Source organism: Rhizobium sp. BK098 (genome assembly GCF_014193155.1).
GTDB lineage: Bacteria > Pseudomonadota > Alphaproteobacteria > Rhizobiales > Rhizobiaceae > Rhizobium.
Genome location: NZ_JACHYY010000003.1, coordinates 115,343 through 171,217, shown reverse-complemented (window position 1 = coordinate 171,217; position 55,875 = coordinate 115,343). Strand labels below are relative to the sequence as shown.

General features: G+C 58.8%; 57 protein-coding genes and 1 pseudogene (1 of these 58 running past the window's edge). 25 read left to right on the top strand and 33 right to left on the bottom strand.

Going from position 1 to position 55,875, the window contains the following annotated elements:
- The 3 genes from FHT73_RS10130 to FHT73_RS10120 all read left to right on the top strand — a co-directional run.
- Positions 1-692: the 3' portion of a LysR family transcriptional regulator gene (locus FHT73_RS10130; RefSeq protein WP_112608563.1), read on the top strand. Its footprint begins 250 nt before the window's first position; the window shows 692 of its 942 coding nt (coding positions 251-942); its start codon lies off the left edge, out of view; its stop codon occupies positions 690-692.
- Between the two features lie 111 nt (positions 693-803).
- Entirely contained in the window at positions 804-2,144 is a 1,341-nt protein-coding gene (locus tag FHT73_RS10125; protein ID WP_183711353.1) for an LLM class flavin-dependent oxidoreductase, read from the top strand.
- A gap of 11 nt (positions 2,145-2,155) precedes the next feature.
- Positions 2,156-2,674: a flavin reductase family protein gene (locus FHT73_RS10120; protein ID WP_112608559.1), complete on the top strand. Its 519-nt coding sequence runs from the start codon at positions 2,156-2,158 to the stop codon at positions 2,672-2,674.
- On the opposite strand, the gene FHT73_RS10115 is transcribed toward FHT73_RS10120, so the two are convergent.
- The gene (locus FHT73_RS10115; RefSeq protein WP_183711351.1) at positions 2,671-3,834 is read right to left on the bottom strand and encodes an aminotransferase; all 1,164 of its coding nucleotides are present in this window, start codon (positions 3,832-3,834) and stop codon (positions 2,671-2,673) included. The two genes, FHT73_RS10120 and FHT73_RS10115, sit on opposite strands and share 4 nt — an antisense overlap.
- Before the next feature lie 96 nt (positions 3,835-3,930).
- Here FHT73_RS10115 and speB point away from each other — a divergent pair, with 96 nt between their 5' ends.
- Positions 3,931-4,986, top strand: a complete 1,056-nt coding sequence (gene speB, locus FHT73_RS10110; RefSeq protein ID WP_183711349.1) for an agmatinase — start codon at positions 3,931-3,933, stop codon at positions 4,984-4,986.
- A 154-nt stretch (positions 4,987-5,140) separates the two neighbouring features.
- Entirely contained in the window at positions 5,141-5,437 is a 297-nt protein-coding gene (locus FHT73_RS10105) for a hypothetical protein (RefSeq protein WP_183711347.1), read from the top strand.
- An 86-nt stretch (positions 5,438-5,523) separates the two neighbouring features.
- Here the strand turns inward: FHT73_RS10105 and FHT73_RS10100 are convergent, their stop codons facing one another.
- Both FHT73_RS10100 and FHT73_RS10095 read right to left on the bottom strand, forming a co-directional pair.
- Positions 5,524-5,898: a VOC family protein gene (locus tag FHT73_RS10100; protein WP_112410290.1), complete on the bottom strand. Its 375-nt coding sequence runs from the start codon at positions 5,896-5,898 to the stop codon at positions 5,524-5,526.
- A gap of 108 nt (positions 5,899-6,006) precedes the next feature.
- The gene (locus FHT73_RS10095; RefSeq protein WP_183711345.1) at positions 6,007-6,927 is read right to left on the bottom strand and encodes a LysR family transcriptional regulator; all 921 of its coding nucleotides are present in this window, start codon (positions 6,925-6,927) and stop codon (positions 6,007-6,009) included.
- 154 nt (positions 6,928-7,081) lie between these two features.
- Here FHT73_RS10095 and FHT73_RS10090 point away from each other — a divergent pair, with 154 nt between their 5' ends.
- The gene (locus FHT73_RS10090) at positions 7,082-7,930 is read left to right on the top strand and encodes an alpha/beta fold hydrolase (protein ID WP_183711343.1); all 849 of its coding nucleotides are present in this window, start codon (positions 7,082-7,084) and stop codon (positions 7,928-7,930) included.
- Between the two features lie 209 nt (positions 7,931-8,139).
- On the top strand, positions 8,140-9,249 hold the full coding sequence (locus tag FHT73_RS10085; RefSeq protein ID WP_183711341.1) for an acyltransferase: 1,110 nt from the start codon (positions 8,140-8,142) through the stop codon (positions 9,247-9,249).
- 353 nt (positions 9,250-9,602) lie between these two features.
- On the opposite strand, the gene FHT73_RS10080 is transcribed toward FHT73_RS10085, so the two are convergent.
- The 7 genes from FHT73_RS10080 to FHT73_RS10050 all read right to left on the bottom strand — a co-directional run bounded on the left by FHT73_RS10080 (position 9,603) and on the right by FHT73_RS10050 (position 17,496).
- Positions 9,603-10,598 (bottom strand): aldo/keto reductase, encoded by a 996-nt coding sequence (locus FHT73_RS10080; RefSeq protein ID WP_183711339.1) that lies wholly within the window; start codon positions 10,596-10,598, stop codon positions 9,603-9,605.
- 209 nt (positions 10,599-10,807) lie between these two features.
- Positions 10,808-11,707 carry a carbohydrate ABC transporter permease gene (locus FHT73_RS10075; RefSeq protein WP_183711337.1) on the bottom strand — a complete coding sequence of 300 codons (900 nt, stop codon included), beginning with the start codon at positions 11,705-11,707 and terminating at the stop codon, positions 10,808-10,810.
- A 15-nt stretch (positions 11,708-11,722) separates the two neighbouring features.
- Positions 11,723-12,658, bottom strand: a complete 936-nt coding sequence (locus tag FHT73_RS10070; RefSeq protein ID WP_183711335.1) for a sugar ABC transporter permease — start codon at positions 12,656-12,658, stop codon at positions 11,723-11,725.
- Positions 12,659-12,722: 64 nt separating this feature from the next.
- Entirely contained in the window at positions 12,723-14,036 is a 1,314-nt protein-coding gene (locus FHT73_RS10065) for an ABC transporter substrate-binding protein (protein WP_183711333.1), read from the bottom strand.
- 154 nt (positions 14,037-14,190) lie between these two features.
- Positions 14,191-15,258 (bottom strand): sn-glycerol-3-phosphate ABC transporter ATP-binding protein UgpC, encoded by a 1,068-nt coding sequence (gene ugpC / locus FHT73_RS10060; protein WP_183711331.1) that lies wholly within the window; start codon positions 15,256-15,258, stop codon positions 14,191-14,193.
- A gap of 169 nt (positions 15,259-15,427) precedes the next feature.
- The gene (locus FHT73_RS10055) at positions 15,428-16,171 is read right to left on the bottom strand and encodes a FadR/GntR family transcriptional regulator (RefSeq protein ID WP_112608531.1); all 744 of its coding nucleotides are present in this window, start codon (positions 16,169-16,171) and stop codon (positions 15,428-15,430) included.
- Between the two features lie 161 nt (positions 16,172-16,332).
- On the bottom strand, positions 16,333-17,496 hold the full coding sequence (locus tag FHT73_RS10050) for a diguanylate cyclase (RefSeq protein WP_112608529.1): 1,164 nt from the start codon (positions 17,494-17,496) through the stop codon (positions 16,333-16,335).
- 187 nt (positions 17,497-17,683) lie between these two features.
- On the opposite strand from FHT73_RS10050, the pseudogene FHT73_RS29790 reads away from it, so the two are divergent.
- Positions 17,684-17,791 (top strand): annotated as a pseudogene (locus FHT73_RS29790) (amino acid ABC transporter substrate-binding protein); the annotation flags it as partial.
- A gap of 92 nt (positions 17,792-17,883) precedes the next feature.
- On the opposite strand, the gene FHT73_RS10045 reads toward FHT73_RS29790, so the two are convergent.
- Genes FHT73_RS10045 through FHT73_RS10000 form a run of 10 tightly spaced genes read right to left on the bottom strand, consistent with a single transcriptional unit; the run spans position 17,884 to position 25,247 of the window.
- A complete protein-coding gene (locus FHT73_RS10045) occupies positions 17,884-18,918 on the bottom strand; it encodes a Gfo/Idh/MocA family oxidoreductase (RefSeq protein ID WP_112608527.1) in 1,035 nt (344 codons plus the stop codon).
- A gap of 5 nt (positions 18,919-18,923) precedes the next feature.
- Positions 18,924-19,373: a type II 3-dehydroquinate dehydratase gene (aroQ, locus tag FHT73_RS10040; protein ID WP_112335959.1), complete on the bottom strand. Its 450-nt coding sequence runs from the start codon at positions 19,371-19,373 to the stop codon at positions 18,924-18,926.
- A gap of 30 nt (positions 19,374-19,403) precedes the next feature.
- Positions 19,404-19,772 carry a 5-carboxymethyl-2-hydroxymuconate Delta-isomerase gene (locus FHT73_RS10035; protein WP_183711329.1) on the bottom strand — a complete coding sequence of 123 codons (369 nt, stop codon included), beginning with the start codon at positions 19,770-19,772 and terminating at the stop codon, positions 19,404-19,406.
- Between the two features lie 15 nt (positions 19,773-19,787).
- The gene (locus tag FHT73_RS10030; RefSeq protein WP_183711327.1) at positions 19,788-20,648 is read right to left on the bottom strand and encodes a shikimate dehydrogenase; all 861 of its coding nucleotides are present in this window, start codon (positions 20,646-20,648) and stop codon (positions 19,788-19,790) included.
- Between the two features lie 12 nt (positions 20,649-20,660).
- Entirely contained in the window at positions 20,661-21,434 is a 774-nt protein-coding gene (locus tag FHT73_RS10025; protein ID WP_183711325.1) for an amino acid ABC transporter ATP-binding protein, read from the bottom strand.
- A 7-nt stretch (positions 21,435-21,441) separates the two neighbouring features.
- Positions 21,442-22,266 (bottom strand): transporter substrate-binding domain-containing protein, encoded by an 825-nt coding sequence (locus FHT73_RS10020; protein ID WP_183711323.1) that lies wholly within the window; start codon positions 22,264-22,266, stop codon positions 21,442-21,444.
- Between the two features lie 44 nt (positions 22,267-22,310).
- A complete protein-coding gene (locus FHT73_RS10015) occupies positions 22,311-22,961 on the bottom strand; it encodes an amino acid ABC transporter permease (protein ID WP_112415770.1) in 651 nt (216 codons plus the stop codon).
- A 9-nt stretch (positions 22,962-22,970) separates the two neighbouring features.
- Complete coding sequence (locus tag FHT73_RS10010; protein ID WP_112335962.1) at positions 22,971-23,639, bottom strand: amino acid ABC transporter permease; 669 nt, start codon at positions 23,637-23,639, stop codon at positions 22,971-22,973.
- Positions 23,640-23,688: 49 nt separating this feature from the next.
- Positions 23,689-24,510, bottom strand: a complete 822-nt coding sequence (locus FHT73_RS10005; protein ID WP_183711321.1) for a sugar phosphate isomerase/epimerase — start codon at positions 24,508-24,510, stop codon at positions 23,689-23,691.
- A complete protein-coding gene (locus FHT73_RS10000; protein ID WP_183711319.1) occupies positions 24,510-25,247 on the bottom strand; it encodes a GntR family transcriptional regulator in 738 nt (245 codons plus the stop codon). The genes FHT73_RS10005 and FHT73_RS10000 overlap by 1 nt, the downstream gene beginning before the upstream one ends.
- Positions 25,248-25,498: 251 nt before the next feature.
- On the opposite strand from FHT73_RS10000, the gene FHT73_RS09995 reads away from it, so the two are divergent.
- The 4 genes from FHT73_RS09995 to FHT73_RS09980 all read left to right on the top strand — a co-directional run bounded on the left by FHT73_RS09995 (position 25,499) and on the right by FHT73_RS09980 (position 28,790).
- Complete coding sequence (locus FHT73_RS09995; RefSeq protein ID WP_183711317.1) at positions 25,499-26,392, top strand: dioxygenase; 894 nt, start codon at positions 25,499-25,501, stop codon at positions 26,390-26,392.
- Between the two features lie 20 nt (positions 26,393-26,412).
- Positions 26,413-27,195 carry a 2-oxo-hept-4-ene-1,7-dioate hydratase gene (hpaH, locus tag FHT73_RS09990; protein ID WP_112608515.1) on the top strand — a complete coding sequence of 261 codons (783 nt, stop codon included), beginning with the start codon at positions 26,413-26,415 and terminating at the stop codon, positions 27,193-27,195.
- Positions 27,196-27,202: 7 nt separating this feature from the next.
- Positions 27,203-27,967 (top strand): 4-hydroxy-2-oxoheptanedioate aldolase, encoded by a 765-nt coding sequence (gene hpaI, locus FHT73_RS09985; protein ID WP_183711315.1) that lies wholly within the window; start codon positions 27,203-27,205, stop codon positions 27,965-27,967.
- A gap of 124 nt (positions 27,968-28,091) precedes the next feature.
- A complete protein-coding gene (locus FHT73_RS09980) occupies positions 28,092-28,790 on the top strand; it encodes a transporter substrate-binding domain-containing protein (RefSeq protein ID WP_183711313.1) in 699 nt (232 codons plus the stop codon).
- Positions 28,791-28,833: 43 nt separating this feature from the next.
- Here the strand turns inward: FHT73_RS09980 and FHT73_RS09975 are convergent, their stop codons facing one another.
- Together FHT73_RS09975 and FHT73_RS09970 are read right to left on the bottom strand one after the other, a co-directional pair.
- Positions 28,834-29,859, bottom strand: coding sequence for a questin oxidase family protein (locus tag FHT73_RS09975; protein WP_183711311.1), 1,026 nt, complete (start codon positions 29,857-29,859; stop codon positions 28,834-28,836).
- Positions 29,856-31,319, bottom strand: coding sequence for an NAD(P)/FAD-dependent oxidoreductase (locus FHT73_RS09970; RefSeq protein WP_210290317.1), 1,464 nt, complete (start codon positions 31,317-31,319; stop codon positions 29,856-29,858). The genes FHT73_RS09975 and FHT73_RS09970 overlap by 4 nt, the downstream gene beginning before the upstream one ends.
- 306 nt (positions 31,320-31,625) lie before the next feature.
- On the opposite strand from FHT73_RS09970, the gene FHT73_RS09965 reads away from it, so the two are divergent.
- From FHT73_RS09965 to FHT73_RS09955, 3 genes are all read left to right on the top strand, one after another.
- A complete protein-coding gene (locus FHT73_RS09965; protein WP_246712096.1) occupies positions 31,626-32,843 on the top strand; it encodes a sugar ABC transporter substrate-binding protein in 1,218 nt (405 codons plus the stop codon).
- Positions 32,844-33,013: 170 nt separating this feature from the next.
- Positions 33,014-33,958: a sugar ABC transporter permease gene (locus tag FHT73_RS09960; protein WP_112398863.1), complete on the top strand. Its 945-nt coding sequence runs from the start codon at positions 33,014-33,016 to the stop codon at positions 33,956-33,958.
- A complete protein-coding gene (locus FHT73_RS09955) occupies positions 33,955-34,776 on the top strand; it encodes a carbohydrate ABC transporter permease (protein WP_183711306.1) in 822 nt (273 codons plus the stop codon). The genes FHT73_RS09960 and FHT73_RS09955 overlap by 4 nt, the downstream gene beginning before the upstream one ends.
- Before the next feature lie 136 nt (positions 34,777-34,912).
- Here FHT73_RS09955 and atzF read toward each other — a convergent pair whose 3' ends face one another.
- Genes atzF through FHT73_RS09920 form a run of 7 tightly spaced genes read right to left on the bottom strand, consistent with a single transcriptional unit; the run spans position 34,913 to position 42,151 of the window.
- Complete coding sequence (gene atzF, locus FHT73_RS09950; protein WP_183711304.1) at positions 34,913-36,751, bottom strand: allophanate hydrolase; 1,839 nt, start codon at positions 36,749-36,751, stop codon at positions 34,913-34,915.
- Positions 36,752-36,762: 11 nt separating this feature from the next.
- Positions 36,763-37,395, bottom strand: coding sequence for a cysteine hydrolase (locus tag FHT73_RS09945; protein ID WP_183711302.1), 633 nt, complete (start codon positions 37,393-37,395; stop codon positions 36,763-36,765).
- On the bottom strand, positions 37,388-38,059 hold the full coding sequence (locus FHT73_RS09940; protein WP_183711300.1) for an isochorismatase family cysteine hydrolase: 672 nt from the start codon (positions 38,057-38,059) through the stop codon (positions 37,388-37,390). The genes FHT73_RS09945 and FHT73_RS09940 overlap by 8 nt, the downstream gene beginning before the upstream one ends.
- On the bottom strand, positions 38,056-38,667 hold the full coding sequence (locus FHT73_RS09935; protein WP_112608497.1) for an HAD family phosphatase: 612 nt from the start codon (positions 38,665-38,667) through the stop codon (positions 38,056-38,058). Before FHT73_RS09935 ends, FHT73_RS09940 begins: the two co-directional genes overlap by 4 nt.
- Positions 38,664-40,151 (bottom strand): FGGY-family carbohydrate kinase, encoded by a 1,488-nt coding sequence (locus tag FHT73_RS09930; RefSeq protein ID WP_183711298.1) that lies wholly within the window; start codon positions 40,149-40,151, stop codon positions 38,664-38,666. Before FHT73_RS09930 ends, FHT73_RS09935 begins: the two co-directional genes overlap by 4 nt.
- A gap of 14 nt (positions 40,152-40,165) precedes the next feature.
- Positions 40,166-41,329 (bottom strand): sn-glycerol-3-phosphate ABC transporter ATP-binding protein UgpC, encoded by a 1,164-nt coding sequence (gene ugpC / locus FHT73_RS09925; protein WP_183711296.1) that lies wholly within the window; start codon positions 41,327-41,329, stop codon positions 40,166-40,168.
- Between the two features lie 42 nt (positions 41,330-41,371).
- Complete coding sequence (locus tag FHT73_RS09920; RefSeq protein ID WP_183711294.1) at positions 41,372-42,151, bottom strand: SDR family NAD(P)-dependent oxidoreductase; 780 nt, start codon at positions 42,149-42,151, stop codon at positions 41,372-41,374.
- A 186-nt stretch (positions 42,152-42,337) separates the two neighbouring features.
- Here FHT73_RS09920 and FHT73_RS09915 point away from each other — a divergent pair, with 186 nt between their 5' ends.
- Positions 42,338-43,192, top strand: a complete 855-nt coding sequence (locus FHT73_RS09915) for a DeoR/GlpR family DNA-binding transcription regulator (protein WP_112608489.1) — start codon at positions 42,338-42,340, stop codon at positions 43,190-43,192.
- A 54-nt stretch (positions 43,193-43,246) separates the two neighbouring features.
- Positions 43,247-44,047 (top strand): BtpA/SgcQ family protein, encoded by an 801-nt coding sequence (locus FHT73_RS09910; protein ID WP_112608487.1) that lies wholly within the window; start codon positions 43,247-43,249, stop codon positions 44,045-44,047.
- Positions 44,048-44,249: 202 nt separating this feature from the next.
- Here FHT73_RS09910 and FHT73_RS09905 read toward each other — a convergent pair whose 3' ends face one another.
- Both FHT73_RS09905 and FHT73_RS09900 read right to left on the bottom strand, forming a co-directional pair.
- Complete coding sequence (locus FHT73_RS09905; RefSeq protein WP_162708051.1) at positions 44,250-44,390, bottom strand: hypothetical protein; 141 nt, start codon at positions 44,388-44,390, stop codon at positions 44,250-44,252.
- 39 nt (positions 44,391-44,429) lie between these two features.
- Positions 44,430-45,278, bottom strand: a complete 849-nt coding sequence (locus tag FHT73_RS09900) for an oxidoreductase (RefSeq protein WP_112608485.1) — start codon at positions 45,276-45,278, stop codon at positions 44,430-44,432.
- A gap of 192 nt (positions 45,279-45,470) precedes the next feature.
- Between FHT73_RS09900 and FHT73_RS09895 the strand changes: the two genes are divergently transcribed.
- The 7 genes from FHT73_RS09895 (at position 45,471) to FHT73_RS09865 (ending at position 51,328) form a co-directional block, all read left to right on the top strand.
- Positions 45,471-46,409, top strand: coding sequence for an AraC family transcriptional regulator (locus FHT73_RS09895; protein WP_183711292.1), 939 nt, complete (start codon positions 45,471-45,473; stop codon positions 46,407-46,409).
- Between the two features lie 84 nt (positions 46,410-46,493).
- Complete coding sequence (locus FHT73_RS09890; RefSeq protein WP_210290319.1) at positions 46,494-46,856, top strand: hypothetical protein; 363 nt, start codon at positions 46,494-46,496, stop codon at positions 46,854-46,856.
- Positions 46,857-47,394: 538 nt separating this feature from the next.
- Positions 47,395-47,604: a cold-shock protein gene (locus FHT73_RS09885; RefSeq protein WP_075852595.1), complete on the top strand. Its 210-nt coding sequence runs from the start codon at positions 47,395-47,397 to the stop codon at positions 47,602-47,604.
- A gap of 110 nt (positions 47,605-47,714) precedes the next feature.
- On the top strand, positions 47,715-47,996 hold the full coding sequence (locus FHT73_RS09880; protein ID WP_112608481.1) for a cold-shock protein: 282 nt from the start codon (positions 47,715-47,717) through the stop codon (positions 47,994-47,996).
- Between the two features lie 28 nt (positions 47,997-48,024).
- Entirely contained in the window at positions 48,025-48,267 is a 243-nt protein-coding gene (gene rpsU, locus FHT73_RS09875) for a 30S ribosomal protein S21 (RefSeq protein WP_112608479.1), read from the top strand.
- 43 nt (positions 48,268-48,310) lie between these two features.
- Positions 48,311-48,514, top strand: coding sequence for a hypothetical protein (locus FHT73_RS09870; RefSeq protein ID WP_112608477.1), 204 nt, complete (start codon positions 48,311-48,313; stop codon positions 48,512-48,514).
- 639 nt (positions 48,515-49,153) lie between these two features.
- Positions 49,154-51,328: an adenylate/guanylate cyclase domain-containing protein gene (locus tag FHT73_RS09865; protein WP_246712089.1), complete on the top strand. Its 2,175-nt coding sequence runs from the start codon at positions 49,154-49,156 to the stop codon at positions 51,326-51,328.
- Between the two features lie 136 nt (positions 51,329-51,464).
- Here FHT73_RS09865 and FHT73_RS09860 read toward each other — a convergent pair whose 3' ends face one another.
- Complete coding sequence (locus FHT73_RS09860) at positions 51,465-52,502, bottom strand: FecR domain-containing protein (RefSeq protein WP_183711290.1); 1,038 nt, start codon at positions 52,500-52,502, stop codon at positions 51,465-51,467.
- Positions 52,503-52,900: 398 nt separating this feature from the next.
- Here FHT73_RS09860 and FHT73_RS09855 point away from each other — a divergent pair, with 398 nt between their 5' ends.
- On the top strand, positions 52,901-54,580 hold the full coding sequence (locus tag FHT73_RS09855) for an FAD-dependent oxidoreductase (RefSeq protein WP_183711288.1): 1,680 nt from the start codon (positions 52,901-52,903) through the stop codon (positions 54,578-54,580).
- A 441-nt stretch (positions 54,581-55,021) separates the two neighbouring features.
- On the opposite strand, the gene FHT73_RS09850 is transcribed toward FHT73_RS09855, so the two are convergent.
- Positions 55,022-55,318 (bottom strand): PRC-barrel domain-containing protein, encoded by a 297-nt coding sequence (locus FHT73_RS09850; protein ID WP_183711286.1) that lies wholly within the window; start codon positions 55,316-55,318, stop codon positions 55,022-55,024.
- Positions 55,319-55,875: the final 557 nt, after the last annotated feature.

The following is a 55,875-nucleotide window of genomic DNA, read 5'->3' as shown; positions in this document are numbered from 1 at the left end:
TCGCAGCCGCGGAGCAGATCCTGGAACGGGCTCGCAACGAGAATGCCCTGGTTCTCAGCGCGCTATCTTCCGTCGTCAACAAATGGATCGGGCGCCGGATCTTCGACTGGCAGGCCCTCCATCCAAATGCGCATGTCAGGATCGTCGGTCGCGACAAGGAACCACGCATGGGCTTCGACGACATTGATTTCCGCATCAGCTACGGATCGGACGTACTGCAGCACGAACACTATACCGAGCTGTTCCGCGATTGGGTGGTTCCCGCCTGCTCGCCGGCCCTGATCAAGGGCAAAGCGCCTTCTGCGACGCAACTTCTTCAATATCCGCTCCTGCATGTCGAATGGGAGCGGCATTTCACGCCCTATCCAAGCTGGCTGGAATTCGCCGCGAAGACGGGAGCGGCACTCGAGGAAACCGCCGCCGACCTTTCCTTCACCTTATCGAGCAGCGCAATCGACGCTGCCGTCAACAAGCGCGGCGTCGTCCTCGCGCAGATGTCGATGATTGCAGATGAGCTGGAGGCGCAAACGCTCATCATTCCCCTCGACATACGCATTCCCCTGCGCGAAAGCTACTTTCTCGCCTGGGACCGGGCTGCCTTGGAAAAACCGCACGGGCGCCAGTTTCGCGATTGGCTCGTCGCCATTTCCCGCCAGCAGGGTCTGGTATCGGCGCCCGCACCAACATTTTAGAAAAACTAAAACGGAACTCAGGTGCACGATATTGATGAAATTTTGCGCCTGGCGATAATTTGCGCATTCGCCTTCAACGGGACTGCGTGGCCGATATAAAGGGAGAATTCGATGGCACGGACCGACAAGATGAAACTCGGAACTTTCGTCTATACGTTCGGCTTTCATCCAGCCTCCTGGCTGCATCCGGCAAGCGATGTCAACGGCGCCAACGACTTCGCGCATCTGCTCGATGTCGCCAAACGATCCGAGGCGGCGAAATTCGATTTCATGTTCATGGCCGATTCTCCGGCAGCGGCCGTCGGCGATCCGAATGCGCTCGCCCGGATTCCAACCAAGATGAACCGCTTCGAGCCCCTGTCGCTGCTCTCGGCACTCGCGGTCACGACCAACGATCTCGGTCTCGTGGCGACAGTCTCGACGAGCTACTATGAGCCCTACAATGTAGCCCGTCTGTTTGCCTCGATCGACCATCTGAGCAAGGGCCGCGCCTGCTGGAATGTCGTCACGTCAGACCATGACGAAACCGGCTACAACTTCAATCGCGAGGGGCTCGACCCGCACGCGCTGCGCTATGAGCGCGGCAACGAGTTCGTCGACGTCGTCTTCGGCCTTTGGGACAGTTTCGAGGAAGGCGCACTCCTTCTCGACCGCGAATCCGGCGTCTACTATGACAAGGACAAGCACCACACGCTCAACCATAAGGGCAAACACTTCCAGGTTCGCGGCCCCCTCAACATCGCGCGAACGCCACAGGGCCGTCCCGTCATCGCCCAGGCGGGCGGTTCCGAACCCGGAATGGATATGGCGGCACGTACGGCCGAGATCGTCTTCAGCCTGGCATCGAACATCGAGCGGAACCGGTCCTTCTACGACAATGTCAAAGGCCGGATGGCCGCCTACGGCCGCGATCGGGATGATCTGAAAATCATGCCGGGCATCGTTGTCAACGTCGGTGAAACCGAGGCCGAGGCAAAGGCGAAGGTGGACTATCTGATCGACAAGATGCATCCCGATGTCGGGCGGTTGATGCTCTCCGAGTTCCTGGAAGCGGACCTGCGTGGCGTGGCTCTCGATGCGCCTTTCCCGATGGAGCGGCTGCCGGCCGCTCCGAAAGGGTCGCGTGCCCTGTTCGACGAATTGGTCGATTTCGTCAAGAGCGGCCATACCGTCGGCGAACTGATCCGGCACTATGCCGAGAAGCACACCGGCAATGGCATAACGGGCACGCCGACCCAGATCGCCGACTACATGGAGGAGTGGTTCGAGACGCGTGCCGCCGACGGCTTTATCCTGATGTTTCCGACCTTGCCATCCAGCCTCGACGACTTCGTGCGGCTCGTCCTGCCGGAGCTTCGCCGCCGCGGACTGTTCCGCGAGGAATATGAAGGCAAGACCCTTCGCGAAAACCTCGGCATTTCAACGCCGGCAAACCGTTTTGCCAAGAGCTGAGGGCCTATCCAATGGGTGACGAGGCTCTGATCAGCGATGCGGAATTCAGACTATCGATGCGTCATCTGGCCGGTGCGGTCAGCGTGATAACGGTCGGTGACGGCCAAGACCGCACCGGCTTCACCGCAACATCGGTTTCCTCATTTTCAGCCGATCGGCCTTCCGTCATCGTCAGCATCAACAGGACCTCTTCCTCCTGGCCGGCGCTGCAGCGGTATGGCTGTTTCTGTGTCAACGTGCTTGCGGCCGACCAACAGCACGTCGCGCAATCCTTTTCCGGCATTGGCGGACGCAAGGGCGCCGACCGCTACGAGGGTGCCGGGTGGTATCGCCTCAAGACAGGTGCCGCCGCACTTGAAAATGCCCTGACGGTCCTCGACTGCAAGCTCGAAACCGCATTCCATCACCATTCCCATGCCATTCTGATCGGGCATATCTGTGCGATGGAAATCCGGCAGGACATCGGACCGCTGCTCTACTGGCGAGGTGGCTATCATGACCTTCCGGCGGCGGTTGATGAGCCTGTCTAGCGTAGACGATCCGGCAATAACCTCATCGAGGTAACATCGACATTGGCAAAGGCAAATCTGAGGTAGCGCTCCTGCCCCTCGCCGAAATATGCCCCGGGTATGCAGACCACGCCGCGTTCCCTCGCAAGTTCTTCGGCAACCTCGGACGACGATCGGCCCTCGAAAGGATGGCGAACAAAGGCAAAATAGGCGCCTATCGCTGCAATCTCCCAGCCAGCCAACTCGGAAAACGCTCCCCTCAAGGCATCGGCACGGCGAGCAATTTCCAGCCGGTTGCCGGCCCGCCAGTCGGCAAGGACAGGCAGAGCCGCAGCGACTGCGATCTGAGCCGAACGCGGGGCGCAGATCTGCATATTGTCCATGACCTTCGCGATCTCTGAAATGAGCTCGGGACCTGCCGTGACAGCACCGAGGCGATGACCGGGGATGCAGAAGGATTTCGAAAAACTGTAGAGAAGAACGAGCGTATCCTCCCAACCCGGCTCCGACAGCAGGGCATGCGGCCGGCCGTAATCTTCGGCCAGGAAATCGCGGTAGGTTTCGTCGACGACCAGCCAGGCGCCATATTTTCGGCAGAGCCTGAAAAGCGCGTGAAGCAGCTCGGGCGGATAGACTGCTCCGGTAGGATTGTTGGGCATAACGACGGCAAGCATCTTCGCGCCGGCGGAAAGCGCGGCCTCTGCTGAACCGAGATCCGGAAGAAAGCCGGCTGCGGGATCGCAGTCGACCAGCCGCCGCCCGATACCCAGCATCGACAGCGTCGTGTCGTGATTGAAATAGAAAGGATTGGTGAGCGCGACCGTATCGCCGGCGCCAGCAAGAGCAATCGCCGTGCACATGAACGCCTGATTGCAGCCGGCCGTGATATGGATATTGCGGGCAGATATGTCCGCGCCGTAAACTTCTGCGACATGTGCGGCATAGGCCTGCCGCAACAAAGGCTCGCCCTCGATCGGGCCGTATCCCGTCATCGCCTGTTGTGCAGCTGTCTCGCCAAGCAGACGCAGCATTTCAGGATGCGCTGGATAACCGGGCACGGCCTGCGACAGATCAATGAGCGGACCCTTCAATCCCTTGTATTCGCGGCCCCAGGCAACGACGGAAGGGATGGGTGGAGGGGAGAGGCGGGCAACAAGCGAATTGGATTTTGCAGCGGTCATATCAATTTCTCTTTGATACCGATTGCTACAACGATACCAATTGCTTTCTCAACCTCTTTGTTGAGTAATACGGATCTCAGGTGGAGACGCAGGCGCATGGTGTGGGACAAGATGCGGCTCGAACAGCTGCGTGCGGAATTTGCAGACAGCAAAGGCGGCGAGATATTCGACGAGAAGTTTCGCAAAGTCGCAGAGAAGATCATCTCCAAGAGCGGCACGAGACTGGCACCATATGCCGGCGTGCCGACTTTCCTCAGCGCGCCCTACATGCAGGTCGCAGCCGACGAGCCTGAATTCGGCAATCTCCAGGTCGCAATCACGGGAATTCCGATGGATCTCGGCGTCACCAACCGCCCCGGCTCCCGCTTCGGACCACGCGCACTTCGCGCCATTGAGAGGATCGGCCCTTATAACCACGTTCTGGGAACCGCGCCGGTCTTCGATCTGCGCGTCGCCGACATTGGCGACGTACCGTTCCAGAGCCGCTATAGGCTGGAGCTCAGTCACGACGACATCGAAAAGCGTATCGGCCAGATCGTCGATGCCGGCGTCGCGCCTCTCTCGGTCGGGGGTGACCACTCCATCACTCATCCCATTTTGAAGGCGGTCGGTCGGAAGGAGCCGGTGGCCCTCATTCATATCGATGCGCACTGCGACACCAGCGGCGCCTTCGATCAGACGAAGTTTCATCATGGCGGACCGTTTCGCAACGCCGTACTGGATGGCGTGCTTGATCCGACAAGGACGATCCAGATCGGCATCCGCGGTTCGGCGGAATATCTATGGGAATTCTCCTATAAATCGGGAATGACCGTGATCCACGCAGAAGACATCAGCGCAATGGGGATGGAAGCCATCATCGCCAAGGCCAAATCCATCGTCGGTGACGGCCCGACCTATCTATCCTTCGACATCGACAGCCTCGATCCGAGTTTTGCCCCCGGTACAGGCACGCCCGAGATCGGCGGATTGACAACGCGCGAAGTGCTTGAGCTGATACGCGGGCTGAAGGGCATAAATCTCGTAGGCGGCGACGTCGTCGAAGTCGCTCCCCAATATGACGCGACGACCAACACCGCACATGCCGGAGCTCAGGTGCTCTTCGAGATACTGAGCCTCATGGTGTTCAGTCCGTCGATCGGCAACCGCTGAGCATTGCGTTCGGCGAAAGACAATTTCGCTGCATAGGCTGGGTTTTCATGGCGATACGGAACAAACAACAGTGTGTCGCCATCGATCCTCTTGGAACGCATGTTGAATTCTGTTGTCGCGACGTCTTTGAACCAGTCGACATTGGGGTGACGCAATGAGTGATACGTTGCTCTGCACCTCATGCGGACTAGACAAGACCGAATCAATCGTCCACGGAGGCTCATACATACTCCGATGCGCCGCCTGCGGCAAAGCAATCGTCGCAACGTCGTTCATGGCGATGCTCGATTCCGAAGACGACTGGGCCGCCTTTGTCGATGCGGGTCCTGGAAATGTCCCTCAGCCGGAGGCGCTCGTCGCGCGTGGACCGCTTCGTGAGATATCGACGGCGATCAAGGTCTCGGCACGTCATGGAACTCAGATACGCCTGATCCCCGAAAGAAGGGATTGACCGCTATTGACCTGATGCTGCCGTGACGGAAATCCGCCCGAACTCGACATTACCATGGCTGCCCCAGGCGCCGCTTGACGCCCATTTCATTTCGTCGGGTGAGACCGCGCGGACAATTTATTTCCGTCAGGATCGCGAAGATATGCGACGAATGCTCCGTTCGGGCGCTCGGAGGGCGGACTTTCGATCGCCATGCCACCATGCGCGACACCGGCGGCATGCCACGCCAGAACATGGCCGGGGCTCGCGGCGGCTATACCGATAGTCCCGCCGTTAGCCGCGGTCGCAGGCTTGCCATCGATCGGTTTCGTGATCATCAGCCGACCACCCTCGTGGATATAGACCAGCCTGCCTCGCTCATCCATCTCGCCCGGATTACCACCCAATGCAGCGAATGTGGCGTCGTAAAAGCTTCTGGCTCGTTCCAAATCGTTGCTGCCGATCATGACGTGAGTGAACATGCTTCATCTCCGGTAAAATACCCAATGGCTCCCATTCAATGCTAGCCTAACCTTGCCGTAGGCCAGCCGCAAAGCTCTTGATGGAGAGCGATCTCCTACTCATTCTGCTCATCTCGGCGATGAAGTCGAGGCCTTATCCGCAAATCGGGGATGCGTTTGGATGTAGTGCCAGAGTCGGCTGGCGATGGGTCCGTGCGGGCGGTCGCGGCGGCGTGCCGCCACAAGGTCGATATCCATGCCCGGGAAATGCTGTCCCGTGATGGAGAGCAGACGTCCGTCACGCAACTCCTCCTCGATCATGAAGCGGGGCAGATGCCCCCATGCCATGCCGCGAAGGACGATCTCCTTCTTCATCGCGTGATCGGCGACCGTGCATTGCGGTGCCCCCTCGACCACGTAGAAACTGGGTTTTGCAATATCGCGCGCCGTGTCTCGGATGATGCATTGGGTCAACCCACGCATTTGTTCGGGAGTGATCGATCGCGAGGGTGCGAATGGCAGGAATTCGGGAGCAACCACCGGCACGAAGGAGATCGCGCCGAGATCGATCCATTCGAGCCGCGGATCGGATTTATCGATCCAATGGAGGATCAGGTCGGCTTCGTCTTCGAAAAGCCGCTCGGATGGTCCGCCGATCGTCTCGAAATGCAGGTCGAGCCGCGTGTTCGCACAGCCGGCGAAGAAGCCGCCGAGCAATTGCAGGCCATCATGCAATGGGCAGGTGTCGCCAAGGATCACGCGCAGATGCGTCTCCTCTCCCATTGTGAGCTGACGGGCATGCACCCTTAGCGCTTCCATTTCGCCGAGCAGGGCCTGCGCCTTGCGATGAAAGGAGCGACCAGCTTCGGTGAGATCTACGCGATAGCCGGTACGATTGAGGAGGGCGACGCCGAGATTGGCCTCGAGCTTGGCGATCGCCGCAAACACGGCCGTATGCGACCGGTTCAACACGGAGGCTGCCGCTTGAAAGCCGCCTTCGCGGACCACCGCATCGAAACATTGGATTTCCTGGAGCGTGAATGGCTGCATTGTAGATTCTATTTACAATGATTTTCCAATCTTTTCAATTTTTTTGGAAGGAAGGGAGAATTAGCGTCGAACTGTTCTCGACCCCGCCCCGCTTTCCGGAACCAGATTCTGCGGCAATGCGGCAGGTGCCAACAACAAGAGAAGGACCATATCGATGACGAATAATTCCGCAGAACTCGCCACGCTCAATCCCGAAGAGCCGGCCGCCCTGTCGTTCTTCACCACCGGCGATGGCGTTCGGATCGCCTACAGGATCGATGGGCGGGACGACCGGCCGGCACTAATCCTCGCCAATTCCATTGCGACCACCCTGCAGATGTGGGATCTCCAGATTCCCAAATTCGCCGAACACTTTCGGGTCATCCGCTATGATTACCGCGGTCACGGCGGCTCGGACGTGCCGGCTGGCGCCTATTCCGACGGAAGGCTCGGCCGCGACGTGCTGGAGCTGATGGACTGGCTCGGGATTGAGAGAGCGCATTTTCTTGGCCTGTCCCTCGGCGGCTGGGTCGGCCAATGGCTTGCCATCCACGCACCGGAACGGATCGACCGTCTGATCCTCAGCAATACCTCTTCCTACCTCGGCCCCGCCGAAACCTTCGACAGGTCGATAGCCGCAACGCTCGCTGCGCCGGACATGAGCGAAGCCGCGGAGACCTTCCTCGGCAACTGGTTTCCGAAAGCGATGATCGCGGCGAACGGACCGGTTGTTCGCCAGTTTCGAGAGATGTTGCTGAACATATCGCGCAAGGGACTCGCTGGCCTGTTTGCCGCCGTGCGCGATGCCGACATGCGCCGTACCAGCACCCTCATCCAGAGCCCGACGCTCGTGATCGCCGGCGAGTTCGACACCGTGACATCGCACGCCATGGGTGAAGCAATCGCCAATACGATCCCAGGAGCAAGGCTGAAAACCTTTCCGGCCGTGCACTTCTCCAATATCGAGTTTGCGCAAGCCTTCAGCGAAGAGGTTGTGGCGTTTCTCAACCAAAAATCCGCTTGAAATCCTGGTCGAGTCCGGACGAGCACCGCCTGCGAAACCTGGGCAGGCGGCGCTTGTCCAGGCCGAAAACTGCAGGCGAAGGACAAGGCGTCGCGGGTCGACGCTCGCTCGATAGTGGCCTTCTTGTTCCGACTTTCGGTTGAGTATAAGGATGGTGAAGCTTGGGATTGTCTTTACCGCGGGGCTCGCTGAATGACTTGGACGTCGCTATGACGCAGGTGCCACATGTCACTTCCGCTGAGCGGATCGGCGTACTCGATGAGCTCAGGTTCCTGGCTGCACTTGCGGTGGCGCTCTTTCATTTCGGGTTCCGAGGCAAAACGCTTGGTTTTACCGAGATGAATCTTCCAGACTGGATATCCGTGTTGAAATACGGATATCTGGGCGTGCAGATGTTCTTCGTGATAAGCGGTTTCGTCATCGCCTACTCGGCGGAAGGGCGAACACCGGGGCAATTTGCTATCGCGCGCTTTGCGCGAATTTATCCAATGTTCGTATTATGCATGACATTGACGTTCCTGATCGTCGCCATTTATGGCGCGCCGCAGATCAACGCGACCGTTGCACAATGGGCCGCTAATCTGCTCCTCCAGCCCGGACTGCTGGGGCAAGAGATCATGGACGGCTCCTATTGGTCGATCTCTTACGAGGTCGTGTTTTACGGTTGGGTTTTCGTTCTGATAAAACTGGGCGGTTTCAAGCCGCGGCTGTATCCGGCCATTGTTGTCGGCTGGCTGCTTGTTTCAACAGTAGATCGTGCTTTCTTTGCCAATCCTTTGATGCGCCATCTCGCGCTGACCGACGAAAGCGGTTTTTTCTGTATCGGCTTGGTTTTTTACGCCGCGTTTCGCAAAGGCTACACGCTTCGCAATTTCGTTTTGCTCGCCTTATCGGTTGCGGTTGCCCTGTACCAATCCTTGGAAATGACCCAATGGAATCGCGAAAATTACGGTGTGGACTATAGCGATCTGGTTGTTGTCAGTTCCTGTCTTGCCATTGTGGCAATTGTCGCCTTGGCAATAAAGCGACAACGTTCGCTTTTGCCTGGAGGCGTGATGCTCGCGCTTGGCGGCATCAGCTATCCCTTTTATCTACTGCATCAGCACATCGGTTACGTAATCTTCAATAAGGTCGGAGCGACGGCCTCGCCGGAAACCGTTGTGACGATGACCGTACTGCTTCTGATATGCATTTCATACCTGCTTTGGCGCTTCTTCGATGAGCCGTCCCGACGGCTGACCAGGTCAGTTTTAATGCGGCTATTTGAGAATGGGTTTTATCTACCTCGGCCGAAGAAAGGTATTTCCGAAGCGGAATGAAGATTCGCCGTGCGACGAGACGGTCATGGCAGTCTCCTTCAAAGGGAACTTTCCGCGCTCGTCGGTTCCGCTGGGCGCCCCCTCAGAGCGCACAAAGCAATGACCATCGACCTTCCGGGAAGGCTTCAAAGCGATCGAACGACCCCACAAGACGCTTCATACCGGTGAGTTTCCCGGGATTGGGCACCTTAGCGAAAACATCATGCCGGACAAGTTCCGCGTCCGCTGCGAGACCTGCGATATCGAGGATACGAACCGGCACGTCAACTGGCTCCGCCGCCGGATGGCGAAGGACGAGTTTTTGGGAATATGTGATACCGACGATCCTCCTCTCGGCATATGTATGGGCCGATCTACAGGCCGGCCAACGCTTGATCGATCGCCGCCATCACATCTGCTCGCAAGGGTCCCTTTGCCAGAGCACCGGCGTTTTCCTCGACTTGGGCAACTGTACGGAAGCCGGGAATTGGCAGCGTGCGGGGCGAACGCGCCCATAACCAGGCAAGCGCACCCTGCGTAAGCGTGCGTCCGTCCTCGGTCAGCAGATTACGGACCGCCTCTAAGCGAGCAGCAAATTGAGGCGCGATCCTGCCGTCTTTGAAGTAGACCATCCAGTCGAGGCTCGCACCGCGCACATCCTTCTCGCCGATAGCCTTGTCAGGCGTGAACTTGCCGCTAAGAAGCCCCATGGCAAGCGGACCGCGATTGATGGAAATCAAGCCGTTGCGCTCGATGACATCGATCATCGCCGGAACCGGCTCGAAGACGTTCATCGTATGTTGAACCGAGACGAACCCTGCGCGATGCACATGACGTGCCGCACGATCCAGGTGGTCAGTGCTCCAGCCGAAGGCCTCAATCTTGCCTTCAGCCTTGAGCGTTTCGAGTGTCTCAAATACCTCGTCAGACGCTTCAAGCGGAAAATCGTTAAGATGGAACTGCAGCAGATCCAGACGATCGCGGCGCAGACGGCGCAAGGATGTCTCGGCGGACCGCCGGATAAAGGCGGGATCGGAGAAAGCGCCTGTCGCTTGCTTGGTCTTCTCGTCCGTCGCGAAGCCGAATTTGGTGGCGATGATGATATCGTCGCGATTGCCGAGCGCTCTGCCGACCACCTCTTCAGAATGCCCAGCCCCGTAATTCGAGGCAGTGTCGAAGAAGCGAATGCCGAGATCCACCGCCCGGTCGATAGCACGGATCGATTCATCGTCGTCGACTTCGCCCCAGCCGAGCGGCACATCACCAGCGTAAAACGGTCCGCCTATTGCCCAGCATCCCATGCCAAGGCGTGGAATTTCCAGGTCATTCCAGAGCGTTATTGTGGTCGCACTATCGGCTTTGGTCAGCATGTCATCCTCCACGATCATCCACCGTTACAGGCAGACATAGGCAGAGACGCCGGAGTGATAAACAGCCAAATCTGCAGGGTGTTTTTCATTCATGAAAAGCGGTGGTTCAACCGTTCCGAGGGGCGAGACGCAACCAAGACAGAGTTGAATGCCAGAAAGCCCCGAGGAAAGCGGACCGCTGCATCAGCGATCCGCTGCCGCGGCATTCGTCACTCCTTCACGGCACCGGTCATCGACGAAACGTAGTAGTCGACGAAGAAAGAGTAGAGGATGACGACCGGCAGTGAACCGAATAATGCGCCGGCCATGAGCGACCCCCACTCGAAAACATCGCCGCGAACCAATTCCGTCAGAACACCGACCGGGATCGTTTTGTTTTCCGACGATTGAATGAAGGTGAGCGCATAGATGAATTCGTTCCAGGACAGCGTAAAGGCGAAGATGCCGGCCGAGATCAGCCCGGGTACCGCCAGGGGCAGAATAATTTTGACAAGGATCTGCCAGCGGCTAGCGCCATCGACCAGCGCACTTTCTTCCAGCTCGAAGGGTATCGACCTGAAATAGCCCATCAATAGCCAAGTGCAGAATGGAATGAGGAAGGTTGGATAGGTGAAGATGAGCGCAAGTCTGGAATCGTAAATTCCCAGCTTGAAGACGATGAAAGCCAAGGGAATGAACAGGATCGAAGGCGGAACGAGGTAGGCCAGAAAAATCAGCAGCCCGATCGAACGAGAGCCGGTAAAGCGCACGCGCTCGATTGCGTAGGCGCCAAAAATCGACGCCAGCAGCGACAGCGCCGTCGATCCCACCGCCACCAGTATCGTGTTCCAGAGCCAGCCTGGATAGGAGGTCTCGAAGAACAGGTACTTGATGTGATCGAGCGTCGGCTCCACGACCCAGAAGGGGCTGTAGTTATTGTAGTCAGTCAGCTGTGCGTTCGGCTTGATCGCCGTTATGGCCATCCAGTAGAAGGGAAAGAGAAGAACGAAGACAAAGACCGCCATCGGCAGATAGAGCATAACAATACGGCGAGGCAGCCGGTTCAGATAGCCCATGCCTTGGATGTCGTCGGTCAGAACGGGATTGGCCGTTTCGATTTTTATGGTCATGGCGTTCTCCCGATCTCAGTCCTGTCCGCCCTGCTGCCATTTGCGGCGCTGCAGACCGAAGAAGCTGAACATGATGGCGGCAAGCAGGAAGGGGATCATTGCCACAGCGATTGCCGCACCCTCGCCGAGCTGACCGCCCGGGATGCCGCGCTGAAAAGAAAGCGTCGCCATCAGATGCGTCGCGTTGACCGGCCCGCCCTTGGTCAGCACATAGATCAACTGGAAATCCGTGAATGTGAACAGCACGGAGAACGTCATCACGACGGCGATGATCGGCGTCAACATCGGCAGCGTTACATACCGGAAGCGCTGCCAACTTGTGGCGCCATCAAGGGACGCCGCCTCCTGAAGCGAAGCGGGAATCGTCTGCAGGCCGGCAAGCAGCGAGATCGCGACGAAAGGAATGCCGCGCCAGACATTGGCGATGATCACCGAGATCCGTGCATTGATCGGATCGCCGAGGAAATTGATCGGACTATGGATCAGGCCAATTTTCATCAGGGACCAAGAGATAATGGAAAACTGGGAGTCGTAGATCCACCAGAATGCCAATCCCGAAAGTACCGTCGGCACGACCCAGGGCAGGAGCACGATTGCCCGGAAGAACGATTTGAATGGCAGGTGCTGATTGAGAAGCAGCGCCAGCCAAAGGCCCAGCACGAATTTCAGGACGGAAGCTACGAAAGTGTAGAGCAACGTATTGAAGACCGACAGCCAGAAGACGGAATCATTGACCAGGTATTGATAATTCTCCAAGCCGATAAAACTGCCGGCGCGCCCGATCCGCGTGTCAGTGAAACCGAGCCAGACCCCAAGTCCCAGTGGGTAGGTGAGAAAGCAAACCAGAAAGATGGCTGCCGGCAACATGAAGAGGAAGCCGAGCATATTGTTGTTCTGCATGAGCGATCTGATCGGGCCGCGCGTCGTATCGCCGGATGTCACGGTCGACATGGCATTATCTCCTGATGAACGGTCGCAGCATGCCGGCGCCGGCATGCTGCAGATATTCTGGGGATCAAACCTTGTAATAACGGTTTGCGCGCCGCTCAGCCTCTTTCATCGCATCCTCCGGCGTCAGCTGGCCGGTTACGGCGGCCGCGAACATATCGACGAGCACGTAATCGGCCATCACACCTGCCGAAGCATAGCCGAGTGGGCCGGCATAGCCGTTCGGGCGCAGCGTTTCCGAGGCGCGTGCATAGGGTGCGTGAACGGGATCGGCGGTCCAGACAGGATTGTTGGCAAAGGCCTTCAACGGTTGGCAGCAATAGGCGCTCGATCCTTGGATCCAGGCGTTCATCTGGTCGCCTTCCATCATGAACTTGATATAGGCCTTGGCTGCTTCCGGATATTTGGTATGGCTGAATAGAACCAGCGAGCTCGTCTGGTGCAGTTCGACACTCTTGCCGACCGGGCCGATCGGGAAATTTGTGGTTCTGATATCGGCCGCGATCTCGGCAAGCTTCGGATCTTTTTTAGCTGCGTAATAAACCGAAACGCCGTTTGCGATCAGCGATACCTGCCCGGCAAGGAAGGCCCGGTTGTTGTTGATGTCCTGCCAGCTCTCCGTGCCGGGGATGAAAGTTGCATAGAGGGCTTGCGCATAGTGGATGGCCGCCAGCGTTTCAGGGCTGTTGATGGTCACCTTGCCGCTTTCGTCCACCATCTTGCCGCCATGGCTCCAAAGCAACCAATGGGCGTAATTGTTGCCGTCACCGACCGCCTTGCCATGCGGGAAGCCGGCGGGCGTACCTTTCGCCTTCATGGCCTTGCAAAGCTCAAGGAATCCCGCGGTATCCTTGGGGAATTCGCTGAAACCGGCGGCCTTGACATGGCTATCGCGATAAACGACGGCGTTGCCGATCGCCGTCAGCGGCATGGCGATGAACTTGTCGCCGCGGGTTGCATACCCGCGCACGCCGTCATACCAGCCGCCGTATTTATTGCCGAGATAGGTGGCGAGCTCCGTCAGGTCGACGAGTTTGTCAGGATATTGATGAGCATCGTCGAACCAACACATCACAATGTCGGGCCCTGAACCGACATTGGCCGCGACGGCAGCCTTCGGTCGGATGTCCTCCCAGCTTTCCTTGTCAACACGAACCTCGACGCCCGTCGCCTCGGTGAATTTCTTGGTATTGGCAAGCCAGGCATCCTCGTCGCCTTTGACGAAGGGTGTCCAGCGAAGCAGCCGGAGACTTGCGCCCTTTTCGGGCGTGTAGCCGGGTTCGGCTTGGGCGAAAGATGGGCGTATACCGAGTGGCCCAAGGCCGGCGATGCCGGCGGCGGCGGCCGATGCGGCAAGAAAGTCACGTCTCTTGAATGGCATGATACTCCTCCTTTGAAAAACGGGAGCAAATTCCCCCGGCGCCCACCTTCCCGTTTGGTGAACGACGACTATCGCATTCGAACCGGCCGAATGCTTCCGCGTCGATGGGTGAGCAGGAAGACTCCTCTTCTTCCGGCTCCGCACCGAAGCGGCATCAAATCGTCAATCTCTGACCGCTTTCGGCGTCGAAGAGATGGACATGCGGCACATCGATGGAAATGCGCAGCGTATCGCCGGGTTTGGCATTGATCCTCTCCCGGAAGATGCAGTTGACATCGCTGCCGCCGAACCGGACCGTCATCTGCGTTTCATAGCCCGTCGGTTCGATCACGATGATTTCCGCAGGCAGCCCCTCGGCATCGAGCGTGATGTATTCCGGACGCAGCCCATAGACGAGGTCGCGCGCCCTGGCGCCAGCGGGCGGGTTTGCGATGGGTAGGACAGTTCCGTCCGACGCGATGAACCGACCATCGCTCTCCGTATCGAGGCGGCCGTTGATCATGTTCATCGCCGGCGAACCGATGAAGCCCGCGACAAAAAGATTGGCAGGCGTGTCGTAGAGATCCAGCGGCTTTCCCACCTGCTCCACGACGCCATCATGCATGACGACGATCTTGTCGGCCATCGTCATGGCCTCGATCTGATCATGCGTGACGTAGACGGTCGTGGTGCCGAGACGTTGGTGAAGCTCCTTGATTTCGGCGCGCATGGCAACCCGGAGCTTGGCGTCAAGATTGGAAAGCGGTTCGTCGAAGAGGAAGACCTGGGGATCGCGCACGATCGCGCGGCCCATGGCGACACGCTGGCGCTGACCGCCGGAAAGCTGGCGGGGATAGCGGTCGAGAAGTTTGGTCAGCCCCAGGATTTCCGCCGCCTTCTTGACGCGCTGGTCCATGTCCGCTTTCGGCGCGCGTTTGAGCATCAGCGAGAAAGCCATGTTCTGGGCCACCGACATATGCGGATAGAGCGCATAATTCTGAAACACCATGGCTATGTCGCGGTCGCCCGGCGCCATTCCATTGACCACGCGATTGCCGATACGGATCTCGCCGGCGGAAATATTCTCGAGCCCGGCAAGCATTCTGAGAAGCGTGGACTTTCCGCATCCGGACGGTCCGACCAGGATCACGAATTCCCCGTCCGCAATATCGATATTCACACCCTTGATAACCGGGAACGCCCCGAATGATTTCCTGACATCGACAAACTCGACACCTGCCATAAAAGCTCCTCCCAGAACCTTTCATCTGTCTGACTTGCGGTCAGCCCTCCTCCGAGGCACGAACCGCCAGAATGCATTAATCCGACTTCGACGTCCTATCCCCCGCCGCCGACCGGCATCTTTATGTCTCTCACGTGCATCTCAGCCATATCTCCTCATACTGGCCAGATCAGACAGGATTGCCGCTCGCCAGTTGAACCTTGGTCGTGTCGTAAATACGCGTCAGATGATGCTCGAACGCCGCAACGACGGCATCTTGGTCATGGCGAGCGAGCGCCTCAAAGATCGCCAGATGATCGCTGTAGCTCGCCTCGACGGCACCCGGCTTGGCCATGGCGTGGCGGCGGTAATTCATCATGTAAGTGTATAAATCGGTGACGAAGGCAGCGAGGAGCGGGTTTCCGCAGGCCCGATAGATGGCCACGTGGAATTCGCGGTCGCAGATCAGGAAACGCATCGCATCGTCGCCCCCGAGACGCTGGGCCTCCAGCAGCGCCTGCAGCTTTGCCAGGGTGACGTCATCGATGCGCGCGGCGGCGTCGCGGACAACCTTGAGTTCGATGTGAAGACGGGCAGCGTGGACGGATTCCAGATCATAGCCGTCGATTGCGTTGGGAGAGGCGATCGTCACCGTAATATGGCTGAGATCGACCTCACAGACGCGGCTGCGGCTGCCATGCGAAACTTCGATAATGCCCTGCGCGGCGAGCGCCTGAATAGCGCCACGCACCGTTTCGCGGCTGACATGAAGAACGTTGGCCAATTCACGCTCGCCCGGCAGCTCGTCACCCGGTCGCAACATGTTGGTGGCGATCAGGACCATCAGCTTCTCGGCGATGACATCACGCGCCGTTCGGCGGGCGAGACTCCGCGCGATATTCGGCACCTCGGTCAAGATCGGACTTTCGTCCATAGCGCCCCCCGGTCCACTGGTTGGTCCAGCAGATCAGTTAATTAAAGATCGTTGAGGAAATCCGTCAAGACAATTTCGTTGCCGCAACCGACGGTGCGACGAGCTAGGTCTTGATTCCACAATTAACCCGATCAAAAAAGCGCTGCCGCCTTGGTCTTACGTTAAGCCAATCGGAGGCGGTTTTGCGGAACTGCGTCGAGGTCAGCGTCGCATATGCGATTTCGTCCCGCAGCTTTCGCCAGATACAGTGCTCGGTCAGCCTCCCGACAAAGGCTCGCAAGTTCAGTCCCGTGGAAAGCTCTTGCAACCCCGCCACTTATCGTCACCGTAATCTCGGGACCAAGTGTAGGAAAGCGGAGTTCGGCCACGGTCTTGCGGATCCGCTCCGCATAGAATAACGCGTCCCCCACCTTTGCCGGAAGGAAGACGATAAACTCTTCTCCCCCTTGGCGCGCTAGCAACGCCCCTTTCGGTAAGGTTGACTGCACCGCCTGCGCCATCGTTGAAAGAACCTCGTCGCCCGCTGCATGCCCCCAGCGATCGTTCAATTGCTTGAAATGATCTATGTCCAGAAAAAGAACCGCGTCTCCGGGATGTGGCTGGCTAGGCGCGTTTGCATTAAAAAAGCGACGATTATAGAGGCCTGTGAGGTGATCGCGGTCAGCAAGATTTTTAATCTTGGCATGTTGACGCTCGCTGATGAAGATCACGATTGCAATCGCAAGCACGAACTTGGAAATGATCATCAGGAGGAAGCCGTTAGCCACAGCGAGCACAGGAAAGGACCTGGTGGAGAATTCCAGTGCCATAATTAACGAAAGCAGACTGGCGGCGGCAAGCAGTCCTACAATCAACCTGCGGATCGGCAGCGGCTCACGATATGCATCCCGAAACACGACAACAGCGGTAGCAGCCATCGTCAAACAACCGAGAACCGTGAAAGTTGTCGCCCGGTAGGTGTTAGTCAGATGGAATGCTGTGATCAATCCAGCAGCCAAAGTTCCGATTGCTGGCAGGAATACAAGCCATGGGTTGATTTTACGATCGGGATCGCTGATCAGGACAAAGGCCAAGGCAAGAAGGCAATACCCCAGAACCCCAAGCGCGATATTGAAAAGACTTAGCAGGCCATAAAGCGCGGGATAAAGCTCTGCATACCCCGCCAGTGTCGATCCCGCAGCAAGGACCACAAAGCTCGCTGCGAGAAGCCCAACCCCACGGCTTTCCGCCGAGGTGAGCCGCAAATAGCCCAAAGTCAAAGCGCCAGCAATATAGGACGTTTTCTGCAAGAAGAGGACAGTCGGAAGATCAAGTTCGCTGGTCATTCAACACCAAGGGGTCATTCGTCATCACCGCAATATCCAGTATTCTTGAATTTTTTGCGAATATCCCAAGAGGAGTGGAATTTTGTTCTAATTCTGATGGCTTTCTAGAATTACAATTGATGTGAAGGGCGATCTCGTATCGCCCCTCGTCGGTTAGGCAGGGCGATCGCATATGAACTGAGGTAGGTTCACTGGCCGGGAATTTTCCGCCCTGCTGCCGTCGGTTGCCAATCGGCGCTTCGACATTGCTGTGGCGGTGATCGGAGCGACCGAGGCAGGCAGGAGAAGGTCGCTTTCTCTGATGCCTATCTCACTTACATGCCTTTTGCGGCGAGGAGCTATTATGGAACAGCTATGCGTTTTCTCGCCGCTTGCCTTCACTGCTGTCTAGAGGACGATGCGTCCTCCCATCGCGGCCGAGCGCTTGATGGCCTCAATGACTTTCAATGTCTCCAAGCCTTCCCGGCCGCTGACTAGAGGAGCTTCCTCGCCCCGGATAACGCTGCAGAACTGACGAATCTGCATGACAAGCGGATCCTCGTTTTCGAATGCGGCTCTGTCGCGCTCAAATGCCTCGGTCCAGCTTCGCTTCTCGGCATTGCTCCATATTTCCAGCGACGGCACGGCCAGAGATCCGTGTGTTCCGCCGATCATGTAGCAAATCTCCTGAGTTTTCGGATAGGCGGGATTTTCTCCCGTCGTCATCTCCCAACTCCATGGCGCGACAACGGAATCGGACACGGAAGCAGTACCGAGAACACCGCTTTTGAACTCGATGAGGATAACAGCAGTTTCCTCGACGGCATTGCCTCGCACAGCGTTGGATTCACGCGCCTGGACCGCGTTTATATCGCCGCAAAGGAAACGGAGGTTATCGATGTCGTGAATTAGGTTGAGGAAGACCGGCCCCGCTCCACGCTCTCGCCGCCAGGGGATGTCAAAGTATTCGTCCGGCTTGAACAGCCAGAACATCGCATTCACGATCAGGATCCGACCGAGCGTCCCGCTGTCGATAATCTCCTTCGCTTTCTGCATCATCGGATTATGCCGGCGGTGATGTCCCGTCAGCAGCGCCACGCCTTTGGCCTCAGCCATTTGCACAAGCTTCTCGCCGGCAGCGATATCGTCCGCGATCGGCTTTTCGATCAGCGCCGGGACGCCCGCTTCCACGGCTTCCAACCCATTTTGAACATGCACCTGGTTCGGCGTTGCGATGATGACTCCGTCGGGGCGCTCGGAAATCATCATGTCGGCAAAACTGGGGAACCATCTGACACCAGCCTCACTCGCGATCGCCTGGCCGGCTGGCGTGGGATCCACAACTGCCATCAGCTCTGCGGCGGGCTCTTCCATCACGTGCTTGATATGACGCGTGCCGATCAGCCCCGCCCCAAGGACTGCCAGCTTGACCCGGCTCGCCATCGCTATCAGTCCTTCTTCGCAGTCTTGAGCATGGTCGCAACTCTGCGGATGCCGAGTTGATAGCCTTCGGTGCCGAGACCAGCGATGACGCCATCGGCCCGGTGGGACACGAAGGAATGGTGGCGAAAGCTCTCGCGCTTGTGGACGTTGGAGATGTGGATCTCGATGACGGGGCCTTCGAAGGTATTCAGTGCGTCGAGGATAGCGAGCGAAGTGTGCGTGAACGCGGCCGGGTTGATGACAATGCCGGCGCCGTCCTCGCGTGCCTGGTGGATCCAGTCGATGATCTCGTATTCGCGGTTGCTTTGATGGAAACGGATCTCGTGCCCCAGCTCCGATGCCAACTTTCGGCAGTCCGCCTCTACGTCAGCCAACGTCTCGTGCCCGTAGATATGTGGTTGGCGCTTGCCGAGGAGGTTTAGGTTTGGTCCGTTGAGAACGTAGATGATGCTCATTGCATTTATCCTTGTTGGGCGTTGCCGGGATCAGGCGAAGGCTATGTCCTGAAACGCGAAGTTTGGGTCGGATTCGTAGAGATCTGCGCGAAGCCCGAGCCGGCCGGTTTCCAGTGCGGGAGCCGCGACGTCACGCGCAGCTTCGAGCACCGATTTCAGCAGCTCTCGTTTGACCTCCGCAGGACGGCCTGGGGCCATGCGTACAATTATCTGCACAAAGTGGTTGTCGGGATGTTCGTCGCCGACGCAGGAGACGGTGGCTTCTCTAGCGAAGGTGCGCACCACGGTTGGCTTGACCAGCCCTCCGTCGCGGACCTGGCGATGAACAGCGCGGGTCAGCTCTTCGATGGCGACGCGTTCCGCTGCGCCTCGGCTGTAGTCGATGATAATATGCGGCATGGAGTAGTCCCCCGATCAGGCTGTCACCCTGCATAGCTCATCGAAATGGCGCGACATTCGTTCCGTATCGGGCGACAGGCCTGTGAAAAGCTCGAAGGCTGCGGCCGCCTGAAACACGGTCATTCCTCCGCCTGGGAGTGTTCGGCACCCCTTCTGCTTTGCCAACGCAAGGAGCTCGGTCACCAACGGCATATAGACGATATCCGCCACCCAGTGATGATGCTGTATCCAATCGGGATCTATCGGAAGCCCCGGATGGCTTGGCATACCAGTCGGCGTGGCGTGGATCAGGCCATCTGCGTTGGCGAGCGCAGTACCGACGTTCCGGACCGGCCTCGCAACCTCTCCTGAAAATCTCTCGTTGAGCTGATCCGCGAGCGTGGAGGCGCGACGCTCGTCCTGATCAAAGATCGAGAGCCTTTCTATGCCGAGTTTCACGGCAGCGTGCGCGACGGCCACCCCAGCGCCGCCAGCCCCAAGCAGAACAGCATGAGCCTTCGCGACGTCGGGCAAGCCGCGCTCGAAATTCTTGTAGAAGCCATACCAGTCGGTGTTGTGTCCGATCCGCTCGCCGTTCTGAAGCACGACCGTGTTTACGGCCCCAAGCATCTTAGCGTCCTCGGACAGGCGGGTCAGGTGAGGCAGCACGGTCTGTTTGCATGGATGGGTGATGTTGGTTCCGGCAAAGCCGCGGCTTTCCAGTTCGTTCAAAAGATCTGGCAGCGCGGAAGAAGGCAATCCGCGCTCCGCCAGGTCCACGAGCTCGTACTCGTAATCAAGCCCCAGGTGGCGCCCTTCCGTTTCATGGAGCGCCGGCGACTTTGACATCTGGATGTCGGCGCCAATGAGGCCGACCAGGAATTTGTTGTTGTCCATATCTCTGCCCGATCAGTGATGCGCAAGGATTTCGCCGAGAAATGCCTTCGTCCGTTCATGCGTGGGGTTCTTGAAGAAGGTTTCGGGCTCCGCCTCCTCGATGATCTCTCCGGAAGCCATGAAGATGACCCTGTCAGCAACTTGCCGGGCGAAGCCCATTTCATGGGTCACGCAGACCATGGTCATGCCGTCTCTTGCGAGGCCGATCATGGTGTCGAGAACCTCTTTGACCATTTCGGGATCCAAGGCGGATGTAGGCTCGTCGAAAAGCATCGCTTTCGGCTCCATGCACAGGGCGCGCGCGATGGCGACGCGCTGCTGCTGCCCGCCGCTGAGTTGTGCCGGATACTTTTCCGCCTGATCGAGGATGCGAACGCGCTCGAGATATTTTCGTGCCAACTTCTCCGCGTCGGCGCGGCTTGCGCCCCGCACTCTCATGGGTGCAAGCGCGCAGTTTTGCAGGACGGTCATGTGCGGGAACAGATTGAAGTTCTGGAAAACCATTCCGACTTCACGTCGAATGGCGTCGACCGCCTTGGCGGTGCCGTCCAACAATTGACCTTCCACCACAATCTTGCCGCCCTGAATCAGTTCAAGAGCGTTGATACAGCGGATCAGGGTGGACTTGCCGGAACCGGACGGTCCGCAAAGGACGATCTTCTCTCCCTTACGAACCGACAGATTGATGTTCTTCAGGGCATGGAAGGCGCCGTACCATTTCTCCACTTTATCAAGGGATATCAAGGTCGACTGATCGTTGGGGGAATTGAGCACGGCGCCCTCCATTTATGCTTTACTTGACCGTGAACGGGATGTTGGGGATGGATTCAGGGAACTTGGGAAGATCGATTGCCATCCACTTCTTGGTGATGGCTGCGAGTTCCCCGTTGCCCTTGATCTTGTCGAGGAAGGCGTTGACGGTCTCGTTCCAGTCCTTCTCGCCGAGTCGCGTTCCCACGCCGTTGTAAGTCGTCAGGAAGTCGATCTTGCGTTCATAGGTGCCGGCGCTGGCTGCATCGAGCCTCTGCCCGTAGAACTGATTGCCGCCCACTGCCTTTACCTGTCCGGAGATCAGGGCCTGGATAGTGGCCGCGTCATCGTCGAAGCGGCGGATGGTGGCCTTCGATCCGACCGCGTCGGTTACGGCCTTGTCCTGCGAGCTGGACTTCGGCACGCCTATTTCCCAACCAGCCACATCGGCCGGCGATTTCACGGCGTCGGCTTTGGCGGCATAAAGCGAAATCGTGTTGGCCGCATAAGGTTTGCTATACTGGATCGCCTTGGCGCGCTCTTCCGTCATTGCCATCGTGGCGAAGAGAATATCGACCTTGCCGGTCGTCAGCGCGGGAATACGGTTCGCTACCGCGAGCGGTTGGAACTGGACTTTCACGCCGAGCTCCTTGGCGAACAGCGTCGCCACATCGGCGTCGAAGCCGTCCTGTTTGCCGCTCGAGTTCACAAAGCCCCAAGGCGCGTTGTCGCCCTGAATGCCCACGACGAGCGTTCCCTTCGACTTGATCTCCTCAACAGATGCCGCGTTGGCGGCCGCAGCACCAACGGCGGCGAAGGTAGCGGTCGCCAGCGCTAGACCGAGAAATTTCCGACGATTGGTATTCATTGCACTTTCCTCCTCTTGTGCTGTTTACTTCTCCCGAAGCAGGTTTAGCGGGCAGCTTTTGCCATCCGTTTCTCAAGGCCGCTTCCGACGTGGGAAAGAGGCCAGCAAATCACGAAGTAGATTATTCCGACGATCCCGAAGACGAGCAGCGGGCGATAGGTCTGGTTCGATATGATCTGGCCAGCCCGGGTCAGCTCGATGAAGCCCACGATCGCAGCAAGCGACGTCCCCTTAATGAGCTGCACGAGAAAGCCGATGGTCGCAGGCATCGAAATCTTCAAAGCCTGTGGCAAAACCACGTCCCTCATTCGGGAGACGTAATGCAGGCCAAGAGCGTTCGCGGCTTCGGTCTGCCCTTTGGGAACGGCTTCAATCGAACCGCGCCATATCTCGCCGAGGAAGGCGCTTGCGTGGAGAGTGAACGCGATCGCGACAGCGACCCAGGCGTTGACGTCGATGCCAAGCAAGGCAACGCCGTAGTAGACGACAAAGAGCTGCATCAGGAGCGGCGTGCCCTGGAAGAGCGCGATATAGCCGGATGATGCAAGCCGGGCGAACCGATGCTTCGACGTGCGCGCAAGCGCGATCAAAATGCCGAACACGCCCCCGCCGATAAAACCGATAACCGCCAGCAATACGGTCCATTTCAGACCCTGAAGGATGAAGAACAGCTCGTTTTCGCCGATGGGACCCATGAGCGCCTCCTATCGAGTCGGATAGTTGAAGTAGGAACGGGAGATCAGGGCGAAGATTCCCATCATCAGGCTTGAGATGACCAGATAGATTGCGGTCACGGTGAAGTAGACTTCGAAGCTTCGGAACGTATCCGACTCGATGCGTTGCGCCGCGGAAGTCAGCTCATACGCGGCGATCGAGGTGCACACCGACGTGGTCAAGGTCAGCATCACGAACTGGCTCGTCAAAGAGGGGTAGATCGCTCGCAGTGCCGGCTTCAGAACGATGAGCCGGAAGACGTCGGCCTTATGCAGCCCGAGCGCAAAACCGGCTTCGATCTGTCCCTTGCTGATGCTCTCAACGCCCCCGCGGATGATCTCGATAGCGTAGGCGCCTCCGTTGATCCCCAGCGCGATGATTGCGGTTACCGTCGGGTTCAGGCGGATACCCATAAGCGGAAGGGCGAAGTAGATGAAGAAGATCTGCACCAGGAACGGCGTGTTGCGGACGACTTCGACGAACGCGATCACCGGAGCGCGAACCCACGCGGTCTTCGAGGTTCTTGCTGCAACGCCCAGGATTCCGATCACGAGAGCGAGCAGCATCCCGGCGAAGGCGAGACCCAAAGTTCCGAGCGAACCCCAAAACAATTCCGGGGCGCGGTCGAAGACCGCGCCAAAATCAAACCTGTAACCCATCTGCTGGCTTCCTCCCTTCGGCGTAGCTCTCGCCTCGCCGCCGCCGCGATCATTGACCCGGCTTAAATATTCGTAAGGCCCCTTCGAACAGGCGTTTCAAATGCTCCCCCGCGTCTGCCGAGCCTGAAAGAGGTACTTCGACCGAGACCGATGCTGCCCCATTGGCTATTGCGACCAGTTCGCCCAAGGGCAATTCGCCCTCGCCAGGGGCAAGACGCTTGCCTCGGGCTTCGGCGATCATGGCCTCCGCCGTGCTCGGAGCGGGTCCGATGACGTCGCACAACTGAATGTGCTTGACCCTATCGATCTCGTCGCGCAGCGATGTCAACGTTCCGCCGTTCCTGAAGAAATGAACTCCGTCAACGAGTGCGCCGGCATTGGACGCGCCGCTCGATTTCAGAAGATCGACGCTGTCAGCGAAGGTTCTGACCGTCCGCCATCCCATGTTCTCGATATCGACTGCCAATCCGTAGCTGCTTGCAAGGCTGCAGAATTCGGTGAAGTTCGACTGCAGCCTGCTCTGTTCCGGATCGTCGCCGCACACGCTTAGACGCCTGGCCCCGATGTTGGCAGCCGCCGCCACTATGGGCTCCAGAGACGAGGCATTGAACGATGGGTCGATGACAAAGAACTCGATATCGAAAATCTCGAGCGCTTCGCCGCGCAGTACGGCTTTCAATTCTTCCGCTGCGCGGCCGCCTACGGGCAGCTCGTAGTACGGCGCTCCAGGAAATGCCGGATTCAGCCTCAGCCCAATTCTGGAAAAGCCCGCCCCCGCTGCAGCCTTCGCAAAATCGCTCGGCGCCAGGGAGATGGCGGAGAAGTGCGCTACGCCAATCTGTTGCTCTGATTTCGATCCAGGCGTCACCATCACACGATCCCTTTCGTCGCGAGATGATTTCGAAGGTTCGTCCCAGTGCGGTGGATGTGCTGCCGCAGTTTCTCGGTGGCGTATTCAATGTCCCGCGCGACCGCTCCTTGCGCAATCTCGCTGTGCTCCTGCCCGACGTTCCGGTCGCCGGAAGTCCTGATGAGGAAGACCCGGCGGTATCGGTCATTCAAGTTCAGCAAGAGGCCGCAGAAATGCAGCAGAAGCGGTTTGCCGCAACCGGAAATGAGTGTGAGATGGAATTCCCGGTGAAGGGTCTCCCATTGCTCGAGCGTCTCAGGCCGTGAGGCATCTCGTTCCGTGCGGTTCAGGCGATGGAGCGAGCGCATTATATTGCCCTCCCACTCGACATCGCCCATACGCATGGATTCCCGCAGCGCGAAGACTTCGAGCTCTTCGCGCAGCGTCGTGATTTCTTCCAGATTCGCCAGCGAGATCGGAGCTACGCGATAGCCGCGGTTATCCTGAAACTCCACCAGGCCGTCCGAGATCAAGCGGGCAAGCCCCTCCCTCAGAGGGCTTAAGCTGACGTTGAACGTGCGGCGCGCCTTGTCGAGATTGATCTTGCTGCCGGCCTCCAGTTCACCAGAGATGATTGCCTCGCGCAGACGTGACGCCAACTGGCTTCCGATCGTGTTCTTGCCATCATCGGAAAAACCCGCGGACGCTATTTCCTCGTCTGTCATTGGCGCAGAGGCGCTGTCGTCGGTCGAGCTCATCCCTACTCCCTGACAATTCTGATCAACTGTCGATGATCGATATGATAAACGATTATTTATGTCAACGAGAAAGCGAAGAAGAGCCCGTTTTGTAGCTAAAACTCGATCGCCTCCCTGATTCAATATAATGAATTCAGTAAGTTAATATAATGCAGAGCCAATTTTCCTCCCGCCAATGGAAAAAGTCGTCGTAACATTCATTGACAGATAATCGATTATTTTTAATAGTCAGCGCCAGTGGAGGTACCCTTATGGCCATAAAAACTGAAAGCGAGTTGACGCCTGCCGTCCTCGCGGTGATGAACAAAACCGAGGATCCACGTCGGCGAGAAATCCTCGTGGCAATGGTGAAGCATCTCCATGCATTCGTGCGGGAGGTGAGATTGTCCGAAGTCGAGTTCCGCGAAGCCACGGCGATACTCAACGAGATCGGACAACTGCAGACGGACAGCCACAACGAGTTTGTTCTCATGGCCGGATCTCTCGGCGTGTCCTCGCTGGTTTGCCTTTTGAACAACGGCGACGGTGGCCAGACGGAGACGTCGCAGTCTCTTCTCGGCCCGTTCTGGCGCCTGAACTCTCCCCGTGTCGAAAACGGCGGCACGATCATCCGCTCCGACACGCCAGGCACGCCGCTCTATGTCCGCGCCAGGGTCGTAGACCGGGACGGCAGGCCGATCGCGGGTGCCGAGGTCGATGTTTGGCATGCTTCTCCTGTTGGGCTCTATGAAAATCAGGACCCCGATCAGGCTGAGATGAACCTTCGGGGCAAGTTCACCACGGACGCCGACGGCCGCTTCTGGTTCAGTACCGTGAAGATGGTCGGATACCCGATCCCGGTCGATGGCGTCGTCGGCCGACTGCTAAAAGCGCAGGGACGTCATCCGTACCGACCAGCGCATCTTCACGCCCTGATCTTCAAGCAGGGATACAAGACACTGATTTCCCAAGTCTTCGATCCAAGCGATCCCAACATCGATTCCGACGTTCAGTTCGGAGTGACGGCAGCCCTGACCGGCGACTTCGTCCGCCATGACGAATCGCATCCGTCCGAACCCGGCATCGAGGGGCCCTGGTTCTCGCTCGACTACACCTACGTCATGGAGCCCGGCGAAGCCGTGCTGCCGCGCCCGCCAATCAAATAACCAACGACAGAGCCGAACCGATGATCACAGAACAGGAACGCCGAGAGGCGGCCAACGCCCTTCTGAAGGCAGAAATTGACCGCAAGCCAATCGTTCAACCGAGCAAGACCTACCCCGGTCTTGAGCTCGAAGACGCCTACAAAATTCAAGCGCTCTGGGCGGAGGCTCGGACTGCTAGGGGTGCTCGGGTCGTCGGCCACAAGATCGGCCTGACGTCGCGCGCGATGCAGATGGCATCCAAGATGACCGAGCCCGACTATGGTGTCATCCTCGACGACGCCCTCTACAACGACGGAGCGCAGATCAAGGCGGAGCTCTTTATCAAGCCCCGCCTCGAAGTCGAGCTCGCCTTTGTGATGGGCGAGGATCTCGAGGGGCCTGGAACGCGGATCTACGACGTGATGAGGGCGACTGAATTCGTAGTCCCGGCTCTCGAGATCATCGACTATCGCACCGAGGTTCCAAGGGCGATCACCGACACGATTGCCGACAATGCCGCTTTCGGAGCGATCGTTGTTGGCGGGCGCATCATTCGGCCAATGGACGTCGATATCCGCTGGGTGGGCGCCACCCTCTCGAAGAACGGCATTATCGAGGAATCCGGTGTTTCTGCAGCGATCATGGGCCATCCGGCAGCCGGGATCGCCTGGTTGGTAAACAAGCTCCATGCTGTGGGCGGCGGTTTGAAAAAGGGGCAGATCGTGCTGGCCGGCTCTTTCACCCGCCCTGTGGACATAGCCCAGGGCGACGTGATCCAGGCCGACTACGGTCCCGTCGGCTCAATTGGCGTCTCATTCGTGTGAGGATGTAATGGAACTCCCCGTCAACAGCTTCAAGCGAAAACTCCAGGCCGGTCAAAGTCAGATCGGATTGTGGTGCGGCCTTCCGGGCAGCTATACAGCGGAAATCGTCGCACCGTCCGGTTTCGACTGGCTGCTTTTCGATACCGAGCATTCTCCCAGCGACGTTCTTACCGTGCTTCCACAGTTGCAGGCGGTCGCGCCGTACGACGTCGCCCCCGTGGTTCGCCCAGCCTTTAACGACCCCGTATTGATCAAACGTTTTCTGGATATCGGCGTCCAGACGCTTCTCATTCCATATGTGCAGAATGAACAGGAGGCGAAGGCGGCCGTGGCGGCGGCGCGTTACGCACCGCGGGGTATCCGCGGCGTATCCGCCCTCACCCGCGCCACCCGTTTCGGGCGCGTGCCGAGCTACGCGCAGACCGCCGAACAGGAAATCTGCCTCTTGCTGCAGATCGAGACACGAGAGGCGCTCGATCGGCTCGAAGCCATTGCAGGGGTCGACGGAGTCGACGGGATCTTCATCGGTCCGGCAGACCTTGCAGCCAGCCTCGGTTATCCCGGCCAACCGGGACATTCCGAGGTAGTTTCGGCAATCGAGAATGCGATCGAGCGCTTGAAAGCCGTCGGTAAGCCCTCGGGCATCTTGACGCCTGACGAGAAGTTTGCGGCTCGCTGCATTGCGCAGGGAACGCTGTTCACCGCAGTTGGCGTCGATGTTGCTCTCCTTGCCAGAGGATCGGAAGCACTTGCGTCCAGGTTTTCGCAATAGAGCCGGATGATTTTAGGTCCGTTCGACCTAAAATCTGAATCCGCTCTAGACTCAAAGAAGTAGAGCCGGATTTCGTCCGAAAACCGCCTACACTTTTCGGCATCACGCTCTGGGGAGACGTAGCATGTTCAGTCTGGAGCAGGTCCGGTCGGAAATAGCGTCGGCTGGATTCATTAGGGCCGCCGTCAATATGTCGAACGCAGCATTGATCCGCTGGGACGAAAACGCGGGCGCCTTAGTAGGCCCGAGCGCGGAAATTGCGGATAGGATCGCCCGCGAACTTGATCGGGGGCTTTCCCTCATACGATACGGATCCGCGGCGGATATTCTTTCCGCTGCGGACGGCGGCGAGTGGGACATCGCCTTCATCGCGTCAGACCCATCAAGAGCCGATCGCTTCAGCTTCTCGCCCCCCTACATCTCGGTCGAGGCCACCTACCTGGTTCCGGTAACTTCATCCTACCGGACGGCGGACGAGCTGGATACCACTGGAATTCGCATCGCTTCCGCGCGCAGCGCAGCCTATACGAAGCAGCTTGAGCGAACGCTCAAGCAAGCGACGGTGCTGCATGTCGACAGCCCCACGGCGGCCCTCGACTTTCTCTCAAACCGAGAATGCGACGCGGCGGCTGGACTGACCGAATTCCTCTTCAACGCCTCGGAGCGGATGGAAGGCTTCCGGGTGGTAGATGGAGTGTTTTCGCAAATTCCTCAGACCATCGCGGTGCATAAACGGGCCATTAACGCCTCGCTCTTCTTCGCGGACTTCGTGCGGCGGCTCGGTGGCGCGGATGCTGGGGAAGAAAAAAACGGAGTTCCGTGAACCCCGCCTCTATGCATAAACCGTGCGCGGGCGGAGTTTACCTCTAGATCAGCCGAACGCGCCGTGCCGCCACAACCCGATAAAGCGGATCACCCCAGACCAATTGTTCCTGTAATGCCGAAAAGACCAGGCTAATGTCGTGTTCGTCGTTGGAGGCCACGGCCGTGGCCCTTATCTCTGGCCAGTCCGGTACCCGCATTTCACGCATCGCCTGAAGCGCTTCGGCGGTCGGAAGCGCCGGGAAGCCGATTTTCGGAACGAGTGTGGCAATCACCTGCCAGAAGGCACGGTAGAGCGGCAGCGGATCATCCAGATGCGCCGCGACCAGCCGAGCCCAATGCAAGCCGGTAACGGCGTGGAGCGCCGAGAAATCCATGGTCGAGGTGAATAGGGCGAGCGCCGTCTCCGCCATGCGTCTCGGTGTCGCTTCATCGATGCGCAAACGATCGATCACCGGCGGAAAGTCCGGCAAGGCGGCGACTTCGCGTATATTATGCCAGAGAAGATCGGTCTCAGGCACATAGTCATGTGCGCCGGCAACATCATTCATCGCAGCGAGAATTGCTGCCGGATCATCCGTCTCCGGCTCTATTCCAGTCGGATCCGGCAAGGGCAGATAACACGTCGCCCAGTATCCGAGCGCCGTTCCCGCTTCCTTCGTGTCGCTGTTGAGTACCGCGTAGGCGAGCCGCATCAGCGGGTGCAGCGCACTGCCGGCCACCCCCTGGATCAGCAGAGGCAAATAATGGCGGATCGCGGCATCGGTTCCGAGCCGTTCGACTTCGGCGATGAAATAGGCGCGATAATCGGATTCCCGCGTCCGGTCACCCAGCGCCGCATCCCAACGCGCACGCTCGATCGGAGCCACGGCCGGCGGCGCGGGAACAAGCTGGTTTGCCACGCGGTAAATCTCATACCATTCGTCGAGACGCTCAGGGGATGCGCCCATGCGATCGAGTGCCACGAGGACCATCGGAGCGTGATTGGCCAACAGATAGGGAAATTCCACACTCTCACACCGGGTCTTCTCCAGAACTCGGCCGAGCGGAAACGCTGGTATGATTGTCATGATGACACTTCCTTTATGCCTTCAAAGTCTCCGCCGTGGCCGCGCGGATCGAAATGATGCTCCTGATAGGCCGCAAGGTCACGGAGAAAATCGTCGGCCGCCTCGTGAAAGAGACCGCCCGCCACCGCATCGACGATCCGCGGCAGACCGTATTTCATGCCAGTCACACCGTTACTGATCGGACCGAGGCTGGCAAGGGCCGAGCAGTTGAACAAATGGATATGCGACAGCCAGCCATGGGTCGCGGCATTCTTCGGCGTCAGTTCGAAGCCGCGCCCGAGATAGGGATGGGCCGCGATCTCGGCCGATGTCTCGCCATCCGGCGGCGTGAAGCGATCGGACCAGAAAGCCACATGCGGCGCAATGCTCTTCAATTCCGCGCGCCGGGTGAAATCGATCGTATAACCGGTACCAAGCAGAAGATGATCGGCGCTGAATGTACCGCTGTCGCTTTCGATCACAACCCGCCCGGCATCCAATGTCACGGACCGCACCTTATGACCCAGCGCCATGGTGAAGCGCGGATCGGACACTGCACGATCGAATTGATCCTGTGTCGGCGGGATCTTGAAGCCATTGTAGAGCCGGATATAGCGCCATTTCTGTAGGTCCGACAGGTCACCGAAATGACCAAGGAAGCCCGGAAAATTGGTCCAGGCCAAGACTTCCGTCCGGCCGAAATTGCCCGAGCGGCCGATCATAACAACGCTTTTTGCGCCCTTTTCCAAAGCCGTTGCCGCCCAGTCGAAGCTGGAAGTCGCCGAACCCAGAATGGCGACATTTCGATCCTTGAGATGGCCAGCGTCTGCGATCTCGGCACTATGGGTCCAGTATGGCTTGGGCAAGGTACGAACGACATCGGGAATCATCGGCGCGCCGCCGCCATCAATACCGGTCGCCAGCACAAGCCGACGGCATTCGATCTGTTGCGTTTCACCGTCCGCTTCAAGCACAAGCCGCAGCCAGCCTTTGACTTGCGATATCCCGGCAAGGCTCGTGCCGTTGGCCACATCCGGCTCCGTCACCGCACGATACCAGCCGAGATAGGCCATCCAGTCTTGCCGTGACATCTTGTCGAGGCTTTCGTAGGCGTCTGTGCCATAGACCGCTTCGTACCAGGCACGCGGCGTCAGCGACGGCAGGCCGAAATCCGGCCCCGCGAGATATTTCGGCGAGCGCAGCGTCTTCATCCGCGCGCAGCCGATCCAAGGCCCTTCCCGCCCCGTCTCGGCCTTGTCGATCACCTGAACGCCCTCAATGCCGCGCCGTTTCAGGCCGAAGGCGATAGCGAGTCCCGACATGCCAGCCCCGCAGATCACGACATTATAGCGTGCGACGCGAGCAGGTCCTGGCTCTGGTGCTGAAGCCCAGACCCGCCCAAGCGCTTCCGTCGCCTCCATTTCGCCGACAAGCCGTTTTTCGAGCGTTTCAAGTCGCGATATGCTGAGAGCGCCATTCATGTTCGATCCTGACACTTCTTTCTTCAACACGGCCTCGCGCTAGCCCGCCATGACCGCAAGTCTTTTAAGCAGCCCGGCGAATGCGCAAAAACGAGGCATACTGCACAATCATCAAGCAAATAATGAGCGATATTGTTCAATTTTGTTATATTCAGGCCGTTATTGCTTTTTTGTCAAGTGTACTTGAGTGCGTTTTTGTTTGATGTATAGTGGCAACCAATCATGAAAAGGAGAACACTAATGACATTCATGAAGGGGAATTTTCAGAAATTTGCTACCGTTTGCATCGTTGCCCTGACAGCGGGCATGGCGCAGGCCGCCGACAAGCCGCTGGCCGGCATCACACTCAATCTTGCATCCATGAACGACCAATTTTCGGCCGTGCTGGCGCAGCTAGCGCCCGAGTTCAAGGAAGCGACGGGCGCGGAACTCAAGGTCGACATCATGGACTACGGCTCCCTGCTGACGAAAACGACCGCCGACTTCGTCGGGCACACCGCCGGTTATGATCTGATCACCATGGACATTGTCTGGGCAGGGCAGTTCGCCGCCAATGGTTATACGATCGATCTCAACGAGCTGATGAAGCGCGACGCCAAGGAGCTGGATACCGCCGACATCTATCCCAAGCTCACGGAAGCGCTCGGTAATTACAAAGGCAAGCAGGTCGCCTATCCCTTTGCCGGCTATGCCAACGTCCTCGCCTATCGCAAGGATCTCTTCGATGCCGCCGGCCTGAAGGCTCCGGAAACGATGGAAGACCTGGTTGCCGCGGCCTATAAGCTGACCGACCCGGCCAAGAAACAGTACGGCTTTGTCGCCAACGGCCAGAAAGGCCCGGCGGTCGCTCAGGACTGGATGCAATATAACGCCGAAATGGGCGGCGCCATCCTCGACAAGAACGGCAAGCCGGCGCTCAATTCCGAAGCCAATATCAAGAGCCTGACTGTTTATCGCGATCTCTTCAAGAAAGCAGCCCCTCCCGGTGCCGCCGACTATGACTGGGGCGGCCGCGAGGAAAGCTTCCGCCAGGGCATCGCCGCCACGATGCAGACCTGGTCTGTCGGCGCGCCTGGCTATTACGATCCGAAGACGTCCAAGATAGTCGGTAAGGTCGATGTCGCGCTTGCCCCGCGCGGCAAGGGTTTGCCGAAGATCTACGGAATCGGCGGCTGGGGCATGGCCATCAACGCCGATGCGAAGGACAAGCAGAAAGAAGCCGCCTGGACCTTCATCAAGTGGGTCACCAGTCCGAAGATCCAGAAGGAGATGAACATGCTCGGCGCTGGCAGCTATATCCGCAAGAGCACGATTGCCGACAAGGAACTGAACGCCAAGTATCCGTTCCTGCCCGTTCTCAACGAAGTCTTCGAGAACGGCGACGGCGACTACCGCCCGCGCATTCCGGAATATCCGGAAATCCAGGACATGCTGGGCACAGCCGTTAACTCTGTCCTCGTCGGTACGGCTGAGCCCAAGGCCGCGCTTGATGCAGCACAGGAAGCAGCCGCCAAGCTGTTCTAAGAACAGGCCCGCTTCACGAAAGACCGTGAAGCGGGCCTTTCATTTCGAGGGCGATGGTCGGGCCGGCTTTAGCGGCACGCTGAAGGCAAGATTCCGTTTGCGCACCGGCCCGTTTTCCTCTCAGATCGAAACGCGAAGCAATTGGCCATTCGGTGATGACGAATTACGCGATGAACCTGACCAGTTCCGTTGACAGCAAGGCGGCCACGCGCTTCCCCTCGGTCTCTTTTGCCACGCGACGAAAATTCTTCCTGTTTGCCATGGCGCTCCCCGCCGTCGCCTACGTGATCGCGCTCGGCGTCTTCCCGCTCGTAAAGGGCATCTGGTACAGCCTCTACGAATACAATCTCCTGAAGCCGGCGCGAACGCATTTCGTCGGCATCGACAATTACATCAACCTGCTGGCAGACGCAGATTTTCGCGGCGCCATCGCCAATACGGTGATCTTCACCGTCTTTTCTGTCGCCATCGAACTCGTCTTCGGCTTTGTCATCGCGCTGGCGCTCTGGCGCGACGACCGGTTCAATCGCGTCTGCCTGACGTTGATCCTTGTTCCCGTCACCATTACGCCGCTGGTCGTCGGCCTCATCTTCAAAGGCTTGCTGCTCGCCGACTACGGGATGGTCGGCTATTATCTTGCCCAGTGGGGTATCACCGATCCGCGCGGCCTCTTCGCCACGCCGTCGACTGCGCTGGCCACGCTCATCTTCATCGACGTCTGGGAATGGACGCCGCTCGTCGCGCTTATTCTACTGGCCGGCCTAAAGGCACTCCCAGGAGATCTCCTGGAAGCCGCCGCCGTCGACGGAGCAACCGCCTGGCGCACTTTCCGCTCCATTACATTGCCACTCATGCTCCCCGCCGTCATGCTGGCGCTGACGCTACGCACCATCGACGCCTTCCGCGTCTTTGACAGCGTGTTCGTGACCACCGGCGGCGGACCGGGCAATTCCACCAACACTCTCATGGTCTATGCGGTGAAGGAGGGCCTAAGCTTCTTCAATATCGGCAAGGCATCGGCGATTTCCAACATCGCGCTTCTGTGCGTAGCGATCATCGCCGCCTGCTTCATCTTCATGATCCGCCATTTCGACAAGAAGGCCAACGGCCGATGACGACACGCTCCATGGTCTTTGGTACGGCCCGGCGCGGCTTCCTGCTGCTTACTCTCGCCTTCTTCCTGCTGCCCTTCCTGTGGCTCGCAATGACCGCCTACAAACCGTCGAACGAGATATTCTCCATTCCGCCACATCTCTTCTTCACGCCAACGCTGGACCAGTTCCGCAACGCGCTGCGCATCTTCGATGTCGGCAGCCTCATCACTTCCAGCCTCTTGATTGCAGGCGGCTCGATGCTGCTTTCGCTGATACTCGGCGTTCCGGCCGGCTATGCGCTCGCCCGCTCGGCACATCCGGCCGCCATGGGCGTTGCCTATTTCTTCATGACGATCCGCATGGTCCCCGCTGTCGCGGCGCTTATCCCTTTCTATCTGCTCATGCGCGATATCGGCCTCATCGGCAGCTGGTTCAGCGTCGTCCTGATCAATTGCGTGCTCAATACCGCCTTCGTGAGCTGGATGATGTTTTCCTACTTCCGCGGGCTGCCGAAGGAGCTGGAAGAAGCGGCGTTGACGGATGGCTGCGGGCAGTTCGGCGCGTTCTGGAAAGTATCCTTGCCTGCGGTGCGTTCCGGCATCATCGCCTCTGCGCTTTTCTGCGTGCTCTTCTCGTGGAACGATTTCCTCTTCGCCATGTTCCTGACGCGGCTCGATTCCAAGCCGATCTCGGTGGCATTGCTTTCGGCCTACGGCACAAAGGACATCACCTGGGGGACACTCGGGGCGTTGGCGCATTTCTCGACCGTGCCAATCGTGCTCATCGTGCTCGTCCTCAACCGCTATTTCGTGCAGGGACTGACCAAAGGCATCAACTGAGCGAACAAACATTGGCGATTAAAAAGGCGTCACCTCGCGGAGCCGTCTTTCGTCATTTCGAACAAGTCAAACAAAAACATAAAGAGCGCTTCAGGCGATTTCGTTTTTACCGGAAACCCTCCCCCGAGAACCTTTCTCAGGCCGCTTTCGAAGCTAGGTAATTCTTCCAGCCGGCATGCGCCGTAATGTCGATCGCGCCGTCCAACGCTACGGTCTCGCAGAGAAAGCCGGATACCTGGCGACCGTTCTCAAGCGCGAGCTTACCGATCCCCAGCGGCTGCGGAATGCGCTCGACGAAATCGGCAAAGCCTGCAAGCGGCAGTGACCAGATCTCGACCTCGATGCCCGGCCCCTTGGCGCTTGGATCGCGAACGAGACCCGGCTTGGCCGGTGTCGTGCCGGTGAGCGCATAAAGCCGATAATCACCTGTCGTGCGGGTCTGGCCACGGAATACGCCGCCGCGCTCCGTCAGTTCATGATTGAGCGGCATGCCGGACAGATGTGCGCCGACAACGGCAATCTCGCGGTGACCGGCCGGAATTTCCGTTGGTGCGCCATAGGCCGGATAGGGATTGAGGTTCATGCCAAGCCCGATACCGGCGCGACGGTGGAATTCGGCCGCGATCGCCGCCGCTTTCGCTTCAGCCATGCCGGGGGCGAGGAAGGTGACACCCGAGGGCAGCCCATCGGCGCGGAAACCATTCGGTACGGCGATCCCGCAAAGGCCCATCAGATTGACGAAATTGGTATAGATGCCGAGCCGCGCATTGAGCGCGATCGGATCGGCGAGAATCTCGCTTTTGCGATAGATCGTCGGCGTCGTCGGCACCAGAAGCACTTCGATGTCGTCCCAGATCGGGCGTGTCGCGCATTTCAACTCGGCGATGCGGTGAATGGCGCGGAACGTATCGAGGGATGAATATTGCCCGCTGTTTTCGAGGATCTTCTTTGTCACCGGATGGATCGCGTCGCCATGCTGGGCCAGCACCTTGTCGAGACTGAGCGCGCGCTCCGAAATCCATGGGCCTTCATAGAGAATGCGCTGGGTTTCCTCAAACGCGGCGAAATCGACCTCGACCGCCGTGCCGCCCATGGCATCCAGTCGTTTGATGGCTTCCTGGAACAGCCGCTCCGCCTCGCTGTCGCCGAAGAAGCGAAGCGAAGCGCCAGCTGGAACGCCGAAGCGGAACTTCGGCGGGGCCGACCGCATGTCGAGCGCGACATGATCGGCCTCGGGCTTGGAAAAGGGATAGGTCGGATCGTATCCGGTGATGATGCGCATGACCGCCATGCCATCCTCCACCGTCAGCGCGAAGACGGATACGGTCTCGATCGTCTTCACGCAGCCGCCGCCCGATACGCAGGCATTACTGACAATGCCCGGCGTCGGCTTGATCCCGACGATATTGTTGAAGCCCGCTGGCACGCGGCCGGAGCCGGCAGCGTCGTTGGCGATGGAGAAGCTGGAAAGCCCGGCCGCCACCGAAACGCCCGAGCCGGAACTGGAACCGCCGGAAATATAGTCATCGTTGAACACCGACGAGCATGCACCATACGGCGTGCGCATGCCGACAAGGCCGATGCCGAACTGGTCCATATTGGTCTTGCCGATCAGGATCGCACCATTGTCGAAAAGGCGCGTCACGGCCTGACCGGTGCTTTCAGCGATATAGGCCCCCTCTTTCAGCGCGTTGGTCGTCGGCAGGCCGATAACGTCGTTGCAATCCTTGATCGAAAAAGGAATGCCCCAGAGAGGACGGCCGTCATAGCCGGAATTCTCCAGCTTCTCGGCCGCTCTCAGCGCATCGGCGCGGGAGACGAGATAGATCCAAACATGGTCCTCCCCCCGCGCCTCGATCCGATCATAGATCGCATTGACGACCGTGGAAGGCTTGAGCTGACCTGAAGCATAGGCAGCAGTCAGCGTATGGAAGTCGAGGCTGCCGGTCTCGGCCGGCCAGTGAAAATCAGACATGTCGATCCTCTTCAGGTCGGGATGGGCGCCCTCAGCGACGAGAACAGTTGATCCGAGCGCGCCACGGTGCCGAAAAGCCCGTTGCCGAAGACGGTTATGCGCAATTGCCCGGCATGACGGGCATCCGTCGTTCCCTTGCAAGCATCGGAAACGGCGATGCATTCGAAACCCATGTCGTTGGCAGCACGCTGGGTCGCGTGCAGTAGGCCTTCGGTTGGAATACCGGCCAGCACCAGATTGCGGATGCCGCGCCGTCGCAACCAGGCATCGAGCCCGGTCGAATAGAAGGCGTTGTCGCCCGCATGATCGAAGATCGAAGCCTCCACCCGCAGGCCGAGCGTGTCTGAAAGCTCCCATTCCGGCGTCCCCGGCGCAAAGACCGGATCGCCCATGGCCGCGCGGCGCGCGGCAACCGGGGAAAGCGCCTCGCTGCGGCCGCGCCGGCTCGCAATCACCGGCAGGCCGGCCTCCTGGGCGCGTGCGATCAACCTTGCCGCGACAGCGGCCTCCGGCTCCGCTCCCAGTGCGGCGATCGTACCGTTCTGAAACCCCAGAATGAGAAGCGCACTGTCGGCGGCGCTCCATTGCCCATCGAAGGGCCAGGAATAGGGAGTGGCGGCAATGCCGGCGAAGCTATCAGCCATGAAGCGCCTCCATGGCGGCACGGAAGCCCGCGAGATCGGACACCATCCCCCAGCGCCCGCCGAAGGCTTTCAGGATATCCATCGTCGCTTCGTGATTAGCCGTTTCGACCGCGGCTGTGCAATCTTCGAGAATGACGCATTCGTAACCGCGCTCGAAGCCGTCGCGGAAGGTCGATTGCACGCAGCAATCCGAGGTGACGCCGATGACGATGAGATGGGTGATGCCTTGAGCCTTCAGCTGCGCATCGAAATCGGTCGCATGGAAACTCGACTTACCCGGCTTGTCGATCACCGTTTCGCCGGTAAGCGGCACAAGTTCCGGAACGATTTCGAAGCCGGGTTCGCCGCGCACGAGGATGCGCCCCGAAGCACCTTCATCGCCGATGCCGAGCCCATGGATGCGGGTACGCCATTGCTTGTTAGCGGGCAGATCCGATAGGTCCGGCTTGTGGCCCTCCCGGGTATGGAAGACGGCGAGGCCCGCGTCCCGTGCGATTGCCAGAGCCTCCGCAACGGCCGGAATGACAGAGCGCGTATTGTTAATATCTTCGCCCAATTGATCGACCCACCCGCCCGGCGCACAGAAATCGACCTGCATGTCAATCACGACGAGCGCCGCTTTTGCTGCGCGTTCAGGCGGGCTGCATGGCCAGAAATTCGTCATGCGCGAAGTCTCCGCTCCTCGACGAGGTCGAGGATCGCCGAGAAATCGGTGAAATCCGCGCCATAGCGCAGCACCGGCATGCCCGCCGCCCGCGCCGACGCCGCGCCCACGACGCTATCCTCGACGGCCAGCATTTGCGAAGCATCAAGGCCAAGACGCTCGCAGGCAAGCCGATAGGGCTCGGGATCAGGCTTGCCATGCATCACATCCTCGCGCCCGATCGCAAAGGCCATCGCGCGGTCGAGCCCCATGGCCTTGAGATTGGCCTCGACAATGCGGCGAGACGAGTTGGAAACCGCGCATTGAGCAAGCCCCGCCGCAGCAAGCACAAGCACCGTCTCCGGCGCACCCGCCATCGGCTGCAACTCCGCGGTCCGCTCAATATAGGCCTCGACAATCTCGGAGTTCCAGGTCTCGGGGCGAAGTCCGGGCGGATAGAGCGGTGCGAGCACCGTCCAGACATCACTCATTGCCACCCCGATGAAACGCGTATCATCGGCCGCGATGTTGACGCCATGGCGCTCCGAGACGGCCATCAGCGCCTTATGGTGAACCGGTTCGCTGTCGATCAGCGTCCCGTCGACATCCCAGGCAATTGCCTTGATCATGGCTGGCCTTCACGCTCGAAGAAGGGTTTCAGCGACCGGTAGAGATCGCGGTAGTCGGCATAGATCCGGTCACCGGCGGTAACACCTTCGGGCGAAGGCTGCAGCACCGCGCCAAAACGCACGGAAGCCGCGGCATCGTCCCATGCTGCAATGCCGGAGCCTGCCGCCGCCACCCAGGCCGCGCCAATCGACGAACCGAAGGCGTCGGACAAGACATGAACCGGCTGACCGCAGATATCGGCGACGATCTGCATCCAGACGAGGCTTCGGCTTCCCCCGTCGGAGGCGATCAGCCGTGTTGCCGGGCGCCCGGTTTCCGCAAGCACATCGAGATGATGGCGGAAGCCGCAGGCAATCGCCTCCAGCACCGCGCGCCACATATGGCCGCGCGCGTGACCGAGACTGAGGCCCGTGATTGTACCGCGCGCCAACGGGTCATGAATCGGTGTCTTCTCGCCCAGAAAATAGGGCAGTGCGCGCACGCCGTCCGCGCCAGCTGGGACGGTCGCCGCTTCTTGGTCAAGCCGCTTTAAAACATCGTCGCTTTCCGAGCCACCGATGAGGGCGGCAAGCCACCTGAGAAGCGAGCCTGAGGAAGCCATGCAGCCGTTCGGCGCATAAAGGCCGGGAACGAGATGGTAATCAAGGAAAAGCCGGCGGTCGGGCTCCGGCCAGCCGGCAATGGCGATGATGTCGCCTGCCCCACCAAATTTGAGGAGGACATCACCGGCCTGCGTCAGGCCAGCTGCTAGCGCAGAGGCGATATGGTCGGCGGCTCCACCGAAGACAGGCAGGCCTTCCGGCAGGCCGGTCAGTTCCGCCGCTTCCGCCGTCACCGCGCCGATGACCTCATGCGATGCGACCAGCTCCGGCAGGACGCCGGGACGAAGCCCCGACAACGCCACAAGGTCGTCCGCAATCCGGTGATCGTCAAGATCGATGAAGCCCGCTTCAAGCGCCCAGTTGCGCTCGACCGTCAGACGGCCGGTCAGGTGCATGTTGATGAAATCATAGGAGCCGAGGACATGGGCGATCCGGCCATAGACATCCAGCTCATGCGCCCTCAGCCATTGCAGTTTCGGGGCGACCAATTGTTGGGTCAGGCCCTGGCCGGTGCGGCTAAGGAAGCGCTCCTCGTTCAACGCCGCTTTCATGGCTTCGACTTCCGCCCCACAACGCGCGTCACTCTGCTGGATGCTCGGGCGCAGTACGCGGCGTGCGCGATCGAGCAGCACCACAGCCGGCAGCATTCCGGTGACGCAGACACCGGCAAGTTCGCATCCTTCAGGCAGGCGCGCGATCATCTCCCGCACCACGACCTGCGTGTTCGCCCACCATTGCCCGGGATCGGCCTCGGCAAAGCCGGGATGCGGCGAGGACAAGCGCGAGGGGCGCGAGGCCGAGGCCAGTGGCTCGCCGGCCTCCGACATCGCTACCGCGATCGTCGAGGTCGTGCCGATATCGATGCCGATGAATACGGGCATGGCGGAAGAACCTTTCAGTCGCGGATCGCGTTTTCGGTCTCGGCGTCGAAGAAATGCAGTTCTGCGGGATTGACCGACAAGGATAGCGTCTCGCCGAGGCGAAGCGCATACGTGGCCGGAACAGAGGCACGCAACCGAGGGCCGGAAAGCGAAACCTCGTCGGCTTCCGCCGTCACCTCCTCCAGCTTGCCGGCCCCGCCAATATCAAGATGGACGAGTTTCGTGGCACCGAAATCCTCAATGAAGGCAATCGTTCCTTCAATACGCCCGAAACCAGAATCGACGGTATCCGCGGCGCTCAACGCCTCGGCCCGTACGCCGACAATGATCTCCTTGCCGACATGACGCACAAGTGCCGGACGCCTGGCAATGACAGGCTCGGGCACCGGCAGGCCGAACCCACCGGCAGCAGCAGCCAGACCGCCCTCGCCGACCACCAGCGTCGCTTTCAGGAAGTTCATCGACGGCGTGCCGATGAAGCCGGCAACGAAGAGATTGGCGGGCGTGTCGTAAAGCGCACGCGGCGTGCCGAGCTGCTGCAAAGCGCCAGCGCGCATCACGGCGACGCGATCACCCATGGTCATGGCCTCGATCTGATCATGCGTGACGTAGACGGTGGTAATACCGCTCAACTTCTGCAGCCGGGCGATTTCGGCCCGCATCTGGCCGCGCAGCCGTGCGTCGAGATTGCTCAAAGGTTCGTCCATCAGAAACGCCTTGGGCGCGCGCACCAGCGCCCGGCCCATCGCCACGCGCTGTCGCTGACCGCCTGAAAGCTGCCCTGGCTTGCGGCCGAGATAGGCATCGAGTTCGAGAAGCTTGGCCGTGTCCCTGACCTTGCGGTCGATCTCCGTCTTGCCGACGCCGCGCACGGACAAGCCGAAGCCGATATTCTCGGCGACCGTCATATGCGGATAAAGCGCGTAGGACTGGAAGACCATCGCGATATCGCGATCGCGGGGTGCAAGGCCGTTGGCAACGGTATCGCCAACCAACAGGCGACCGCCGGTGATATCCTCAAGACCCGCAATCATTCGGAGAGCGGTCGACTTACCGCAGCCGCTCGGGCCGACTAGAACCAGAAACTCACCATCCTCGATAGTGAGATCGAGGTGCTGGATTGCCGCATATCCGTCCGGATAACGTTTTTCCACTCCCTCAAAGACGATGGATGCCATGATCTCTCCGATATGATGCGGCTTGGGCGGCCGGCTTGCCCGTCAGGTCATATAGACGCCGCCAGTGACATTGACGCCCTGGCCGGTCATGAAACGGGCGGAATCCGAGCAGAGGAAAACGACGACATCGGCGACGTCCTCGGGCGTCTCCAGTCGTCCGAGCGGCGTCTGGGCGATGTAGTCTTCAACGACACGTTCAGGACTGACGCTGCGCAGTTTGGCTTCCCAATCGATCTCGCGCTCCTGCATGCCGGTCTTGACGAAACCCGGGCAGACGGCATTGACGCGGATGCCTTTCGAGGCCAATTCGCGGGCAAGCGCCTGCGTCCAGCCGAGAACGGCGAACTTGCTGGCAGAGTAATGCGCCAGCAGCGGCGCACCGACCTTTGCGGCAAGCGAGGCCGTGTTGACAATTACCCCCTGACCCTGCGCCACGAAGCGGCGCGCAGCGATCTGGTTCGTCAGAAAGATGCCGCGTGTATTGACGTCAAAGTTGAAATCCCACTCCTCGTCGGTGATCTCCAGCGCATGCTGCATGGTGGAGACACCGGCATTGGCAATCAGTATATCGTAGCCGCCCATGATATCGGCTGCTTGTTCGAACGTCTTTTCCACGAAGGAACGTGAGCGAACATCGATCTCCAGAGCGTGGCCGGAAATCGACTGTGCGACTGTGTTCGCCGCGTCCAGATTGATGTCGCAAATGGTGATCTTGACGCCTTGTTTCGCCAGCGCCCGCGCGATTGCGCGGCCTATTCCACTGCCCCCGCCGGTGACGATGGCCTTTAAACCCTCGAGTTCCGCAAATTTCGGATGTCCCACGAACCATGTCTCCGACCAAAAGAACACGTCGATCATATAGCAACAAAAACGTACAAATCAATCGAAATTTATGTTTGAATTTGTTCGCTTTCTGAGTTAAGCACTGATCATGTAATGGGAGGACTGGACTTCGGGTGTATGCGGCCGCAATCACCCAGCCGCCTTTTCTAAATGAAAGACAGACCAATGACCGCAGGCCATGACGCTGAAACGCAGACAATCGAAAGGACGAAAGTTCTTGCGCGCACGCGCCGCGCCTTCATTTTAGATGCGGTGGCCGAAACGGGCGCCGTATCCGTCACGGAAATTGCTGCGCAGCTCGGCGTGTCCGAAATGACTGTGCGGCGCGACCTGACCGAACTGGAAAAGGAAGGACGGCTTGCCCGCACCCATGGCGGAGCAGTAAGCACCGACCTTACCACAATTGTCGAACCCGGCCTTTCAGCAACCACCTCGCGCCTCAACGAGCCGACCTTTCAGGCCCGTCTTGCCAAGAACGCATTGCCGAAGCGGTTGATCGCGGAAGCGGCAGCGCAGGTCGCTTCCGGACTTCGCACCATCGCGCTGGATGTCGGCACGACAACGTTCCTGCTTGCCCGGTTGCTCGCCGGCCAGCAGCATGTAAAGTTCTTCACCAACAGCGTGCGCAACGCTACCCAGCTTGGCGAAGGCCTGGCGGAAGTCTACCTGCCGGGTGGGCGCATGAGAAACGATGAATTGTCGATTTCCAATGCGACGGCGATTTCCCAGTTCGAAGCACTTTGGTTCGACATCGCCTTTGTCGGCGTTTCCGGACTGACGTCGGATGGTATTTATGACTATTCCTTCGATGATACGGAGATGAAGCGCGTCTATCTCCGCCGCTCGACAAAGAAGGTCGTTCTCTGCGACGCATCGAAATTCGATTGCATGTCGCTCGTCCACATCGCGCCGCTTTCACAATTCGACATGCTGATCACCAATGCATCGCCGCCGCCCGAACTGGCCGAAGCGCTTGAGGCTGCCAAGGTCGAAGTGATGGTCGCCGGCTCGCCCTCCTGAAACATCCGGTTTGTGAAAACACGCTTTCTCTAACGCTCAATTTCGGAGCTTTCGATGGTTTTTGAATTTTTTGGTGACAAGAAGAAGGTCGTCATCGCCATGGCGCATATCGGCGCCCTGCCCGGTTCGCCGAATTATGATCCGAAAGCCGGCGTCTCGAAGCTCATCGACGACGTGATGGAAGATATTCGCGCGCTGCAGGAAGGCGGTGTCGATGCCATCATGTTTGGCAACGAGAATGACCGGCCTTACGAGTTGAAGGCGCCTCCGGAAGGTATTGCTGCGATGACGGCGATCGTCCAGGCTGCGAAGGCGGAGCTCAAGATTCCCTTCGGCGTCAACTATCTCTGGGATCCGACAGCCAGCGTTGCCATCGGTGCCGCCACCGGCGCAAGCTTCGTGCGTGAGATCTTCACCGGCGTCTTCGCCTCCGACATGGGTATCTGGGCGCCGGATTGCGCGACGCCGGCACGGCTGCGCGCCAGGCTCGGCCGCACCGACATGAAGATGCTGTTCAACATCAATGCGGAATTCGCCCATTCGCTCGACCAGCGCCCGATCGAACTCCGCGCAAAGAGCGCCGTGTTTTCCTCGCTGGCCGATGCCATCCTTGTATCCGGCCCGCTGACCGGCCAGCCGGTCGATCAGTCCGGCCTGCGCAAGGTCTGTGAAGCCGTGACGGATGTTCCCGTTTTCGCCAATACGGGCGTCAACAAGGATAATGTCACCGGCATCCTCTCCTGCGCCAGCGGCGTCGTCATCGGTACTCATTTCAAATATGAGGGCAATACCTGGAACAAGGTCGAGCCCGCCCGCGTCAAGCGCTTCATGGACGTCGTCAGCACTATTCGCTGACGACGCTCTGGCTCAAAAGTCTCCGTCTTACAAAGTCATGAGTGGAGTGACGATGTGGACGCCTCCACACCAGCGACGGAGCCCACATACGGAAGTACCCGAGGAGGAAGCTTGGAAAATCATCATAGTTCCAATCTCTTCGCGAGCTCGGCGGTTTCTGAGAGGGGCGTCCGCGCGGATACACGGCCGACCCTATTTATCATCATGAAGCAATCCTGATTTCCATCAGAGTCTGCCTCTTATTCGCCATGACCTGCTCAATCGCCGCTTCCAGCGAACAGGCCGACAATCTTTCAAGCTGGCAGCCGTGCGGTCGCTGGCTGCAGCGGGTATCGAACGTCATTTTCTCCTGCCGAAATACAAGCACGCGTGATCACGGGTATCATCTTTGAAACTCAGGAAAATCGGCGCTGCGGGTCACATCGCTCCACTCGTCGAAATTCTTCCGAAGTGTTTCAAGGCGCTTGTAGGCCAGATCCAGAGCAGAGCCTCCCAAGAGGAGCCGCAGGGGAGGCGCTTTCGATTCAACTGCCATCTGGATAGCCGCTGCGGCGCGGGCGGGATCGCCCGGCTGATTGCCGGAAACCGCCTTCGTCGATATCCGACGCTTTCCTGCCGTCTCGGCATAATCATCAATGACGATGGGAGATTCCGCCATCGAGCTTCCAGCCCAGTTGGTGCGAAATGCGCCGGGTTCTACAATGGTTACCTTGATGCCGAGCGGAGCGACCTCCTGGGCGAGAGACTCTGAAACGGCCTCGACTGCAAATTTTGTGGCGTGGTAGTAACCGGTCGCCGCGAATGCCATGAGCCCGCCAAGCGAAGAGACGTTTACAATATGACCGCTTCTGCGCGCCCGCATGGCAGGCAGGGCTTCTTTCGTAACATCGATGAGCCCGAAGAGGTTGGTGCCGAACTGGCTGCGAACACCTTCCTCGTCTCCCTCTTCGATCGCTGCGAGATAGCCGTAGCCGGCATTGTTGACGAGAACGTCGATCTGACCGAACGTCGAGAGCGTTTCGGCAATAGCGCTCCTGATCGTCGAGCGGTCGGTGACATCGACTTTCAACGCGAGCGCTTGCTTCTTGAACTGGTTGGCGAGCCCGGCCAGTTGCGCGGGATTCCTTGCCGTCAGGACCACCCGGTAACCGAGACCAAGCACGTGTTTTGCGATCTCGAAGCCGAGGCCATTCGAGGCGCCGGTAATGAACCATACGGGTTTATTCGTCATTTTCGATCATCCTTCTGATTTGCTAACGCACATGGCTGCAGAGCCGATGTCAGGACCGGTTGCCTTTGACGAAAGATACAAACCGGAGAACGGGCGCGTTATGGCGAAACACCCAATCTTTCGTACGATCCTACCAAATCTCCTGCCACAGCCTATATTGGAGGCTCTGCCGGGAGATCGTGGAGGAACGGGTTGAGTATCAAGGAAGAGCTTGTCGCGATCATTGATCGACACGCTGCCGCGCCGAAACAAAAAACCCCAATCGCTGGTCTTTCGATCTTCAGGGTCGAAGCACCGACCCTTCCTGTTGAGAGCATTTACACTCCCCGCCTCTGCGTTGTGATCCAGGGCCGAAAGGAAATTTTGCTGGGCGGTCGCGCGTTCGAAGTTGATGACACGCAATACTTCGTCGCTTCAGTGAATTTGCCGGTTTCGGCCCGGATAACCGCCGCTTCCAGCGACCACCCGCATTATGCACTCTCATTTGAACTTAACCGGCAGGACCTGGCCGAACTGCTTCCGAATGTCGCGGTCCGCCCCGCTGCAGCGCACAGAGAGGGTCTGTCGCTAGGGCGGCAGACAGAAGACATCTTGGGCGCACTTCATCGCCTCATACTGCTTCTCAACCACCCGGAGGATCTGCCCGCGCTTCTCAAGCCAGCAACGACTGAACTCTATTACCGGCTTCTCCGGAGTGAGCATGGTGCAACATTAAGAGACTACGCCACAATGGACACGAGGATCGCCCAGATTGGGAGGGTCACCTCGTGGATAAAGGAGCATTACAATAAGCCTATGACGATCGGCCTGCTTGCCGACCTCGCAGGCATGAGTGCGACATCACTTCATCGCCATTTCAAGGCGACAACACTGATGACGCCGCTTGAATATAGGACGCATGTCAGGCTTCAGGAGGCGCGCAAACGCTTGCTGACCGGCGGATCGAGTGCCCGAACAGTCGGCTTCGAGGTCGGCTATGACAGCCAGACGCAGTTCACGCGTGAGTACAGACGCTTGTTCGGCCGGCCACCCGTCCGGGACGCCGCCTATCTGAGGGGCATCGGACCGTCTAAACCTGCCCGACAAATTGGCGTGACGGAAGCGCCAGTGGAGCGCCCGTTAAAGATCTGAGCGAGTGGTGTCTTTCAACGATGAGATCTAAGCTTCAATTGACCCGTTCTGCAGCTGGATGGCTGGTACGCCGAGAACCATCTCATGGCGCTACCGGCAGCGCTTGAGCACGGCGCCTTCGTCGGCGCTGCGAAAGACGGACGCTTTTCGTCCGCGGCGCGGCAGGACTATGCCGAGGCCGCGGCTGTGGTGTTGGCGACTGATGAGCGTGCCGGGAAGACCTATGAGCTTGCAGCCAACCAGGCCTTTACCCTTGCCGAGCTTGCCGCGGAGGTCTCGCGGCAGTCGGGCAAGGCGATCGTCTACAACGATCTTTCCGAGGCCGCCTATCGCGATGTGCTGACGCGCGCCGGCCTGCCGGCCGATCTCGCTGCGCTTCTGGCCGATGCCGACACGCAGCCTCGCATGGAGCGTTGTTCGACGACGGAGGCGCTCTTGGTCGGCTGATCGGTCGTCCAACCACATCGATGCAGAGCCTCGTCGCGACGGCTTTACGCGGCGAACGACATCGGGACGTTGCTCGGTCACCTTGATTGGCCGCGGACCGATTGAGCCGCAGGTTGCCAAGGTGATCGAGTCGGCCGCCGAGTCACCACGAGCTCCAGGCTTCCGATCAAGCTGGTCCGTATCCCCGGCTCAAGAGAACCTTTGAAAGTGACGATGAAGCAGCCTTCGCGGAGAAGACAAGCCAATCCCAGGTCAGTTCTCAGCGCAAATCAACAGCGCCTGCCGATGATCGTGAAATCATGCATCACTTCGACCCGATGGCAGCGGCGGTTCGACAAGCATCGCGACCTGCCGAAAACCTTGTCTTCCGCAGCCTCTGTTGCCAATATTTCAATTTAACCTATATAAGGTCTATCGACCATTGCTTGCGACATCGTCGAGGAGCCTCTGTGCCCTCGCCGGATTTCCTCTCAAATAATCGATCTAATCCCGCAAGGTATCGCGGGGCAAACAACGATTGCTATGAAAGGAAATCGTTATGAACACTGGTACAGTAAAGTGGTTTAACTCCACCAAGGGCTTCGGCTTCATTCAGCCTGATGATGGCAGCACGGACGTTTTCGTCCATATCTCCGCGGTAGAGCGCGCCGGCATGCGTTCGCTCAACGATGGTCAGAAGATCACTTACGACATCGTGCAGGATCGTAGATCCGGCAAGAGTTCGGCTGACAATCTTCGGGCCGCATAAGTTTGTCACGGCTTTGTGCGACCACGGATGTACTGGCGCGCTGAAACCATGACCGAGGAAGGTCGGGATACGTCCCGGCCTTTTGTTTTTCATTTCGAACGGAGAACGACATGGCAAATGGTCGTTACCGGCCGGGCGACAGCATCGTCCTGAAGCCTGGAATTTTCGGAAACGCCCAGCCGGCTGGCCGCATCGTGTCTGTGCTGCCTGTGTCACAGGGCGTTGTCCATTATCGCGTCCGCTTCCAAAGTGAGAATTTCGAGCGGAGCGTCCGTCAGGACGATATCGATGCCGGGGCGTCACCATCGTCGCTTTCACCGGCGCAAGCCGAGATATCGCAAACATCGAAATCGAGCTGGATCAACTCGAATTCAATCCGCACCAAGAAATAAACCCAGCGCGAGCTGAGAAGGAGAAGTTTTGCAGGTTCTGGTCAGAGACAACAACGTCGATCAAGCACTCCGCGTTCTGAAAAAGAAATTGCAGCGCGAAGGCGTATTTCGGGAAATGAAAGCCCGCAGCGCCTATGAAAAGCCGTCCGAAAAGCGCGCTCGCGAAAAGGGCGAGGCGGTCCGCCGCGCGCGGAAGCTTGCCCGTAAGCAGGCACAACGCGAAGGCTTGCTGCCGGCGCCGAAGAAGAAAGTCATGGCGCGAGCTCACTGACGTCCAGCGTCTTTTGGAACGCGCCTGCTGAAACGGAGGAAGCATGACAAAGACGAAAGACAATCTGTTCAAGCCTGAAAAATTGTCAGCGCAAACCAAGTCCGAACAGACGACGTCGATTGCCAAGGATATCCTGGCCGATGAGGCCTCCGCTCGACAGAAGAAGACGGACAGGCTTCGCGCGCTTCGTTTGGCGCAGGAGCCTGCGCCAGCGCCGAAAGCAAAAAAGAAAGACAGGAAGGGATAGCGGTTGTCTGGCGGTTCTTCGCCAGACAACCGCTCGCTTTCCCGCGGCGGAGCACTATGTGAGGATTGGGAGGCAATGTCGTCGTCCGGCGGCACGAGGCCCAACAGTTGGGCCGGCCTCATCAGGTCTAGTCAATCGTCGCGCTCGTACCAACCGCGCGACAACACCTAAGTAATGTCTCCATTTCCTCCAAGCATCATCACCTTTTAGACGGCGCATTTCGCTCGCACTAAAGAGGCTGCGGCCATGAGCGCCCCGCCGGCCTGCTTCGATGTCGACGCCAGGTCCATCGCGCTTTTGTCGTAAAAGGCAAGATGCACAGTCCTGCCTTTCGACATTAAGATTTGGACCCGGTCTTACAAACGTCTCGACAGCCCGAACAGCCATGTTCGATTCCCGGGAATGGGCCCATGCCTGGGCTGAAGCGATGGATTTCGCGAAGTCTTAGCTAACCTGCGGCATTGCCTCAACTATCGCCGTGCAAAATTCTTCTCTCCATCTCTTCAATATTTTCATCATTGCATCGTGCACGGGAACAAAGCAGCGTATTATTCCCTGTGTAGCAGACCGATAGATTTTTGTATTTCTTCGAACCGTTACTTATTGCCGGAGATGCAGGGCAAAGGGGCTGACACCACAATGGTGACGCGTGCGCAGCAAATTGGCGTCGTTATCGGCCTGGCCTTCGTCACGGCATTGACGACCCTGCGGGCAAGCGATCCTCCGTTGTTAAGGCTCGCCCGCGATTTGACATTCGACCAGTATCAGCGCCTGGTGCCCCGGAACTTCGAAAACCAGCCTGTCCGGGTCGTCGACATAGACGAGGCGTCGCTGCGGGAGTTCGGTCAATGGCCCTGGCCAAGAAACCGGATTGCCGCGCTTGTCGACAGGCTTTCGGATCTGGGCGCGGCCGCCATCGCTTTCGATATCCTGTTCGCCGAGCCGGATCGTCTGTCGCCGCGCAACGTCGTTCGCGATGTCATGGGCGTCGATCCGTCGCTGCTTGGCAAACTACCGGATAATGATGAGATTTTTTCCCAATCGCTGTCGGGAAGGCCTGTAGTTCTGGGCTTCGGCCTCTCCAACGAAGGAAACTATCTGCCGCCGGTCAAGGCAGGGTTTGCCTATACCGGCGAAACTCCCTTCGGTGCGCCGCCGGCGATCAAGGCCGCCACGCCGTTGCAGCCGCAATTGGAAACCAATGCTGCAGGGCTCGGCCATATCAGCCTCAATCCGGGCGCCTCATCGGCGGTGGTGCGCGCGGTTCCGCTTTTTCTAAGCGACGGCAAGCAGCTTTATCCCAGTCTCGCGCTTGAGGCGCTTCGCGTCGCACAGGGAGCCTCCACCTACGTGCTTGACGCTGCGCCGCACACACCCAATACGCTCACCCGGGTCAAGATTGGCAATTTCGTCGTGCCGGTAACGGCCGCGGGCGAGCTGTGGCTCTATGTCAGCCGCGATACCGCGGAGCGCTATATTTCGGCAAGCAAGATACTCGCGACCGAAGGCGCCTCCGCCGATATGAGAGCCGCCATCGAAGGCAGTATCGTTTTCGTCGGAACCTCCGCTTCTGGCCTCCAAGATGTCCGCACGACGGCCCTTGACGAGAATGTGCCGGGTGTCTCCATCCACGCGCAGATCGTCGAGCAGATCCTGTCAGGCCGCTTCCTTTCCCGACCGGATTGGGCAGACGGACTGGAAATCCTGTCCATCGCCGTCCTGGGCAGCCTTTTGGTGATCGTCACCACCTTCGTCAATCCGGCCACGGCCCTCGCCTGCGGCCTGCTGATTACCTTTTTTGCCCTTGTGGCCTCCTGGGCTGCCTTTCTTTATGGGGGGCTTCTCTTCGACCCACTGGCACCGATCGTCTCGGGATCGATCACGCACTTCGCTGCAACGGCATTCCGCTTTCTCGTGACGGATCGGGAGCGGCGCGACGTGCGGCGGGCTTTCGGCCATTATCTTTCGCCATCGCTGCTCCATCGCATCGAGCATACGCGCAATGCCCTGCGTCTCGGGGGAGATGAACGCGAGCTGACGGTCATGTTCGTCGACGTGCGAAACTTTACCCAGATTAGCGAGGAGATGAGCCCGAGCGCCGTCGTCGCGTTTTTGAACACGCTGCTCGATGCGCTCAGCCACCATGTCATCGCCAATGAAGGCACGCTCGACAAGTTTATCGGAGACTCGATCATGGCCTTCTGGAATGCCCCCGTCGATGTCTCCGATCATGCCGGCAAGGCCGTGCGGGCGGCTCTTGGCATGCGCGAAACACTCGCACGCCTCAATGGCGACGATGCCTTCGGTTTCGGAGACGCGCGACGGGTCGGGATAGGGATCGGCATCCATACGGGGCTCGCCTGCGTCGGTAATATGGGGGCCGAGACCCGTTTCAATTACACGGCAGTTGGCGATGCCGTCAACATTGCCGCGCGTATCGAATCCGCCTGCAAGGACATCAATTTCGACATTCTGGTATCCGAACCGACGGCGGGCTTGCTGCCCGACTGCGCCCTGCTCGAAGCGGGAGCGCTGACGCTGAAGGGTAAGAGTATGCGAACTAAGCTCTTTGCGGTGGTCGGCGACGAACGCGTGGCGAGATCCGCCGGATTTGCCGAATTGCAGGCTACGCACAGGCAGCTTGTGAATGCCCTGCGAACTCGGTCAGCGAGCAGCCGCAAACTCATCAGCGCCGCCAAACTTAAGGCGCAAGCCGCGGCAACAGGACTGTTGCAGGGCTTTTACAGCCACATTTCGCGACGAGGCGGACACTTCGCCGACGAGACTGCGCAGGACAAGGCAGCCGACATCTAAAGTAGTTCCAGCAAAAGTGCCGAGCCGTCTTGCGTCCGGAACTGCGTAAAAGCAAGAAGATAGAGCGTTTTCGCGATTCGAGGAAAAGCGGAAATGCTCTATCTGATTTGAAAGCCATCCTGCGCAACTCACGGCGCTATCGCTGGTGATGCCCACCACCGTGATCGCCATGGTTGCCGCCATCGCCATGGCTGTCCTTGTCGTCTCCTTGATGATCACCCCATCCGTGATCGCCTCCGCCATGATGGTCGTGATGTTCATGGTGATCGTGATGCTCGCCTTCGTCGCCATCATGCTCGTGCGGTTTGCCTGACTTGTCGGGCGCACTTGGCGGATTCGAGACATCCGGCGTGCTGGGAGTTTCGTGTGGTGCGGCAGGCGCCTCGGCGTGTGGCGATTCCTGGGGGCTGGGTGCGCTCGGCGTATCGTGCGGTGCCGGTGCTGGATTATTCGCCGGAGCGCTGCGCGGAGAGATCCCGTTAGGCTGGCCCCTCATCGCCGTCGACAGACCACATCCACCGCCGGCAAAACCCATTCGTCCCGAAAGTTGCTGATCCCCGGACAGAAAAGGCAGAGCCCGCTGATTGCCCAGCGTTTTGAGAACGTCGCGATTGACCCGACGAGGTTCACTGATCTGACCGTTGCGCTTCGCAACGACACAATCACACTGCTGTTTCAGTTGCCTGCAGCCGCCAGCGCCACAGAATTGCGCAGCGCCGTTCAACAGCACGACCGCCGTCGTGCCGTTCGCCCCGACATAAAAATCAAACGCGGTTCCACGCACGCCGATCGTTCCGGCGGGCGTCACGATCTGATAGGCTGAGTGGTTCGAATTTCCGCTCATCCAGCGAAAGCTACCCTTTGCCGCATTTATGGTCAGCTTTTTCACTGCGCCCGAGTCATCAAACACGAATTTGTCGATGGTAACGGACGATCCGGCTCCGACAGCCAGTCTCGTGCCGTCCCGAAATGTGAACTGGCCGAGGCCCGAAATCGAGGTGCGAATTTGCTCGTCCCGATGAACGGGATCGTCGACCGCGAGCGGACCACCAGCACCCGTAACTTCGGTTTTAATCAGCACCGCCTGGCCGACCTTCTCGGCGGCTTTCGAAGACAATGGTGCGAATAGCATGGCGCTCAGCACAACGGTCACGGCGTGACGCAAACAAAACACCGCACCCTCCCAATATTATTTGTATATTATCATAATATTTTAATAAATACAAATCGTAATTCATAATCACAAATATGTATATCTTTAGACCGTCGAGTTAAAATTCGCCAAAACATGCGTGTATTCCACTGAATATGTTTTCATATATATTCTGGAAGGAAACTTATACAGTAATTACAATAATATGCCGGCGGCAGCTCTTGCAGATAGCTCAAAAAAAGAAGTGCCTATTCAAGGCTGCTGAGCTCGAAGAGTTTGAGGCAGGCTCCTTGAACAACGTGTATGAATATCGGCTGGCAGAGGCCCTCGAAAGAATTGGCTTTGGTCGCGCGCAATGTAGACTGGCGAACTGTTCCGGATGTTGTCATACAAGTATAGGCCGATACGGAGTTCACATCATGGCGATCAGCGATGCTCGGTGGGAGCAAACATACCCAACGCTTTCAGCTCTTCAAATCGGTGCGGCGCGACGCTTCGCGAGCGGCGAGCCGCGCCGTTTCGGCCCAGGTGATGTGCTCTACGAGATCGGCACTCGCAACGTCCCTTCCTGGCTGGTTCTGGAAGGCTCGGCCGATGCAATTCAGCGTGGCGCGACTGGGAGATCATCCGTGATCGGCACCTACGGTCCCGGCCAGTTCACCGGCGAGACCAATCAATTGTCTGGTCACGCAACCCTCGCATCGGTCGTCGCGGGCGATAAGGGCGTATTGGCTATACCTTTCGATGCGCCGCATCTGCGTGCACTGGTGATCGGGTCGGCGGATGTGGGTGAAGCAATCATGCGCGCCTTTATACTCCGTCGCGTTGCGCTGATCGAAGAAGGGCGGATCGGAGGTGCGGGGTCGGTTCTGGTCGGACGCCGGGATGCTCCCGATATTGTGAGATTATCGGGATTTCTCACCCGGAATGGCTATCCCCACGCCCTTATCGCAGCATGCGAGGTCGAGGGGCGCGAGCTGGTGGAGCGGCTGGGCATCGCACCGGAAGATCTGCCATTGATGATCTGCCCAAACGGAACGCTGCTCAGAAATCCGAGCGACGCGGATGCGGCGTCTTGTCTCGGCATTATGCCGGATCTCGATCCGAAGAATGTCTATGACGTCGCAGTTGTCGGAGCCGGACCGGCTGGGCTGGCCACTGCCGTTTATGGGGCATCTGAGGGATTGTCTGTTCTCGTTGTCGATTCGCGGGCCTTCGGCGGCCAGGCGGGTGCATCCGCCCGGATCGAAAATTATCTTGGCTTTCCGACCGGTATCTCGGGACAGGCTCTTGCAGGTCGGGCCTTTAATCAGGCGGCGAAATTCGGTGCCGAGCTTGCGATCCCGCTGACCGTCGGAAAGCTTCGCTGTCATGGAACCGATTCGGCGGCTCCATTCTCCCTTGAACTTAGCAACGGATATACTGCACGGGCGCGTTCCATCGTGATCGCGTCAGGAGCGCGCTACCGGCGGCCCGATATTGCCAATGTCGAAGAACTGGAGGGGGCCGGCGTCTCCTACTGGGCATCCCCGATTGAGGCTCGCCTTTGCGCCGGAGAGGAAATCACTCTGGTCGGCGGCGGAAACTCAGCCGGCCAGGCCGTTGCTTACCTCGCACCGCAGGTAAGCCGCCTGCACCTCGTGGTCCGGCGGCCGCTCGAGCAAACCATGTCCCAATATCTGATCGACCGGATAGCGGCATTGCCCAATGTCGAACTCCATGTGGGTATCGAGATTGTGGACTTGCATGGTGATCGAGAGACAGGTCTGACCGGTGCCACCTTCCGTAATGTTCGAACCGGAGAGACCGAGGAATGTGCCTCGCGCCACCTCTTTCTGTTTATCGGCGCCGATCCCTATACCGGCTGGCTCGATGGCTGTGTCGCGACTGATGGAAAGGGCTTCGTTCTCACAGGAGAGCTCATCAGTGATGGCGAGCGACTGCCGCTGGAGACGAGTTGCCCTGGCATTTTTGCCGTCGGAGACGTACGCGCCGGCTCCACCAAGCGGGTCGCCGCCGCCGTCGGTGAGGGTGCGGCCGTCATCGCTCAGATCCATTCCTTTCTGGCGCGCAATGTCGGAGGTCAAAATAAGCACTAGCCGACCACGGGTCATCACCGGCTGGCTATTGTCGGCATCCCTACCTTTTTTCACGCTTGGCTGCATGCGTAGAGTTCCAGGAAAAAGTGCGCAGCGGTTTTCCGTCCGGAATTGCGTGAAAACAAGGAGATAGAGCGGTTCAGGGATTCCGCGAAAAGCTGAACCGTTCTAAGTATTTCCCGACACGGCTTGGAACCTTTCTGGTCTAGCCAACCCAAGGGGACGCGCAATTTTCTGCAAGCTCCGCAGATGGGATCTACCAAATGATGGATACGGCTTAGGCGTTGCGCCTGATACGGCCGGCACCGGTGTCGTCGACGGTAATGAAGGGCGCCGAAACCAGTCCGGCGTCCACAACAGTGGGCTTCGATACCTCTCACGTATGGACATCTCGGTTAGAAGCGGGAGCCCGTCGCACATGCGAAAGCTCCTTTCTAGTGCCTAATCGCGATGTTCGGGCATTGCCTTCAGCTGGTCCTTTGTCCAGGAAGTCACCCCATGGACCTCGCCGCTTTCGTCGCGCATGAAATCGAGATCGGTCACTCGAACGGACACCGGCTTTGCGCCGATACCAAGGAAACCGCCAACGTCGATCACGACGCTGCTGCTGGTGCCGGCTCCATGCACGTGGTCAACCGTGCCAACCTTGTGATCATCAGTACCATAGATCGATGCGCCTTCCAGATTAGCCTGCGTGAGTTCCTCTTCGGTTAGTCGTATGTGGTTGCTATGATCCATGAGTTATTCCTCCTTTACCTTCGGGTGTAGCGTCGATTAGCGATGTGATTGGCCTTGCATTCCCGTGTGTCCGTCTACCTGGATTGATTGCCACTGGGGCTTGGCCTTTCCTTTTCCGTTCATCAAAAGAACGAACGGCCATGCGAAAGCTTTGTTCCGGAGGGCGCGGTTCGGAAGTCAGTCCCTATGACCGACGTCTGCCAGCGTGTCGGCCAAACTCCCCTGGAAACACTTGGCGTCTGCCATTTAATCGGGGTCTTGCTCACTTTGCGTGGTTAAGAGATCACTAGTAGTGACGCCGCTATGGGCTGGCATGCGACCAAAATCGAAATGGTCGCCCGGTCCGGGCATCAAGATGCAGAGCGTGGTATTCGGCGAGGAAGGCTGTTGGCTGCGTCTGCTTGCGGACCACCCTAGGGCATATGCCCGGATTGCCGATATTGCGCCCGGCGAAGCCGATTGCGCCAAGGCGTTTCAGACGCCTGCTCATGCGACACCAGGTGCCTGCGCCGTTCCTTTTCCCAACGGCGGATGTATCGGGCAGCTCCTAACTCTCG

Coding starts and splice junctions, on each gene's coding strand:
- FHT73_RS10025 (WP_183711325.1), bottom strand. CDS start 21,434: ATGGAGGGCGCCGTGCTCAATTCCCCCAACGATCAGTCGACCTTGATA.
- FHT73_RS09885 (WP_075852595.1), top strand. CDS start 47,395: ATGAACACTGGTACAGTAAAGTGGTTTAACTCCACCAAGGGCTTCGGC.
- FHT73_RS09980 (WP_183711313.1), top strand. CDS start 28,092: ATGTTCAGTCTGGAGCAGGTCCGGTCGGAAATAGCGTCGGCTGGATTC.
- FHT73_RS10100 (WP_112410290.1), bottom strand. CDS start 5,898: ATGTTCACTCACGTCATGATCGGCAGCAACGATTTGGAACGAGCCAGA.
- FHT73_RS09945 (WP_183711302.1), bottom strand. CDS start 37,395: ATGGCTGATAGCTTCGCCGGCATTGCCGCCACTCCCTATTCCTGGCCC.
- FHT73_RS09855 (WP_183711288.1), top strand. CDS start 52,901: ATGGCGATCAGCGATGCTCGGTGGGAGCAAACATACCCAACGCTTTCA.
- FHT73_RS09970 (WP_210290317.1), bottom strand. CDS start 31,319: ATGAATGGCGCTCTCAGCATATCGCGACTTGAAACGCTCGAAAAACGG.
- ugpC (WP_183711296.1), bottom strand. CDS start 41,329: ATGGCATCCATCGTCTTTGAGGGAGTGGAAAAACGTTATCCGGACGGA.
- FHT73_RS10030 (WP_183711327.1), bottom strand. CDS start 20,648: ATGGACAACAACAAATTCCTGGTCGGCCTCATTGGCGCCGACATCCAG.
- FHT73_RS09995 (WP_183711317.1), top strand. CDS start 25,499: ATGGCCATAAAAACTGAAAGCGAGTTGACGCCTGCCGTCCTCGCGGTG.
- atzF (WP_183711304.1), bottom strand. CDS start 36,751: ATGTCTGATTTTCACTGGCCGGCCGAGACCGGCAGCCTCGACTTCCAT.
- FHT73_RS09915 (WP_112608489.1), top strand. CDS start 42,338: ATGACCGCAGGCCATGACGCTGAAACGCAGACAATCGAAAGGACGAAA.
- FHT73_RS10085 (WP_183711341.1), top strand. CDS start 8,140: ATGACGCAGGTGCCACATGTCACTTCCGCTGAGCGGATCGGCGTACTC.
- FHT73_RS10120 (WP_112608559.1), top strand. CDS start 2,156: ATGGGTGACGAGGCTCTGATCAGCGATGCGGAATTCAGACTATCGATG.
- FHT73_RS10005 (WP_183711321.1), bottom strand. CDS start 24,510: ATGGTGACGCCTGGATCGAAATCAGAGCAACAGATTGGCGTAGCGCAC.
- FHT73_RS10105 (WP_183711347.1), top strand. CDS start 5,141: ATGAGTGATACGTTGCTCTGCACCTCATGCGGACTAGACAAGACCGAA.
- FHT73_RS10125 (WP_183711353.1), top strand. CDS start 804: ATGGCACGGACCGACAAGATGAAACTCGGAACTTTCGTCTATACGTTC.
- hpaI (WP_183711315.1), top strand. CDS start 27,203: ATGGAACTCCCCGTCAACAGCTTCAAGCGAAAACTCCAGGCCGGTCAA.
- FHT73_RS09880 (WP_112608481.1), top strand. CDS start 47,715: ATGGCAAATGGTCGTTACCGGCCGGGCGACAGCATCGTCCTGAAGCCT.
- FHT73_RS10095 (WP_183711345.1), bottom strand. CDS start 6,927: ATGCAGCCATTCACGCTCCAGGAAATCCAATGTTTCGATGCGGTGGTC.
- FHT73_RS09955 (WP_183711306.1), top strand. CDS start 33,955: ATGACGACACGCTCCATGGTCTTTGGTACGGCCCGGCGCGGCTTCCTG.
- FHT73_RS09870 (WP_112608477.1), top strand. CDS start 48,311: ATGACAAAGACGAAAGACAATCTGTTCAAGCCTGAAAAATTGTCAGCG.
- FHT73_RS10115 (WP_183711351.1), bottom strand. CDS start 3,834: ATGACCGCTGCAAAATCCAATTCGCTTGTTGCCCGCCTCTCCCCTCCA.
- FHT73_RS09940 (WP_183711300.1), bottom strand. CDS start 38,059: ATGACGAATTTCTGGCCATGCAGCCCGCCTGAACGCGCAGCAAAAGCG.
- hpaH (WP_112608515.1), top strand. CDS start 26,413: ATGATCACAGAACAGGAACGCCGAGAGGCGGCCAACGCCCTTCTGAAG.
- FHT73_RS09960 (WP_112398863.1), top strand. CDS start 33,014: ATGAACCTGACCAGTTCCGTTGACAGCAAGGCGGCCACGCGCTTCCCC.
- ugpC (WP_183711331.1), bottom strand. CDS start 15,258: ATGGCAGGTGTCGAGTTTGTCGATGTCAGGAAATCATTCGGGGCGTTC.
- FHT73_RS10070 (WP_183711335.1), bottom strand. CDS start 12,658: ATGTCGACCGTGACATCCGGCGATACGACGCGCGGCCCGATCAGATCG.
- FHT73_RS10045 (WP_112608527.1), bottom strand. CDS start 18,918: ATGGCGAGCCGGGTCAAGCTGGCAGTCCTTGGGGCGGGGCTGATCGGC.
- FHT73_RS09905 (WP_162708051.1), bottom strand. CDS start 44,390: ATGACGTTCGATACCCGCTGCAGCCAGCGACCGCACGGCTGCCAGCTT.
- FHT73_RS09850 (WP_183711286.1), bottom strand. CDS start 55,318: ATGGATCATAGCAACCACATACGACTAACCGAAGAGGAACTCACGCAG.
- FHT73_RS10050 (WP_112608529.1), bottom strand. CDS start 17,496: ATGACCAGCGAACTTGATCTTCCGACTGTCCTCTTCTTGCAGAAAACG.
- aroQ (WP_112335959.1), bottom strand. CDS start 19,373: ATGAGCATCATCTACGTTCTCAACGGACCAAACCTAAACCTCCTCGGC.
- FHT73_RS10015 (WP_112415770.1), bottom strand. CDS start 22,961: ATGGGTCCCATCGGCGAAAACGAGCTGTTCTTCATCCTTCAGGGTCTG.
- FHT73_RS10010 (WP_112335962.1), bottom strand. CDS start 23,639: ATGGGTTACAGGTTTGATTTTGGCGCGGTCTTCGACCGCGCCCCGGAA.
- FHT73_RS09865 (WP_246712089.1), top strand. CDS start 49,154: ATGGTGACGCGTGCGCAGCAAATTGGCGTCGTTATCGGCCTGGCCTTC.
- FHT73_RS09965 (WP_246712096.1), top strand. CDS start 31,626: ATGGCGCAGGCCGCCGACAAGCCGCTGGCCGGCATCACACTCAATCTT.
- FHT73_RS09910 (WP_112608487.1), top strand. CDS start 43,247: ATGGTTTTTGAATTTTTTGGTGACAAGAAGAAGGTCGTCATCGCCATG.
- FHT73_RS10065 (WP_183711333.1), bottom strand. CDS start 14,036: ATGCCATTCAAGAGACGTGACTTTCTTGCCGCATCGGCCGCCGCCGCC.
- FHT73_RS10035 (WP_183711329.1), bottom strand. CDS start 19,772: ATGCCGCATATTATCATCGACTACAGCCGAGGCGCAGCGGAACGCGTC.
- FHT73_RS10090 (WP_183711343.1), top strand. CDS start 7,082: ATGACGAATAATTCCGCAGAACTCGCCACGCTCAATCCCGAAGAGCCG.
- FHT73_RS09975 (WP_183711311.1), bottom strand. CDS start 29,859: ATGACAATCATACCAGCGTTTCCGCTCGGCCGAGTTCTGGAGAAGACC.
- FHT73_RS09930 (WP_183711298.1), bottom strand. CDS start 40,151: ATGCCCGTATTCATCGGCATCGATATCGGCACGACCTCGACGATCGCG.
- FHT73_RS10000 (WP_183711319.1), bottom strand. CDS start 25,247: ATGAGCTCGACCGACGACAGCGCCTCTGCGCCAATGACAGACGAGGAA.
- FHT73_RS10020 (WP_183711323.1), bottom strand. CDS start 22,266: ATGAATACCAATCGTCGGAAATTTCTCGGTCTAGCGCTGGCGACCGCT.
- FHT73_RS10055 (WP_112608531.1), bottom strand. CDS start 16,171: ATGGACGAAAGTCCGATCTTGACCGAGGTGCCGAATATCGCGCGGAGT.
- FHT73_RS10080 (WP_183711339.1), bottom strand. CDS start 10,598: ATGCTGACCAAAGCCGATAGTGCGACCACAATAACGCTCTGGAATGAC.
- FHT73_RS09935 (WP_112608497.1), bottom strand. CDS start 38,667: ATGATCAAGGCAATTGCCTGGGATGTCGACGGGACGCTGATCGACAGC.
- FHT73_RS09900 (WP_112608485.1), bottom strand. CDS start 45,278: ATGACGAATAAACCCGTATGGTTCATTACCGGCGCCTCGAATGGCCTC.
- speB (WP_183711349.1), top strand. CDS start 3,931: ATGGTGTGGGACAAGATGCGGCTCGAACAGCTGCGTGCGGAATTTGCA.
- FHT73_RS09890 (WP_210290319.1), top strand. CDS start 46,494: ATGGCGCTACCGGCAGCGCTTGAGCACGGCGCCTTCGTCGGCGCTGCG.
- FHT73_RS10075 (WP_183711337.1), bottom strand. CDS start 11,707: ATGACCATAAAAATCGAAACGGCCAATCCCGTTCTGACCGACGACATC.